The organism is Paraburkholderia nemoris, from assembly GCF_905221015.1.
Classification (GTDB): domain Bacteria; phylum Pseudomonadota; class Gammaproteobacteria; order Burkholderiales; family Burkholderiaceae; genus Paraburkholderia; species Paraburkholderia nemoris.
Genome location: NZ_CAJNBO010000003.1, coordinates 1 through 55,203, shown reverse-complemented (window position 1 = coordinate 55,203; position 55,203 = coordinate 1). Strand labels below are relative to the sequence as shown.

Here is a 55,203-nt window from a genome sequence, read left to right as displayed (position 1 = left end):
AGGACGCAGCGGGGTGTGGAATCGTGCGGCCCACAGATCAGCGTGTTGCCGCAATCGACGTGCAAGGCGCCCCATTCAGGTAAATCGAGTCCCATATGCCCCTCGCGCGACCATTGGCGTTTTTCATTGTCGAGCCACAGGATGGCGAATGCCATTGGATTGACACGGTCGAACGTGTCGAGGTGGATGGTGAGGCGCATGAGGTTCTCCGTACATGCCACGAACATGGGCAAACGATCTGGGTCGCTATTGGCTTAAAACCCACTGGATCAACGTGTGAGCATCTTCGGGCGTCAATGGGCCACCGCGATCCGCCGGCAGCGGCATGGCCATGTCACCCCAGTGGGCCTTGCCGCCGAGCCGCAGCTTGTGCTCAAGCATCACGCTGGCGTTTGGCACGCCGCGATAGCGTTCCGCGATCTGCTGAAACGAAGGCGCGAGAAATGGCGCATCACGGGTATGGCAGAACATGCAATGCTGTTGATCGACTAGCGCTGTCGGCTCTGACTGGGCAAGCGCTGCGCCGCTTGCTGCCAGCAACAGCGCAAGTGTGCTTGCGGCGAGATAGTGCAGGGGCGAGGCATTCACGATATGCACTCCAGGACAGGTTCTGAGATCAGTGTAGAGTCGCCGTCGCCGTTGCGATTGACTCATATCAAGCCGATGTTTCGCGTTGCGTTCGAGCGTCCGCCACGGTCAGTTACTTTCCTCGGGGTTCGCAACATCGAAATGACCTACCGTCTGAGCGAGCACGGCGACGCTGTCGCGCGGCAAGCGCATTTCAACGGCGAGTGCGCGGTGTTCTGGGGAAGTGCGTTCATTCAGGGTCTCCTCCTTTTCGTCTGGCGCTACACGCGCGCGAGGCCTTCTAGGTCGAGAATCCTGATCTGTTTGCCGTGCGTATCGACAAGGCCGTCCTTCTGAAATTTCGAAAACATGCGGCTGACGGTTTCGAGTTTCATCCCAAGATAGCTGCCGATCTCCTCCCGTGTCATGCGCAGATTGAACGTGGCCGGGGAGTAGCCGCGTGTTTTGAGCCTTCCTGACAGGTTCAGCAGGAATGCGGCGACCCGCTGCTCGGCGGACATCGTGCCGAGCAGCATCATCAGTGTCGCCTCGCGAACGATCTCCCCGCCCATCAGGCGATGGACGTGCTGTTGCACGACCTTCACCTCGCGGCACATGACTTCGAGCAAATGGAACGGGATGATGCAGACGTTGCTGTCCTCGATGGCGATCGCGTCGCAGCTGTGTTTGCCTGAACATACGCCGTCGAGACCGAGTGAGTCGCCGGCCAGATGAAAACCGGTGACCTGTTCGCGACCGTCGCGATGCATGACGACGGTCTTGAACGAACCAGCCCGGACCGCATAGATGCTCTGGAACGAATCGTTGGCGCGGTATAGCGATTCACCCTGTTTGATGGTGCGCGAAACGCACATCAGCGACTCCATGCGCTCCAGTTCGGCCGGCGTCAAGCCTTGCGGCATGCAGATCGAGCGCAGCGAGCAGGTCGAGCAGCGTGCGGCGGGGCGGGCCGGTACTGACGGCGCGAGCGGGGAATGGCCTGACGCCGGCAGTGGGACACGCTGCAGCGGCATGATTTCAGTGTATTCGGCGACGTCAGACATGATGTTCTCCTGTGTAGTTGAGGCCACGTGCGCTACGCTCGTGGGCAATCCGCTTGATCGTGTTGCATGCAAGATCGAATTCACTCGTCTTGTCGAAGAAGTACTGAGCGCCGGCCGCGAGGCACGCCTGCCTGAAGGCCGCGCTCGAATGATTCGTCAGTACGATCGTGATTACCGGCGACGTGCTGCGCGCGATGCTCTGCAGCAGTTCCATGCCGGTGCCGCCGGTCAGGCGAAAATCCGCGACCACGACATCGGTTCCGGTGGCGTCGATACCGGCGAGCGCGGCATCGGATTCTTCGGCTTCGCCGACAATCTCGACGCCGTCGATGGCGCCGAAGCGGGCCGCCATCCGTTGTCTGATCGGGATCGTGTCTTCCACGAGGAAAACGCGCAGTGTTTGTTGGGACGGGCTGGAGTTCATGGCTCGAAGTATCGGCCGCGCTGTCTCAATTTAAAATCGGCGGCGAACGAACTTCAGGTAGGCGAGCGCGAAGGCGTGTAGGGGATTTCCTACAGACGGCAAATGCGGAAGGAGATGTAGCCGCGTGAGCGGCGAATTGATGTGACGATTGGCTCTAACCCGACGGCCTGCGCGCCGTCCCGGATACAGATCTAGATTTCGTCGTCTTCTCCGAGCAGCTTGTGGCGCAGCGCGTAACGCACCAGCGCGGCTTCGTGCGGCATCTGCATTTTTTCGAGGATGCGCGTTTTATAGGTGCTCACCGTCTTGCTGCTGACACACAACTCCGCGGCGATTTCGGTCAGGGTCTGCCCCGCGGCGATGCGGCGGAACACATCGAATTCACGGTCGGATAGACGTTGATGGGGTAACGTGTCAGCAGGCTCGTTCAGGCTCTGCGCAAATCGCTCGGCCATCGCGAGGCTCACGTAAACACCTCCGGATGCGACTTTGGTGACGGCGGAGACCAACTCGGCGCTGGCACTTTCCTTGGTCAGATACCCTGATGCGCCCGCCTTGAAAGCGCGTACCGCGTACTGCTGCTCCGCGTGCATGGTGAGCACGAGGATCCGCAGTGCCGGTTTTTCCTCCTTGATCTGCTTGATCAGTTCGACGCCGTTTCTGCCCGGCATCGACAGATCGAGTACGAGCACGTCGGCAGCGTTCGAGCGGGTCAGCGCGATCGTGCTGATGCCGTCATTGGCCTCGCCGACCACCTCGAAGCCGCTCGCGTTCTGCAGGATATGCCGCAGGCCATCGCGTACGAGGGCATGGTCGTCGGCTATCAGCACTCGAATCATGTTTGCATCTCCTGCTGTTGCACCGCCGTGACCGGAAAGGTGACGGTCAGCGCAAAGCCGTTGCCATTGGAACTGTGGATGTCGACCGTGCCGCCCAGCATATGTGCACGTTCGCGGATACCGAGCAGGCCAAATGATTTCTCGGCGGAGGTGGGCGAGCGGTTCGCGCCGTGACCGTTATCCGCGATTTGCAACACGCAAGCACCTCCTTCGATGCGCACAGTCAGCGTGACGAGCGTCGCTTCCGCATGCCGGGCGACATTGGTCAACGCCTCCTGGACGATACGAAATAGCGTCGTCGCGCCATTTGGCGTAAAGCTGGTGTCGCCGACTTCGATCCGGCGCTCCACATCGATGCCATAGCGGTTTGTAAAGTCATTGGCGAGCCATTCGATCGCAGGAATCAGACCGAGATCGTCGAGCATGACCGGGCGCAGATCGGCAGCGATCCGGCGCACTGACGCGACCGTCGCATCGATCAACCGGCGCATCCCGCGCAGTTGCTGCATCAGGCGGGGTTCAGCAGTGGTTTCGAGCTCCTGTTCGACCGACGAAATGTCCATCTTGAGGGCAGTCAATTGCTGCCCAAGGTCGTCGTGCAGCTCGCGTGCGATGCGGGTTTTTTCTTCCTCGCGAACTTTCTGGAGATTTGCCGAGAGCTCGCGTAGTTCCTCGCGCGATTGCCGCTGCGCATTTTCCGCTTTTACCCGCTCAGTGATGTCGCGCAGCATAACTGTGTACAGCTTGCCATCGCCATCACGGATCTGCGAGATCGACGCTTCAATAGGAAACTCTTCACCGTTGCTCCGCAAGCCGAACAGTACGCGCTGCTTGCCCATCTGGCGGTCGGAAACGCCGGTCACGCCGAACTGTTCGACGTGCCGCGCGTGTCCCGCGCGAAAGCGCTCGGGAATGAAGCGCGAGAGCGAGGCGCCGACCGCTTCCATTGCGGTACATCCGAAAACCTGTTCGGCCATTGGATTGAAAATGACGATGTTCTGCCGTTCGTCGACGGTAATGATGGCTTCCATCGACGAGCGAATGATCCCCATCATGCGTGCCTCGTTCAGGGTCGACTGGCTGCGCGCCTTGCTCGTCGCTATCGATCCGCCGCCGCGTTCGCTGGCAATCAGGAAAGCCATGGCACTGAGCAGGCACGCTGCCGCAACGCCGGCGATCAGCACCGTGGTTTCTGCAAATTCGTCCTCGGCTCGCAGATAGCGGCCGCTCGCGGTGTACGACAGCGTGAGCGGTACACCGCCGACGCGCAAGGTATCGGTTTTACGGAAGACAGGGCTCGTCTCCACCAGGTCGTCGTCTGCTGCGGCGGACGAATAAAGCAGCGTGGCTGGGGTTCCGCCAAATACCTGCAGATCAATGCGCCGTTGCCGGGCGAGGGCGTTGTCGAACACACGGCTGGTATCGAGCGCCGCTACCAGCAGCCGCTTGATGCCCGCGCGGCGCGCTTGTGGTGTCGACGGCAATCCGGCGTCCGAGTACACCGGAAAATAGACGTAGAGACGAGGGTGAGGGTTCGAGCCGGCATCGCCGAACGGCGCTGCGTCCGCGTCGAGCGCGCTTGCCCCTGTATCGATTGCGTGCAGCAACGCCGCCCGGCTCGCCGGAGCGTTCGCCAGGTCGTAGCCGACAGGCATCGCATCGACGGCGGCCGGCGCCATCTGGGTCACCGGCGCGACCGGTTGTGGCGCGGCGGCTGGTCCGGCGGCGTTAGCGGCGCCGCCCGTCAGGCGGGCGATAGCGGCGGCGTCAACCTCAGCATAGCCAAGTGTGCGCACCACGGACGACGCTTCGTCCAGATCGAGTTGCGCGACATATCGGCGCCAGGCGTCGGCATCGTCCGCTGGCGCGACGGAGAGCAAGCCGCGCGCGCCGCGCAGCAGTGATTCGCTGGAGGTGAACTCGCGCTGCAGATCAGCGGTGATACGCATAGTATTCTGTTCAAAGCGGCTGTTGGCGGCGCGCAATGAGTGCTCGCCGACCCAGCGCCAAGCACCAAGCGCAGTCATAAGAACGACCGCGAATGTGACCGCCGCGGCAAGCATGGGACGTCGCTCAGGCGGGACAACCCGCATGGGTAAAGGCGATTTTTTAGCGAACGGCGTGTTACCGCGAGAGGGCATGTGCGCCTCATTGGATGGTAGGCAATCCGCCACGCTGACTGATGACGCGGGCGCGGCGCGGATCGGGAAACATCACGGTGATTTTCGTTAACTGCAGCCAGCCGGAACAACGTATGCGTCGCCCATTGTGCGCGGTTTGCACGGATCGTGCCAGTATGCAGCCACCTCGCGATGGGAGCCGTGCCGGGGGCCGAGGCTCCAAAAAAAGAAGCGCCCTGAAAACCGGGCGCTTTAATTTGCGCGAGGGCTTTTTTCGCGCAATTCCTGAATTGCCAGATCAGTGCGACATCAGCACCGGCACGGTCATCGACTGAAGCATGGTCCGTGTGACGCCGCCGAGCAGCCGTTCCTGCACGCGCGTATGCCCATATGCACCCATCACCACCAGATCGATATGATGATCGGCCAGCATGTTCAACAGCAGCGCACCCGTGGGGACCCCGGCCACCTTAGGCGCGGCCGCGAATCCCGCCTGGATGTCGTGCCGTTCAAGCCAGGCGGAGACGTCGATGCCGGCTGAGGCTTCACTGTCCGGGTGACGCTCCAGGGTCATCACGGTGACGAATTTCGCGCGCTTAATCAGGGGTAAGGCGTCGGCCATCGCCCGGGCGCTCTCTCGGCTGCCGTCCCACGCGATCAGCACGTTTTCGGCAAACGAACGGACGGCCCCGGCATAGGGCAGCACAATGGCAGGGCGGCCCGAGCTCATCAGCACGTCCTCGACAAAGTGGCGTGCGATATAGGATGACGGATCGTCGGGATCATCCTGACCGAGGATCAGGAGGTCGGCGTGGCGTGCGTGCAAGACCGCTGCTTCCACCGCCGGCCCGCCCGGCGCCCGCCATTCCACACCGCGCCCGGCCCGTTCGCCCGCCGCCAGAAAGCGCGCCTGCGCGTCTTTAAGATTGGCCTCGTGTTGCGCTTCGCGAATCGCGACCAGTGCGCGTTCGCCGTGGAGAAACATCGGCTGCGTCAGATCCTGACAAACCACATACAGGCCGATCAGATGCGCGTCGTGCCGGCCGGCCAGTTCAAGTGCGAACTCGATCCTCGCGGTGCTATGGGTGCTGTCGTCGAGATGCACCAGCAGGGTTTTGCAGGTCATGACGGCTCCCTGATCGGTTCGGCTACCTGTGCGTCGCTTGCCACAGGTTTGGCGCTGTGTGCCGAGATCATCAGCACCGCGCACTGCGCGATGCGCAGGAAACGTTCGGCGACACTGCCGAGCACCAGCCTTTGGAAACCCCGCCTTCCATGCGTGCCCATGACCACCAGGTCGGCCTTGAAATCGCTTGCCGCGTGCAGTATGCAATGGGCGATGTCGTCGCCCGCCAGGTCGGTTTCGGCGATGCGTGGCGTGCCCTGCACACCGGCCCGCTTCATGCTCGCCACTGCGTCCTCGATCACATGCGCGCCTTCCTCGAGCAGCGCCGTGCGGACGTAGGAAGGGTCGTAACCGGGTACGTCGTATGACATCAACGGGACGTCTACGACAAAAAGGGGTTGTAGTCTTGCGCCGGAATCGCGCGCGAGTTGCAAGGCTGCGTCCAGGGCGCGTGCGGACGTTTCACTGCCGTCGACGGCAACCAGAATCTGTTGATACATGGTGAATTCTCTCCTGAATGGAACTGACTCGACGTTCCGGTTCATCAATGCGACATCAGTACCGGCACGGTCATTGATCTAAGGATCGTGCGGGTCGCGCCGCCCATCACCAGTTCCTGCCAGCGGGCGTGTCCGTAAGCACCCGTCACGAGCAGATCCGCGCCGATCGCGGATACCTGTGACAACAGCGCGTCCCCGATCGAGGCATCGCGGCCGACCTCAATATCCTTGACCTCGACGTTCACGCCGTGCCGCGCGATGAGCGTGGCGATATCCGCGCCCGGAATGCGCACGCGCGGCTTGCCCCGCTCGCCGTTGACGGTGACGACCGTGGTGGTCTTCGCCGCGCGCATGAACGGCAGCGCATCGTGTACCGCGCGGGTGGCTTCGCGGCTACCGTCCCAGGCGACCATTACGTGCGCGCCGGATGACGTGACGTTGCTGGCGTACGGCACCAGCAACACCGGCCGGCCTGCGGACATGATCAGGTTTTCAGGGAAAAAATCGCCGACGTACGATTCCGGATCGTGCGGGTCGTCCTGGCTGGCAATGATCAGGTCAGCGCACCGGCCGCGCTGCGGCACGGCGAGGCTAGCCGGGGCGTCGACAGCGATCCACTCGCCGGCAACTCCCGCACGGCGCAGTTCCGCATGAAAGAGCCGTTCGAGCGCGCCGCGGCGTTCCGCGCGCAACTGTTCGTGCGTACCGTAGTATTCGGCGGTTCCGGCCATAACGTTGAGCGAGCGCGGATCGGGCGTGAACACGGCAAACACACCGGTCAGATGGGCGTCGAACTGCTTGGCGAGCCGCAGGGCGAATTCGAGCCTGGGGTGCGCGCGCTCACTTGTATCCAGGTGAACGACGATGGTCTTGTAAGTCATTGCAGTGCTCCAGAAGTGGGTGAGTGGCGCTTGAACGCGTGATCTGAGTCTAGGAGCCGGGTAGGTGCCGGCGTTGATCGAGATCAACGGCGCGGTAGCGCGTGATACTTCATCCGGACGGGAATGCGACGCCCGGCCAGATAGGCGGCGAGATAGCGGACGCTCGATTCGAGCGCCGCATTAACCGGTTCGATCACGGGTTACCCGATCGCCAAACGTTGTTTACGCGCACACGACGCGCGTACCTGCCGTGCCGTTTGCCATCGCCTCGATGCGATCGAGCGAGCCGATGACTGCCGGCCGGCCAGTGCGCGAGACGAACTCGCACGCGGCCTCGACCTTCGGCCCCATTGAGCCGGCCGGGAAAGACATCGACCGAAGTCCCGCAACCGACACCTCGCTCAGCACGCGTTCGCAGGGCGTGTGCCAGTCGGCATAAACCGCGTCAACGTCGGTCGCGATCAGCAGCAGATCGGCGTCCACGTCTGCCGCAAGCAGCGCGCTGCACAGATCCTTGTCGATCACGGCCTCCACGCCGCAGCGAGTCCGGCCGTCCGCTGCGACCGTGACCGGAATTCCGCCGCCCCCGGCTGCGATCACCACGGCATCGTGATCGAGCAACCAGTGAATGGGTTGAAGCGCCATGATGCGTCGCGGTTTCGGCGACGCGACGACGCGCCGGAAACTGTCGCCATCTCGAGCGACGCTCCAGCCGTTGCTGATGGCCAGACGTTCTGCCTGGGCCTCCGTGTAAACGGGACCGATTGGCTTGGTGGGGTGAGTGAAGGCAGGGTCGTCGGCGTCGACCTCGACGCGCGTCAGCAGTGTCGCCACTTGCCGCTGCGGCGGCAATGCGTTGGCCAGTTCCTGCTCGAGCAGATAGCCGATCATGCCTTCCGACTCGGCGTCGAGCACATCGAGCGGCGCCGCACCAGTCGGGCCAGCGGCGGCGGCCTGTAGTGCCAGCAGGCCGACCTGAGGGCCGTTGCCATGCGCGATGACCAGCTGGTTGCCGTCGGCTAGCCGCGCGATCTGCTGTGCGGCGCGGCGGATATTGGCGATCTGGTGTGACATCGTCATCGGCTCGCCGCGCCGAAGCAGCGCGTTGCCACCCAGTGCGATCAGGATGCGCATGATGGATCCTTAAGCGAGTGTCGCCACGAGTACCGCCTTGATCGTATGCATGCGGTTTTCAGCCTGCGAGAACACAATCGACGCATTCGATTCGAAGACTTCGTCGCTAACTTCGAGCTCGGACAGACCGAAGTGCTCGTGAATCTGCCGGCCGGTTTCGGTCTCGAGATTGTGATAAGCGGGTAGGCAATGCATGAAGCGGGTGCGCTGCTTGCCCGTTGCTTTCATCAACGCGGCATTGACCTGGTATGGCCGCAAAAGCTCGATGCGCGGCCCCCAAGCCTCCACCGGCTCGCCCATTGAAACCCACACGTCGGTATAGACGAAGTCGGCGCCGCTCACGGCCTCATGCGGATCCTCGACGATCGCCACGCGAGCACCCGTCCGCTCCGCAAGGCGCCGCATCTGTGTCACGAGATCATCGTGAGGCCACAGTTCGCGCGGCGCGGCAATGCGCACATCCATGCCCATCTGCACGCCGCCGATCAGCAGCGAATTGCCCATGTTGAAACGGGCGTCGCCGAGGTAGCAGAACGACAGTTCGTGCAGCGGCTTTTCGCCGAATTCCTGCATCGTCAGCAAGTCCGCGAGCACCTGGGTCGGATGAAATTCGTCGGTCAGTCCGTTCCATACGGGAACATGCGAATACAACGCGAGATCTTCCACCACGTTCTGGTGAAAGCCGCGATATTCAATCCCGTCGTAGAGCCGGCCGAGCACGCGCGCCGTGTCCTTGAGCGACTCCTTGCGGCCAAGCTGCGAGCTCGCCGAATCGATGTAGGTGACATGGCCGCCCTGGTCGTGCACGGCAACCTCGAAGGCACAGCGCGTGCGGGTCGAGGTCTTTTCGAAAATCAGCGCGATATTCTTGCCGTTGAGCCGCGCGACTTCGTTGCCAGCGTACTTTGCGCGCTTCAGCTCCGCGGCGAGATCGAGGAGAAATCGGATGTCGCGCGGAGTGAAGTCCTGCATGTTCAGCAGGCTGCGGTTGCGCAGGTTGAATGCCATGGTGTGCGGTTCCTTGAAATAGGCGAGGCGGGCGGGGTGTCAGGCGGGATCGCGTTCGATCGGGCAGGTCATGCAATGTCCGCCGCCGCGCCCGCGCCCCAATTCGCCGCTCGGAATCGTGATGACTTCGACGCCCGCCTTACGCAGCAGCGTGTTCGTGTAGACGTTGCGGTTGTAGGCCACCACGACGCCTGGCGCGAGTGCGATCACGTTATTGCCGTCGTCCCACTGTTCGCGCTCGGCCTCCCATGTATCGCCGCCGGTGGCGACGGTGCGAAGTTCCTTAAGACCTAGCGCCCGGGCGACCACCTCGAGAAACGGTGCGGTCTCGGGCCGGACATCGAGCGCGTGTGGCCGTTGCGACGGGCGCAGGCTGGTGCAGCGGATGCCGTCGACAACTTCCGGAAAGATCGTGACCAGATCCCGGTCGCAGAAGGTGAACACCGTATCGAGGTGCATGGCGCCGCGCGAACGCGGCAACTGTGCGGCGATCACATGTTTCACCGATTCATGCGCGAAAAGGGATCGCGCAAGTTGCGCGACGCCCTGCGGCGACGTGCGCTCACCCATGCCGATCAGTACGACGTCGCGCGATAAAGGCATGACGTCGCCGCCTTCCAGCGTAGCGCCGCCGTGATCGACGTCAGGGCCGCCCCACCAGATGCGTGTGCCGCCGCTGAACAGCGGATGAAAACGGTAGATTGCCGCGCTCAGCAGCGTTTCCTGGCGGCGCGCCGGCCAGTACATCGAGCCGAGTACGGCGCCGTCGTTGATCCAGCAACTGTTGTCGCGGGTAAACAGCGTATTGGGCAACGGCGGAAGGAGAAATCCGGCAGGTTCTGTGCATTGCGACAGCAGACCCGTGGACTCAAACGGCAGCTCGGCCCGCACGATCCCGCCGATCAGCCGGGTGGCGAGCTCGTCGGCTTTCATCTCGTCGAGCCAGGGCAGCAGTTGTGCGGACAGCTCCAGGTCGACGGTACCCGAGGACAGCTTGCGTTCGAGTACCCAGTCGCGTGCGTCCTGGCCTTGCAGAATGTCCGCGAGCAGGTCATGCATATCGAGCACTTCAATGCCGCGATCCTGCATCGCGCTAACGAACGCGTAGTGGTCAGTTTTGGCCTGGGAGACCCACAACACATCGTCGAACAGCAGTTCACGGCAATTGGCCGGGGTCAGGCGCGCCTGGGCGAGCCCGGGCCGGCAGACCATGACCTTGCGCAAGGTGCCGACCTCGGAAAAGACGCCGGGTGCCATAGAGGTTCTCCTTGTAATGGGGGGCTTAGAGGCCTAACGCACCGCTTGACAGCAGCCACGCGGCGATTACGGCGAGTCCGATCAGCGCGGCCAGAATGACGGCTTCGAAGGGCTTGAAAAGATGTGCGCCGCGTTCGTGTTTTGCCCAGCCATACAGCAGGACGCCAGGTGCGTAGAGCAGAGCGGAAAGCAGCAGATACTTCGGGCCGGCCGCATACAGCAGCCAGCAGCAGTAGACGCTTGCAGCCGCGCCGATCAGCATGTCGCGTCCACGGACGGTGTCGGTTACGGCGTAGCCGTCGCCGCGCATGGCAATGCGGGTTGCGTACACGGCCGAGAAAAGATAGGGAATCAGGATCATCGAGGTCGCGAGCGAGATCAACGCCTGGTAGGTCGCGTTCGACACCAGTGTGATGATCAGGAACAACTGCACGAGCCCGTTTGTCACCCACAGTGCATTGGCAGGTACGCCGTGGCTGTTCTCGCGCGCGAGGAAGGCCGGCATCACGCCGCCGCTCGCAGGTGTGAACAGCGTTTCCGCCGCCAGCAAGGTCCATGCGAGCAGTGCGCCGCCTACCGACACCAGCAGCCCGATGCTGATCAGCACTGCGCCCCAGGTGCCGACGGCCTTGTCGAGCACGCCGGCCATCGATGGGTTCTTCATTGCGGCCAGATCGCTCTGCGAGACGATGCCAAGCGAGAGCAGCGAAACGGCCATCAGCAGAAGCAACACCACGGCGAAACCGAGCATCGTCGCGCGTCCAATATCTTCGCGACGTTGCGCGCGGGCCGAAAACACATTGGCGCCCTCGATGCCGATGAACACCCAGACGGTGATCAACATCGTGCTTTTGACCTGCGTGAACACACTGCCGAGCTTCGGGCTGCCCCAGAAGTCTTGCGTGAAGATGTGGCTTCTGAATGCCGCGAGCGCGAGCAGAATGAACAGCACCAAAGGAATGACCTTGGCCACCGTAGTGATCGCATTGAGAACGGCCGCGCTGCGCACGCCGCGCAGAATCACCGCATGCATGATCCACAGCACGATCGACGCGCCCAGTACGGCGGCGCGTGTATTGCCGTCGCCGAATAACGGAAAGAAATAACCGAGTGTGCCGAACACGATGACGAGATAGCCGACATTGCCGATCCACGCGCTGACCCAGTAGCCCCATGCGGAGTTGAAGCCGACGAAGTCGCCGGCACTGGCGCGGGCGTACGCATAGATGCCGTTGTCGAGATCGGGCTTTCGCGTCGTCAGGGTCTGATAGACGAAGGCGAGCATCAACATGCCCACTCCGGTAATCAGCCAACCAATCAACACTGCGGCGGCACCGGCGCCCGATGCCATGTTCTGCGGCAGTGAAAAGACACCGCTGCCGATCATCGACCCGATCACAAGCGCCGTGAGCAGGCCGAGCCGCAAGGGTTTTGCCGCCGAGGCCTTCGTCTGGGTGGCCACGCCGGATACAGGCGGCCCCGACAATGAATCCGCTAGATTCTTCATGACATGCCCTCGTTAATGTTTAAGACGCGTTGATTAGGTCACTTCCGGATGGCTGGCCGATTGATCTGGATCAGTCAATACGGGGTCGGACAAGAACCGCACGCTTCGTCAGGCCGTCGCACGTTGGCTGAGGCTTTCGCAGAACGCTTCAGCGAAGCGTTTGAAGGCATGCAACGAGCCGGCGATGCTCTGGTATTTTTCGCGGCCGATTTGCCCGTCCAGGGTGATCAACATGCCGGCCTCACGGGCCAGCGCGAGGATCTCATCGAATTCGCTCGCTGCGTCACGCGTGTTTTGGGGATGTCCGGCCAGCGTCGCGGCGTTGGCGGAAGGGTTGGCGTTTGACATGGCCGGTCTCCTTACGGGTCACTTTCGGCAGATGCTGCGATAACGTCGCGGGGCAATCGATCCGTGCTTGTCTTGAAATTCAGTATTGGGCAGCGGCCGCTCGAAACAAATCAGGTAGCGCCGAGCTTTGCGTAGGATGTCCTTCGTTCGTGTCAGCTTTTTCCTACACGACAACTGGACGTGCCGACGGGCGAGTCCGTCGATTGACATGGATCATAAGAACGCTCTCATCCACGCCTATGCTCCCGACATGCACAGCGATTGCCGCACGTGAATGCGCGACAACTGTGGTGAGGAGATTGAAATGTCCCAGGCGAAAGTCCTTGTTGTCTATTTCTCGCGCACCGGCACCACACGGTTGCTCGCGCAGGCAATGGCGAAAATGCTGGCAGCGGATCTCGAAGAGATTTGCGATTTCAGCAATCGCAAAGGGGTGGGTGGATATTTGCGCTCGCTGGCTGACATCATCATGAGGCGTCCCGTTGAAATCGTTCCAGCCGGACGCGATGTCACGGCGTACGACCTGATCGTAATAGGCACGCCGGTCTGGGCCGGTTCGGTGTCCGCGCCGGTTCGCTCCTATCTCGTCGAGAACCGTGCGCGGCTTCCGCAGGTCGCGTTCTTTTGCAGCTTCGGCGGACGAGGCGCTGACAAAGCTATGAGGCGAATGCGTGAGCTTGTGGGCCGGCTGGCAGTTGCCGAATGCAAGGTGACAGCCGCTGAGGCGCACAAAGATGCAAATGCCGCATTGGCCGTCTTTGCGCACGTGCTCAAAGGACACATCGCCAGATCCAGAACGCTTGAATTGATGTGATGATTCAGAGGATTGAGCGGACATGAACAACAGACTGTTTCTGGTTAAACGTCATCTCGCACAAGTTTGATGAAGATCAGTTGATCGAGTGCGCGCGGCGCTATCCTGGACTATTCGAAATTGGCCGCATGGAGGCCCAACAATGTCGGCTGATCTGGCGACCTCGTTCTCGACAACCCCGTTGACCACAAGAGACGGCTATGTGGTCGCCGTACGTGGTGCAGTCGTCGACGTGACGTTTGCCGATGACATGCTGCCGCCAGTGGACGACGCGCTCCTCATCCTGTCGGACGACCTCGCGCCGGTGCTTGCTGAGGTACAAGCCCATTTGAGCGAAACCACGGTGCGAGCGCTGGCGCTGCAGTCCACCGCTGGATTGCGGCGCGGCGCCCGCGTGAGCGTGTGTGGCGGGCCGATCGAAGCACCGGTTGGCGAGGCTGTGCTAGGCAGGCTGCTCGATGTGACCGGCGCGACCCGTGACGACGGCGAAGCCTTACCCGCACAGATCGAGCGCCGCCCGATTCATCGCGCCGCGCCGCCGCTCGCTTCGCAGAAAGGCACCACCACGTTGTTTGCAACGGGCATCAAGGTGATCGACCTGCTCGCGCCGCTCGCCCAAGGCGGCAAGGCCGCGATGTTCGGCGGCGCAGGGGTCGGCAAAACGGTGCTGGTCATGGAATTGATCCATGCGATGGTGGAGCGTTATCAAGGAATCTCCGTATTCGCGGGCGTTGGCGAACGCTCACGTGAAGGGCACGAAATGCTGCTCGACATGCGCACGTCCGGCGTGCTGGCGCGCACCGTGCTGGTCTATGGACAGATGAACGAGCCGCCGGGCGCGCGCTGGCGCGTGCCCTTTACGGCGCTGACAATCGCCGAGTATTTCCGTGACGAACGCCACCAGAACGTTCTCCTGCTCATGGATAACGTTTTTCGCTTCGTGCAGGCTGGGGCCGAGGTATCGGGCCTGCTCGGGCGCATGCCGTCCAGAGTGGGCTACCAGCCCACGCTCGCGAGCGAAGTCGCAAGCCTGCAGGAGCGCATTGTGTCGGTAGGGGACGCATCGGTCACCGCAATCGAAGCGGTGTATGTGCCGGCCGACGATTTCACCGATCCCGCAGTGACCGCGATCGCCGCGCACATCGACAGCATGGTCGTGTTGTCGCGTGCAATGGCCGCCGAAGGCATGTATCCCGCGATCGATCCGATCGCATCGTCTTCGATCCTGCTCGATCCGCTTGTGGTCGGCGAGGAACACGCGAACGTCGCGACCGAGGTGCGCAGGATCATCGAACACTACCGTGAGCTGCAGGATGTCATCTCCCTACTCGGTATAGAGGAACTGGGCGCGGAGGACCGCGCCCTCGTGGGGCGAGCCCGGCGCTTGCAGCGCTTTCTGACCCAGCCGTTCGTCGTCACCGAAGCCTTTACGGGTGAAGCGGGCCGTTCGGTGGCACTCGCCGATACGATTGCCGGGTGCAAGGCGATTCTGGCGGGCGAGTGCGATACGTGGCAGGAAAGCTCGCTCTACATGATCGGCACCCTCGACGAAGGCCGCCTCAAGGAGCAATCCGCCATGCAAGACAGCGCGACCCACGTCGCGGAGATCGCGAAATGAGCGCCACCCGCCTGACGCTGACGTTGGCCACGCCGTCGCGCGTATGGTTCGACGCAGTCGAGATCGTGTCTCTACGCGCGGAGGATGAAAGCGGCTCGTTCGGCATCCGGACCGGTCATGCCGACTTCGTGACGCTGCTGGCGCCCTCGGTGGTCCGCTGGATGTGCGCGGATGATTCGATCCACTACTGCGCGGTGGATGGCGGCGTGCTATTGGTCTCGCACGGAACGGACGTTTCCATTGCTTGCCGCGAAGCGGTCCCCGGCGACTCCCTTGAAGGCCTTGAACAAGGTGTTCGCAGCCGCCACGCCAGCGAGGTCGATGCGGCGCGGCGCGCCCGCGTCGAGCAGTTGCAACTGCATGCTCGCGCCGTGCGTCAGATGCTCCGCTATCTGCGGCCACGCGCAGGCGCCGACGGCGTGGCCGCGGATAGCATTGGAGGAATCCTGCGATGAACGGGCGCCACACGGACGAGGGCAAGCAGCGGGGCGAGCAGATCGCCAGCGCCGCCAGACAGGCGGCCGAGCGCGATTTACGCGGTCGCGAGGAGCCGGAACCGTCGCTCGGCAGCCGGCTCGGCCAGATCGGCATTCTCGGTTGGGCCATTGTCCTGCCCACGCTGATGGGTCTCGCGCTCGGCCATTGGCTGGACCGGACATTCGGCACGCGCGTGTTCTTCTCGGCGCCGCTGCTGATGATCGGCGTAGCCGTCGGCTTCTGGTCGGCATGGAAGTGGATGCATCGTCAGCAACGGAACCATCATGAATAGTCCACTGCCGCCGATAGCGGCACAACTCGCGCTGGGACTCTCAGTGGGAATCCTGGCCGGTGCGTGGCATTTCCTGTCGCTGCGCTGGAACTGGCCGTTGTTCGCATCGGGCAAAGCGATGCCGGCCCTAGCCTTGCAGCTTGCCAGATTCGCGCTCACCGGGGCGCTATTTCTGATGCTCGCGCATGTCGGCGCCATAGGGCTGCTCGCGGGCATGATGGGGTTTCTGTTTGCGCGTGGCGTAACGGTGCGGCGCTATGGAGGCAGCCAATGACCACTTCGCCGCTCGCGACCGCGCCGCTGTGGCAAATCGGCCCGCTAGCCATTACGGCGCCGGTACTGGTCACGTGGGCACTCATGATTCTGCTGACTGTAGGGGCAGTCGTTCTGTGCCGAAAGTTGTCGCTCGCGCCGACCAGGCTGCAAACCGCGCTTGAACTGCTGGTCGTCACGATCGATCAGCAGATCCGCGACACCATGCAAACCGAGCCCGCCACTTACCGTGCGCTGATCGGTACGCTCTTCATCTTCGTGCTGATTGCCAACTGGTCGGCGCTCGTGCCGGGGGTGAGTCCGCCGACCGCACACCTCGAGACCGATGCCGCGCTTGCGCTGATCGTGCTGGGCGCCACGGTTTTCTACGGCATTCGAACGCGAGGCACGGCCGCCTACCTTGCGGCATTCGCCGAGCCGAGCTGGGTCATGATCCCGCTGAATGTCGTCGAGCAGATCACCCGGACGTTTTCACTCGTTGTGCGCCTGTTCGGCAATGTGATGAGTGGCGTGTTTGTGATCGGGATCATCCTATCGCTCGCAGGGTTGCTCGTACCCATTCCGCTGATGGCGCTGGACCTGCTCACCGGCGCGGTGCAAGCCTATATTTTTTCCGTGCTGGCGATGGTTTTCATCGGCGCGGCGATCAGCGATACCCACAATCAGGTCAACATAAAAAAGGGCGAAGTCTCATGAATAACCTCATCGAAGTTGTCAGCATTGCCGCTGCGGCGCTGGCTGTATCGTTCGGCGCGATCGGCCCGGCGCTTGCTGAAGGCCGTGCTGTCGCCGCCGCGATGGATGCGATCGCGCGGCAACCGGACTCGGCCGGAACCGTGTCACGCACGCTCTTCGTCGGGCTTGCAATGATCGAGACGATGGCGATCTATTGCCTCGTGATCGCGTTATTGCTGCTCTTCGCCAACCCGTTCGTCAAATAGGCGGCGGCCATGCGAATCGACTGGTCGACACTCCTGCTGCAGACCATCAATGCGCTGGTGCTCATATGGTTGCTGGCGCGCTTCCTGTTCCGTCCGGTCGCGGGCATCATCGCCGAGCGTCAGAAGGCGGCGCAAGCATTGATTGCGGATGCCGACGCGGCGAAGCACGCGGCCGTCCTCGAGCGAGACGCGGCGGTTCACGAGACCCAGCGGCTTGTCGCCGCTCGCGCCGACGCCATGAAAACGATCGCTGCGGAAGCCGAGAACGAGAAGGCCGCGTTGCTGGCCACGGCGCACGCTGACGCGGACAGGCTGCGCGCAACAGCTACCGCCGAAACCGAGGCGGCGCGTGCGGAGCAGGGCAAGCTTGTCGCCGCCCGGGCGACGCAACTCGCCATCGATATCGCGACAAAACTGCTTGACCGGCTGCCTGAGAGTGCGCGGGTGAGCGGTTTCATCGGCGGTCTCGTCGACGGGATCGCCCAGTTGCCCGCGCAGGTTCGGACGGAACTCGGCGCAAACGGTGTGGCGCTTTCACTCTCCGCGCCGCGCACGCTGAGCCAGCAGGAACAGGAGAGCTGCCGCGCCGCGCTGACGACCTGTCTGAACCGGCCGGTATCCCTTCAGATCGAAGTCGACCCTTCTCTGATCGCCGGATTGGAACTGACGGCCGTCCATGCAGTGGTGCGCAACAGTTTCAAGGCCGATCTCGTGCAGATTAGCGCGGCGCTGCTGAGTGGCGATAATGCGCCCAACTGACATGACTGACGATCCGTGGCTCGCGGACCAGCGCAACACACTCGCCCGAACGGTTGTGAAGCCGCACGCGCAGACGCTCGGACGCGTTGAACGGTTTGGCGATGGCATCGCATTTGTCTCGGGACTGCCGGATGCGGCTCTCAACGAACTGCTCCATTTCGAGAGCGGCGCGACCGGCTTTGCGCACACGCTGGATGCGGGCGTCATCAGCGTTGTGCTGCTTGACGACGGCACCGCCGTTGAAGCGGGCTCTTGCGTGACCTGCACCGGCACTGTGCTGCAAGTGCCGGTTGGAGAAGGGCTGCTCGGGCGTGTGATCGATCCGCTCGGGCGACCGCTCGATCGCGACGATCCGATCGTTGCCGAGACGCGCATGCCGGTCGAACGGCCGGCGCCGGCGATCATCGAGCGCGATCTGGTCAGTGAGCCCGTCGAAACGGGTGTACTTCTCGTCGATGCGCTGTTCGCGATCGGCCGCGGGCAGCGCGAGCTGATTATCGGCGATCGTGCGACGGGCAAGACCGCTTTAGCGATCGACACAATCGTCAACCAGAAGCATTCGGACATGATCTGCGTCTACGTGGCGATCGGCCAGCGCACAACCGCCGTGCAGCGGGTCATCGAATCAGTGCGTCAGTACGGAGCGCCCGAGCGCTGCATCTTCGTTGTTGCAGCCGCGGCGTCAGCGCCGGGATTGCAATGGATCGCGCCGTTCGCCGGCTTCACGATCGCCGAGTACTTTCGCGATCGGGGGCAGCACGCACTGGTTGTTGTCGACGACCTCAGCAAGCATGCCGCGACGCATCGTGAACTGGCGCTGCTGACGCGCGAGCCGCCGGGGCGCGAGGCCTATCCTGGCGACATCTTCTATGTCCACGCCCGCTTGCTGGAACGCGCGGCGAAGCTGTCGGCGGGGTTGGGTGGCGGATCGCTAACCGCGCTGCCGATCGCGGAAACCGATATGGGCAACCTGTCCGCGTATATCCCGACCAATCTCATTTCGATTACGGACGGTCAAATCGTGCTCGATGCGGCGCTGTTCGCGGCAAACCAGCGTCCGGCCGTCGACGTGGGCTTGAGCGTCAGCCGTGTCGGCGGCAAGGCGCAACATCCGGCTTTGCGGGGCGTGTCGGGACGACTGCGCCTCGATTACGCGCAGTTTCTGGAGCTGGAGATGTTCAGCCGCTTCGGTGGGCTGACGGATGCGCATGTCGCCGGCAAGATAGCCCGCGGGGAACGTATCCGTGCGTTGATCGCGCAGCCGCGCTTCAGCGCGCTAAGCACGCTCGAAGAGATCGCTCTATTGTCAGCATTGGCGGAGGGGGTGTTCGATTCAGTGCCGAGCGAAATTGTCGTGCAAGTGCGAACACAACTGGCCGGACATCTGGCGAGCCAGCGCCTGCAAAGCCAGATCGCGGCGGGATTTTCGCGGTCCTCGCGCACGCCGTTGAGCGCCAACGTTCAAGCGGTGCTGGTTGCTGCAGTTCGCGAACTGGTGCAGCAGTTCGCGCCGGCGGCCGCTAGCGGCACGGCAAGCAGCGGGAACACGCCATGAGCGGAAAACTCGCCGAAATCGAGTCGCGCAGCGCGACCGCCCGGCAACTGGACGCCGTTATTGGGGCGATGCGCGGCATTGCGGCAGCACGTTCGCGCGAAGCCCAACGGCGGTTGCCGGGGATCCGTTCGTCGGCTTCGACAGTGGGCGCTGCGATTGGCGCCGCGCTGGCCCACGCTTCGGGGGAACCTGCGCGCGTGCTGGAGCACGGTGCGCGGATCGTCATTGCGCTGTGCGCGGAGCAGGGTTTCGTCGGCTCGTTCAACGAGCAGATCATCGACCACGCGTTGTCCCGTCTGACGTCGGCGCAGTGTGAGCTGCTGCTCGTTGGTACCCGCGGCGAAATTGTGGCAAATGAACGCCGGCTGCCGTTCGCCTGGAGTTCTCCCGCGGCCTCCCATGCTGACGACGTACCGTCGCTCGCAAGCCAGATCACTGACGCGCTCTATGCGCGTCTTGCCGATCGAGGCGTGACCCACGTCTCGGTCATTCACGCAGTGCCGGGCATCGCGGCGCACTGCGAGATCGTCGAACACAGCCTGATTCCGTTCGATTTCTCGCGATTTTCCGTTGAGCGGCGCAGCCAACCGCCGTTACTCACATTGCCCGCCGGTCGTCTGCTTGCGGGACTGGTCGAAGCCTACGTGTATGTCGAGTTGTGCGAGGCATTGATGCTGTCGTTCGCTGCCGAAAACGAGGCACGCGTGCGCGCGATGCTGGCCGCGCGCGCCAATGTGAAGGAGACCCTTGCCGACCTTACGCAACGCTACCGGCAGGTTCGTCAGGACGAGATCACGGCCGATATCGTGGAGCTCGCGGCGGGTGCCGGGGCCGGCGTTTGAATAGTTCTGGAAGGGAAGCAAAGGCGATCGGACTGTCTAAGACGGCAGCAGCATCAGGACAGCGGCCACGCCCATCACCAGCGTAGCGATCGAGCCGAGAACGACGAGCGGCCGGCTGGCGGTGAACGCGCCCATGACCGATTTTCTGGACACGAGGATCAGAATCACGACCATCAACGGCACGGCCACGACGCCGTTGATGACCGCGCTCCAGAACAAAGCCTTCATCGGACTGATCGGCGAATACTGGATGGCGAGTGCCGCCAGCACGCTGACGGCGATGATGGCGTAGAAACCGCGTGCGTCCCGGACCTTACGCTCCAGACCTTCGCGCCATCCCATCGCCTCGGAGAGCGCATAAGCGCCGGAGCCGGCGAGCACCGGCACGCCGATCAGGCCGACACCGAGGATACCCAGCGCAAAAAGGATGTAGGCAAAATTGCCGGCAAGCGGCCGCAGCGCGCTCGCGGCTTGCGCTGCGGTGGTGATGTCGGTCACACCGGCTACATGCAGCGTGACGGCGGTTGCCAGAATGATGAAAAAAGCCGTGACGTCCGAATAGAACATGCCGGTCCAGGTGTCCCAGCGAATGCGGCGAAGCTCTGTGGGCGCCGCTCCCGCGTCATTCACTAGCGCGGCGCTGCCGCCATTCGCCTGCATCTCTTCGACTTCTTCGGACGCCTGCCAGAAAAAGAGGTAAGGGCTGATCGTCGTGCCGAACACGCCAACGATCACCGCCGCCGCGTTGGCATTCAGCGTAAGGTGCGGCCATAGCGTGCGCAGCGCGACTTCGCTCCACGGTACGTGAACCGTGAATAGTACGGCGGCATAGGCGAGCAGCGAGACGGTCAGCCACTTCAGAAAGAAGACGTACCGGTGGTAGGGGACAAATACCTGCAACAGCAGTGTTCCGAACACGAAGCAGGCCGTCATCAGATGGCGGTCGATGCCGCTCACGAGTTCCGCGACTTCACCCATGGCGGCGACGTCGGCAGCGATATTCAGGACATTGGCGACGAGCAGCAACAACACGACACCCTGAAGCACGACCGGCGGAAATGCGCTCTTGATGTTGGCGGCGAGTCCTTTGCCGGTTACCCGGCCAAGGTTCGCGCACATAGCCTGGACGGCTGCCATCAACGGGAAGGCGAGCGGCATCGTCCAGAGCATGTTCAGGCCGAACTGCGCGCCTGCCTGCGAATAGGTGGCGATGCCGCTCGGATCGTCATCGGCGACACCGGTGATGAGGCCCGGGCCGACGCGTGCGAGCGGATGCTCCTTCAGACGTCCAAGAAGCGCGCGATAGCTTTTGGTCTGCGGCGGCCGGTCGATGTCCACTACATTACCTCGCTGAAAGACGTTGACACGGTTTTCTTGGAGAGCGGCGCACCTTGGCCGCACGGTTCTAGCGGGAAGCAGGATAGCGAGCGCTAGCGGTCACGCAACGCTGAAAACGCCTTGTACACGATTCGCGGATCGTGCTGCCCTTTGTAGACGTCTGACGCTGCAAGATCGAGTCCTAGTAACGCGTACACCGCATTCTGCGCTGAACGAACCGAGTATTCGACGGTGAAGACAACATCGTCGGGCAGCTCGCAGAACTGCCCCGTAAACGCAAGATTTTGCCAGCCGTCAGGGCTCACATGCGGCCGGTCGCCCTGGCTGCGTGGCATGAACTGGCTCGTGATGAACGGCATCAGGCAGGGAATGCTATTGGCGTGTTCGAGAATATGCGCTGCTTCTGCTTCGATCCGCAAATGGCCAAGGATTTCGGTCAAAATTTCGCGGCCGGTGCATGCCGACATGGGCTTCCCGACGAAATCGCCGGGCTGGTCGACCCGCAAGCCGTAGCCCCACAGCACCTGCACGTCCGCAGGCTGACCGATGAAATGCGGCTGATGCGGCAACACGATGGACGCGAGCCAACTTGACTCGGGAAAGGTAATCAGGCCGCCTTCACCCGGCATATTGCCGGTCAGGTCGCGGATCAGCCGGAACAGCGCCGGGTCGCGCAACGTGACCGTGAACGACAGCCACTTCGACTCGTCGATATGATCCGCGAAAACGGAAGGGTGACCGAATTCGGGCCGGCCCGCGGCGATCGTCTTCCACAGGGCCCAGGCGCCTGTGCTGTCGACGGTAGTCAAAGCCGCGGGGTGGTCCATGCTGCCGAGGCTGGAGCCGGCGGTCATCGATCCGAGTGTGACGGCGACCTTGTCTGCCGTCGCGACCGGTATCTCGAGGCGCCGATGCGCGGTTTTACAGACAATGCCACGGACGCGGTTCTCCGCGCCGCTTTCGTCGAACAGCAGATCGGTCACCTGGATGTTCGGCCGGAACGCAACGCCATGTTCGTCCAGCCAGCGGCGCAGTGGCAGGATCATCGAATCGTACTGGTTGTAGACCGTGCGCATGATGCCGTGCAACTGGTTGAATCCGGAGGACATATGGGCGAAGCGCAGGAGATAGCGCCGGAACTCGACCGCGCTATGCCACGGCTGGAACGCGAACGTCGTACACCACATCAACCAGAAATTGGTTTCGAAGAAAGACACATCGAAGTGATCGGAAATGCGGCTGTTGCCGAGCATGACTTCTGGTTCGATCGACAGGCGCCCCAACGTCAGCAGGTCATGTTCATCCAACCCGTAAGCGGGGGTATCTTCGCGTTTGCCATTTCTGACGAGCCGCGACCTGGACGAGGTGCTGATCGTTTCGTTCCACTCGAATATCTCCTGCGTCACACTTTTGCTGCCGTCCAGAGCCGGTATGGACGAGAACAGATCATAGGTGCACAGATACTTGCTTTCGAGCATGCGGCCGCCGCGCACGACGTAGCCGCTTTCCGCCGAACCCGAGCCGTCGAGGCTGCCGCCAGGTTTGTCGAGCGCTTCCAGAATCGTGATGTCGCAACCGCGTACGTGCCCATCGCGGATAAGGAAGGCCGCCGCCGCTAATGAAGCGATGCCGCCACCGACGAGGTAGAACTTGCCGTCCTCTGCATCGTAGCTATCAACTTCAGCGGTGAGGGACCGTTCGGGAGTCGGGTCAGAGTTTTGCACGTCGATGTTCCTTTTAATGTTCGTCGCCATCCGAATGTCGCGGGCTGCCCGAATGCGCACATTGGACGTCGATCCAACATACCCGCGGCGCTGGCGTTCCGATTGAGTTGGATCAAGCAGCGGTCATCAGGGCGTGCCCGATTGCCTTACATCGCGCGATCTGGTTCGCGTGCTGCTGGCGTTTGCAGGCTTTGTGTCGGCACATCTCGCAACCTTATGATCCGTATCAAAGTCCGCCGAGGCCGAACTCATACGCTGGAGCAGCAAGTGGCGTTTTTCCGATTACCGAAGCGGCGATGTCATGAACGGGCGCCGGACGGGATTGGCGTCGCGATTGAGCGTTGTAACCTCGGAGGCGTTGGCGAGATGAACGATGGTTTTCGCGTAGCCGGCTTGGGTGGTGTCGATCCGCATGACGACGCACGGGCGGTGCGCACATGGCGGTGGTTGCAGTGGATCCTGTTTGGCGCCAGCCTGCTCGCCATTCCCGCCTTTTATCTCGAACTGGCCGTTGACTCGCCCATGCTTCATCAGATGGGCCGGGCGTTATACGTGTGCATGGTGGCCGGCTTCGCTGTTTCACTGGCCTGGATGGTGCATCTGAGCCACAAACCCAAGCGGTTTCTCATGCGAAACCGCTATGACGTTCTGATCGCGATCGGAGCCGCGACCAGCATCGCATGGGGCGTCACCCCCTGGTCGTCACTCGAGTGGGTTCTGCGTATTCTGTTTATGGGCCTGGTGGCGGCGCGAATAGTGGTGTCGCTGCGCGGATTCTTCACGCCCAACCGATTGTTTCTGCTGCTGGTAACGGCAGCGGTTCTGCTGGCTTCGGCGGGAGCCGGGTTTTACTGGCTCGAACCGGGCGTGCATACCTACGCCGAGGGCGTCTGGCTCGCATTCGAAAGCAGTGCAACAGTCGGGTACGGAGACATGGCGCCGACTACCCCGGCATCGCGCGTCTTTGCCGCTTTCGTCGTGTTGCTCGGCTATGGTCTGCTATCGCTGGTGTTCGCCAGCATTGCAGCCATTTTCGTCGAACAGGAAGAGCGTCTGCTGCGCCGTGAGATGCATCGTGATATCAAGACTTTGCAAGCGGAAATCGCCTCACTGCGCAGAGAAGTAGGCAGCCTGGGCGCGAAGGCGCATGACGATGAAGGCCCCGTTGAGCGAGATCCAACATGCTCGAGTTCGGCAAGCCGCACGCGTTCGGTCATATCGCGCGTGACCTTGGCAAAGCCGAGTAACGCGCCGGACGGGTCATAGACCGCGGTGATCGTGACGTCCGCCCAGAAACGCGATCCGTCCTGGCGTACGCGCCAGCCCTGATCTTCCGCTCTGCCGCGCGCCGTAGCAAGGGCCAGTTCACGCCCCGGCTTATCCGCGGCGACATCTTCTGGTGTATAGAAGAGCGAAAAATGGCGCCCGACGATTTCGTCGGCGGAATATCCTTTGATTTTCCGGGCCCCGCTGTTCCAGCTCGCCACGCGGCCCGCGGGATCGAGCATGAAAATCGCGTAATCCTGTACAGCATCGATCAGTAGCTGATAGCGATCCTCCAGCGGGACGTCGGAGTCGTTCGCCGCGCCAGCTCTGCGCTTCGCATCATTCCATTCGAAATCCACCGCCATCTCCAGACGAACGTTGTAAGCCACCGATGACCGGTGGGACAGCGTAACCCTTCTTGCTTACGCTGTTTGCCGGCTGCCGACCGAAGGCTCGGAACATGTGGCAGCCCGGTGTGCAGCTAGCAATGCGTTGACACAAGTCAATTGTCACGCGCCGTTCGCGCCGATCATTCAATCATGCCGCCAAGCATACGTGGCTATCGGGGCGACCCGATTACGAAGAGTTGTAAGCCCGAGGGCCGCGCACAACCGACGAATGAAACTGAAGTTCCGCAAAGAAGCCGTGGAATCAACAGCGTCGCCGGACATTGCCGGCAACGATGTACCGCCGATCTTCCTGTAGTCGCGAAAGAGGCCGGCCTCACCAGAGAAATCGCGGCATGTCTGGGAGAACAGAGATGGGTGTCGGTATGCAAATCGTGTATCTCGGCTTTGCCGGGACGTCGCAGATCGAGGGCGAGGCGGCTACCCAACTGGTGCGCCTCGAACGGTTCAGCAGGTCTATCGCGGGTTGTCACCTGGCGATCGAGGCTATTCGTGAACCGTCGGGAGTTGCCGGAGCCAGCGCGCCCACTGCCGAGATTCGCCATCCGGTTTTCGACGCACGGCTTGACCTGATCATGCGTAACGGAGAACTCGTCCCGATCGAGCATTGCCTGAATGTCGATCCGAACATAGCGGTCCGGACCGCATTCGATGTCGCTGAGCGGAAACTCGACCGACGCCCGGGTTAATCACGGCGTCAGGAAAGCTTGTGTCCGTTGCGGCGCTATGCCTGTCTTTCCTGTCGCCTCAATGAGGAGGGGAGTCATGTACGCAAATATTCTGGTGGCAGTGGACGGCAGTGAAGCGTCGAAGTATGCGGTGAACGAAGCCATCCGGATCGCCAGGCTGTCGGGCGGCAAGCTGACGGCGGTCCATGTGCTGGACCAGTCCGCGGCGTTCACGTTCGCGGGTGCCTGCGATCCGCATCTGCTGACCGACACGGCGCGGCAGGTCGGACGCGGGTTCCTCGACAAGGCTTGCGCAAAGATGCAGGAGTTCGCCGTGACGGGTGATGCCGAGATCATCGAGACGCAAGGTATCGGCGAGGACGTTGCCACTTGCCTCGCTCGCTGCGCCGCTCAGTTCCGTGCGGACCTCGTCGTGATGGGCACGCATGGGCGGCGCGGCATGCGCCGCATGGTGATCGGCAGTGTCGCGGAGCGGTTCGTGCGGCAGTCGACGTGTCCCGTGTTGCTGATCAGGGAGACCTGGACCGGTGCCTGAATGTCGTTCTGGCAGGCGTGGTGGCCGTTCACTTTCAACATGTGCCGCGGAGCGCCGCACGCTTGATACACATCAATCGGTCTCTGGGAGCGTCGCGTAGATTGAATGAACTTCAACGCAAGGAGAACACCATGTCGGCTAAGCGAGTCGCCTTTGTCACCGGCGGAATGGGCGGGCTCGGCGCCGCCATCAGTCGGCGCTTGCATGATGCCGGCATGGTCGTTGCCATGTCGCATTCCGAGCGCAACGATCACGTTGCCACCTGGCTCATGCGTGAACGCGACGCCGGACGCCGCTTTCAGGCATACGAGGCGGACGTGACCGACTTCGACTCATGCGCACATTGCGCCGAACGCGTGCTCAACGAGTTTGGCACGATCGATGTTCTTATCAACAATGCAGGCATCACGCGCGATTCGACCTTCGCCAAGATGAACAAGGAAGATTGGGATGCGGTGCTGCGCACCGATCTCGACTCACTGTTCAATATGACCAAGCCATTGCTAAAGGGAATGGTCGAGCAACGGTTCGGACGTGTCGTCAATATCGGTTCGGTGAACGGCGCTCGCGGCGCATTCGGTCAGACCAATTATGCGGCGGCCAAGGCAGGCATTCACGGCTTCACGATGTCGCTTGCGCTTGAGGTCGCGAAACATGGCGTGACGGTCAATACGGTGTCGCCCGGCTATCTGGCGACTGCGATGACCGCCGCGATTCCAACGGACGTCATGGACACAAAAATATTGCCGCAAATTCCAGTTGGCCGACTCGGTCAGCCCGATGAGATCGCCGCGCTCGTCGCGTTTCTCTGTTCGGACGACGCGGGTTTCGTCACGGGCGCAGATTTCGCGATCAATGGCGGCATGCATATGCGATGACTTTGGAAGGCTGCACGATGGTGCGCTTGGAAGACACGCATCGGCGGATACGGCGTTCACAGTGCCAAAGTCTGTCATTCAGCACGCTCGTTTCGATTAACGGAGGCAGTACATGAAAGCGCTTGTGTATCACGGTCCCGGCAAGAAATCACTCGACGAACGGCCCGTTCCGCAGATCGTTGCGCCTACCGATGCCATCATCAAGATGACACGCACGACGATTTGCGGCACCGATCTGCACATTCTGAAAGGCGATGTGCCGACCTGCGAGCCGGGGCGCGTACTCGGCCATGAGGGAGTCGGAGTCGTGCAGCAGGTCGGCTCGGCGGTCTCGTCGTTCAAGCCGGGCGATCGGGTGTTGATCTCGTGCATTTCGTCGTGCGGCAAATGCGATTATTGCCGGCGGGGCATGTATTCACACTGCACTACCGGCGGCTGGATTCTCGGTAACAGGATCGATGGCACGCAGGCCGAATATGTGCGTATTCCGCACGCCGACACCAGCCTGTACCCGATTCCCGCCGGTGCCGACGAAGAGGCACTGGTGATGCTGTCGGACATCCTTCCAACCGGTTTCGAGTGTGGTGTTCTGAATGGCAAAGTGCAGCCCGGCAGCACGGTGGCGATCGTCGGGGCGGGACCGATCGGTCTTGCGGCGTTGCTGACCGCCCAGTTCTATTCGCCCGCACAGATTGTGATGATCGATCGCGATCCGAACCGTCTTGAAGTCGCGCGCCGCTTCGGCGCGACTGCATGTATCGACATTGGCCACGCCGATCCGGTTTCCGAGGTAATGAAGCTGACGGAGCAGACGGGGGTCGATTGTGCGATCGAGGCGGTCGGCATACCCACAACGTTCGAGCTGTGCGAGGCGATAGTCGCACCCGGTGGCGTGATCGCGAATGTCGGCGTGCACGGTGTCAAGGCCGATCTGCACCTCGAAACGCTGTGGGATCGCAACATCGCAATTACGACGCGCCTCGTCGATACCGTCAGCACGCCGATGCTGCTAAAGACCGTTCGGGCCGGCCGCATCGATCCGGCGAAACTCATTACACACCGCTTCCAGCTCGAGGATGTCACCAGTGCGTACGACACGTTCAGCCGCGCGGCCGAGACGCATGCGCTGAAGGTCATCATTGAGGTCGCCTAGGCCGCGTCGCCTAGGCACCGCGTCGCGCAGGCGGCTGCACGCAGAGGTGCTCCGTATTTTTACAAGCCGTTGCAACCTATCAAGGAGCAGGCAATGAAGTCGGACACGGAATTGAAACGGCAGGTCGAAGACGAACTCGTCTGGGATCCGGCAGTTGATATAACGGATATCGGCGTTGAAGTGCGTGACCGTGTGGTGACGCTGTCCGGGCACCCAACCAGCTACGCTGAGAAACTCGCGGCGGAAAAGGCTGCACAACGGGTGGCCGGCGTGAAAGCGGTCGTGGTAGAGATGGACATCCGCTTGCAGCATGCGGACGTACGGACCGATGAGGACATCGCCAATGCCGTTCGTACCATTTTGCGCTGGACCGTCGGTCTGTATGAAGACGTTGTCAAGGTTCAGGTGGAGAAGGGCTGGGTGACTTTGAGCGGCGAGGTGGATTGTGCCTATCACAGCCATGTCGCCACGCGGACCGTTTCGTACATGCGCGGTGTGACGGGCGTGTCGAACATGATGCGTATCGGCGGTGACGCCGCCGCGCAGGATATCGGCAAGCAGATTAGCGAGGCGCTCCAGCGTCATGCCGAACGCGAGGCAAAACACATCGCTATCAAGGTACATGAAGGCACGGTAACGCTGACGGGTAAGGTCGATTCCCTCGCCGAGCGGTCGGCCGTGCGCGGGGCGGCATGGTCGGCGCCGGGCGTGCATGCGGTCGTCGACGATCTGACGGTTGGCTAACTTGCCGCGAGGGGCCAGGCGCGCCTCGTTAGGGCGGCTTGGGCTTCGCGCGGCCGAGCAAACAGGAGTGACTCATGGCACTTTCGGGTAACGTCTGCGACAGCGATTGGTCGGTGTCGGCGGTCGCGCATCGGGCAGAAGGCGGCTTCGACTGCGTGATCCAGCTTAGCCACAATACGCCTGAGGGCGTTTTCAAACACGAGTTCACACACAGCAGTATTTTCCCGTCCGAGTGTGACGCGGTGCTCGCCGGGTTGCGCGAAGGCATGGTCTGGGTGCAGCTCAAGATGTCGAAGACGCTATCGGTTTAGCCGCGAGAATGATCCAAGTCAAATGGCAGGACCGCTTCCGCGCATAACCTGAATACACACGAAGCCAGATCGCCTGTCGAATGTCACGGCGCCTCGCGCCTACGATATGGCAAGCGACTGCACTACCTGCCAGCGCAGTGTAGCGACGATCTGGCCTCGCCGGGAAATCAGGAATGAGACCGTTCAGGAGACTAGCCATGCGTGCATCCGATGTAATGACCAGCAACGTGATATCCGTCATGCCTGACATGACCGTGCGCGAAGTTGCCAGAATTTTTGTCGATAAACGAATCAGCGGCGCGCCCGTTATAGATGCGGAAGGGCACGTCGCAGGCATGATCAGCGAAGGCGATCTGCTGCGCCGGGTAGAACTCGGCACCGACGCACATCAGCGTTCGTCGTGGCTTGAGCTTTTTTCGTCGACTGATGACGCCAGGGACTACATCAAGACGCATGCGCCGAAAGTTAGAGACGTGATGACTGTCGAAGTCGTTTCTGTGAGCGAAGACACGCCTCTGGGCGAAGTGGCCGGCATTCTGGAAAAACGGCATATCAAGCGGGTTCCCGTGACCAGGGCGGGTCAGCTTGTCGGTATCGTGAGTCGTGCCAATCTGGTTCAGGCATTGGCCAGTATTCCCGAAGAGCCGATGGCGGACGAGGTCCTCTCGGATGCGGATATCCGTGCGACGCTGATGGGCGAGCTGGCCGGCCACAAATGGGCCTTCGCCGGACGCAACATTGTCGTGAACGACGGCGTTGTGCACCTGTGGGGCATCTTTCACTCGATGGAGGCAGTCGAGGCCGTTCGCGTTGCGGCAGAGAGCATTCCCGGCGTGAAGCGGGTGGAAGACCATACGGAGCCTTATCCGGTGATGCCGGGAATATAAAAGGTCTGGCACGAAGGGTCTCGATCCGGCAGCCTGGTGATCGAGGCGTGCGATTCTCAGGGCATAAGATCCTGTATTGCAGGATCACGTTGGCCGTGTCGAGACGTCGAGGGGGCTTCCTTCAACGTCTATGAGGACCAGGTCATGTATCAGAAGATTGTCGTGGCTCTGGATGGCAGCGACTCATCCAGATGGGCGCTGTACGAAGCGCTCGAATTTGCTCAGCTCACGCAAGCGCGGCTTCACGCGGTTTATGTCGTCCATCCGTGGTGCATGTCGCCGTACGCGGGCTATTTCGATCCGGACGAGCTTCGTAAAGTGCTACGTGAAGACGGCCGCATTGCCCTCGAGGAGGCGCGCCGCGCTATGGCTGAGCGTGGCGTGCCCGGTGACACCGAGATTGAGGAGACCAAGGATGCAGCGGACGATATCCCTCACTGCCTCGCGCGTTGCGTGCAACGCCAGGGTGCCGGCCTGATGGTGATGGGCACGCAAGGCCGGCATGGGATAGCGCGATCGTTGCTGGGCAGCGTTGCGGAAGCGTTCTTGCGGCGCGCAGAAGTTCCGGTGCTTCTGGTCAGGCGCCCACAGGATCTGGACGAGATACCTTCCGGCCTGTGAGCCGCCGTCACCGCACCGTCACTGCCCTTGGTGTTCGGTTGCCGACGCGCGCGCGATGGTGACATTCTCAGAATCTAGGCGGCGCGCAGCGGTTCCACTGGCGCTGGACTGTGTTCGGTCTTCGCAGAGGAAAACGCGCCGTCTAGCGTAGAGATCACTGGCAAAGTAGCCTGCAAGGCTTGAGCAATGGAGACCGAAAGTCGATCGGATTCAAGCCGCCGAGGCGACTTGGCGGATACGTGACGATCCGGGATGCAGACGATCTGCGGTTGCAGGTTGCGCCGTTGGATCGATAGGTCACATCTTCACGAGAGGCGCTATTGGTGCTCTTGAGCTAGAGGGTCATCCGCGCTAACTACCAACCGGTGCAATTAACACCGGGCGCGGTTGACCTTGGTCAATTCCGGCGGCGAACCTGCGCATAGACTGGTTTCCACGATATACGCAGGTGGGCGGCCCTTTAGTCGGTCATAGGGTCCGCTGACTAGCGATAAATGACCGGGACCATTTTGCGGCACCGCAGTCGGTTTTTGCTAGCTTTGCCAGCAATGTAGGAACACCTCCATTGCGCAGTCGCTCGGCCTTGCCGGGCAGGTGAGCGTAGGGCCGCATACGAACCGAGGTATGACATGATGCACATCACTTTTCCTCAGGAGCGCCCGCAGTATGGCGGGCCGGATCCCGTTCTGGTGTTCCCTGCCATGATCAATGGTGAACGGATCCGGTGCGCGATCACGGCTGAAGCGCTGGAAGATCATTTCAGCGCTGCATCGCTGCGCGAAGACGACCTGATCGGTGCGTTCGAGACCCATCGGGGTGCGATCGAACACGCCGCGCAGCGGATGCTGGGTGAACTCGGCGGCAAGCCGGTCCTGTTGCATAGCGGCTATTTCCGTTTCTGCGAGTGATCTGCGCGCCGTATCTTTTCCCACCGGGAGTTCCGTCATGCCTCGCGATAAACTGTTGGTTCCGCTGCTTGAGATCGCACAAGGGACGGCACTGAGCGAAGACGATCTGGCACGTATGGTAGGCGATGAAATCAGTCGTCTGTCGGCCGGTGCGCGTGTTCGCGACTATATTCAGGTGATTGCGATCAAGTGCGTAACCGACAAAGTGAGTCAGACCGCCTCCCACAACCGTGCCAACGCCAACCATCACGCAAGGGAGGGGTGAGATGCGCGCAATGGTATTCGATGACACCGGAGGGCCACTGCGCGACATGCTGCTTCCTGATCCTGTGCCGGCTGCGGGCCAGTTGCTGATCGATGTCCACGCATGCGGTATTTGCCGTACCGACCTGCATTTGATTGACCACGAACTGCCCCATCCAAAGCGGCCGGTGATCCCGGGGCATGAAATCGTCGGCACTGTTGCGGCAGTGGGGCCGGGAGTAAGCGGCTTCAGTGTGGGGGAACGGGTCGGCGTGCCATGGGTAGGCCATACCTGCGGCCACTGCCGTTACTGTCTCTCCGGTCGCGAGAATCTGTGCGATGAACCGGGATTTACCGGGTATACGATCGATGGCGGTTACGCCGAGCTCACGCTTGCAGACAGCCGTTACTGCTTTCATCTGCCTGACCGATATTCGGACGTGGAAGCGGCGCCGCTGCTGTGCGCGGGACTCATCGGCTATCGGACTCTGGCCATGGCAGGCGACGCGCAACGGATCGGCATCTACGGCTTTGGTGCAGCCGCGCATATCGTCGCCCAGGTCGCGCTTCATCAGGGGCGCACAGTTTATGCCTTCACGCGTGACGGCGACGTGGCGGCTCAACAGCTCGCGCTGCGGCTCGGCGCGACGTGGGCCGGCAGCAGCAACGAAGCGGCGCCGGACGAACTCGACGCCGCGCTGCTATTCGCTCCAGTCGGCGCGCTCGTGCCGATCGCCCTGAAGGCAGTGGCGAAAGGCGGCATTGTGGTGTGCGGCGGAATTCACATGAGCGACATCCCGTCTTTTCCCTATGACTTTCTATGGGGCGAGCGTCGCGTGGTGTCGGTGGCGAATCTCACGCGGGAAGACGGGCTTGTGTTTATGCGGCTGGCCGCCGAGATTCCGCTCGACATAGAAACGACGCGTTATCCGCTGGGTGAGGCCAACCAGGCGCTCGCCGATCTGCGCGAGGGGAAGCTGACGGGGGCTGCGGTGCTGGCAATCCGCTAACGGGATCGCCAGGCACGAATTTATGCAAGCGCTTGCCTGTCGATCACGCGGCGCTCTGGTAACCAACCGCGTCCCAGCCGCTCGTCTGCCAATGGGTCGTATCGCTGCGAACAGCGTGCTCTACCGGAGTCTCCGGGTGCAGGCGGATCAACAACGGTTTCCAGTACGTCGCGCGCTGAAACGCGCCAAGCGGCACGTCCGTATCGAAAGCAACCGTCAAAGCGGCTTCGTCGGCTTGACGCGTTATGAGCCGTACTCGATAGAAGCGGTACCGGATCTGTTTCATGGTTTGTTCCGCCCCCTGCGCGGCATCGCAACGGGCGATGACGCACCGCTGGCGGACATGAAGCTCGATGTGACGGAAAACGACACGGCGTACATGGTCAAAGCAGAACTGCCGGGCGTCGATAAAAAGGACATCGACGTGAAGATCGACGGCAACACTGTATCGATTAGCGCGAAGGTGGAGCGCGACAAGGAATTGAAGGAAGGCGAGCGGGTCCTGCGACGCGAGCGGTATTCGGGCGCAATCAGCCGGTCGTTCTCGCTGGCGAGCGATGTTGATGAAGCGACGGCGGCGGCGCAGTATCAGGACGGCGTGCTGTCGCTGACCTTGCCGAAGAAGGCGGCTTCGTCACAGAAGCGGCTGGAGATCAGCTAGCTCGATATCAGCTGGCTATACGGGGCCGGGTGCGCGTAGGGCGACGCACCCTGGCTTATTGAAGGCCATTCCGCGGACCTTGGGTTGCTTATTCCAAAGGCTGCCGGGCAGCCTCTCGATCTCAAGCGTGCTGCCCGCCCGGCAATCCGACGTTCTGCGCGATCGCGCCGGGGCATGGCGTCTATGCGCGCAAAATGAGCCACGTCCGCTTCTTTGCAGTTCGCGAGTTGATGTGCATCAGTCACTTCGTGGGCGGAAAATCAGCCAGGCGGCCACGCTAGTCAACAGCAGCGCGATAAGAGCGACAATCCAGAATCCATGGCTGTCGTATTTCAACGGCAAGCCACCTATGTTCATACCCAGCAAACCGGAGATCAGGTTGACCGGCAGCGCGATAACCGTAACGGCGGTGAGAATCAGCACGCTGCGGTTCGTGTGCTCAGCGACCCGGTCGGCGATTTCCTCTTCGAGCAACTTAATGCGCTCCTGAAGTCCGGCCATATCAAGCACCGTCAGGGAAAATGCTTCGGCGGACTGTCTGAGCGATTGGGCGCCTTCCGCTTTGCGCGTGCTCGGGAAGATGATTGCGCACGGGCACGGGCAAATCGGCATTGAAAAAGTAGGGCATCGGTGTTCGGGGTGGGAAGGCAGGCTGGCTATGATCGGGATTGACTATGGCCAGACTAGGCTCGCGCAGAGGTTAGTGATTGACATGGGTCAAGAGCCAGGACCTTCTGCGGACTATCGTGCGTGAAACGATTCCTGAAACCAGATCTGGTGAAAGTGTATGAAGCATTACGATGTGTTCAATGGCGACGCCGATGGAATTTGCGCTCTGCACCAACTGCGCCTCGCGAAGCCATTGCAATCCTTGCTGATAACGGGTGTCAAGCGCGACGTGGCGCTGCTCAGTCGCGTTCCTGTCAGGCGGGACAGTTCGGTGACGGTACTGGACATTTCTCTGGATACCAATCGGGCCGCGTTGCTTGCTTTGCTTGAGCGCGGAGTCAAGATTGAATACTTCGATCATCACTTTGCCGGCGCGATTCCCGAACATTCTGACCTGCGCACGTACATCGAGACGGCGCCCGACATCTGCACAAGCATGCTCGTGGACCGTTATCTGGAAGGACAACACCGTCTCTGGGCTATCGTTGGCGCCTACGGCGACAATCTCGCGCATGCGGCGCAAACGCTTGCCGGGAGCCGCGGGCTCCAACCTGGCCAGATCGAGCAATTGCGTGAACTGGGAGAGTCGCTTAACTACAACGCCTATGGAGACAGTGAGGCGGACCTCCGCATTCATCCGGCGAGACTTTACGAAACGCTACGCGCTTATGCCGACCCATTCCAGTTCGCGGCGAACGAGCCGATTGCGCAAGCGCTGTGCGCTGCACGGTGGCACGACATGGAACTGGCGCTGGGATTGCTTCCCAGTGCAGTCTTCCCGGGTGGGTCAATTTACGTGTTGCCCAAGGAGGGATGGGCTCGAAGGGTGCGGGGCACTTTCGGCAATTTTCTGGCGAGAATGTCACCTGATCGTGCCCATGCCGTCCTCACCGTGGATGTTGATGGCGACTATACGGTGAGCGTGCGTGCGCCGCTCGCCAATCCCTGCGGCGCGGATGAGTTATGCAGACGGTTCGCAAGCGGCAGCGGCCGGGTCGGCGCGGCCGGCATCGGCCGGCTTCCGCATGATCGCCTGAGCGACTTCATGCGCGCATTCGATAAAGCGTTTGGCGTCAGCGTTGCCGTGACCGGCGACACGCCGCCTTGAGCGCGCGTCGAGCTCCATTCCGCATACCGAACGTGCAATTTTGCCGGCCTATCCGGATTGGTATAAAGTCAATCCTTGACCGCCACACGATGGATTCGCATTGCCGTATCCGTTCCTCATGGGTGTGCCGCCTGTATGAAATACAAAGACTATTACGAGACCTTGGGTCTCGAGCGCAGCGCGTCTCAGGAGGACGTCAAACGTTCGTATCGGAAGCTCGCACGCAAGTACCACCCGGACCTCAGCAAGCACACCGACGCCGAAGATCGCTTCAAGGAACTCGGCGAAGCCTATGAGGTGCTGAAGGATCCGGAGAAGCGCGCAGCCTACGACCGCATGGGCAGCGAATGGCGCAACGGCCAGGACTTCCAGCCGCCGCCGAACTGGGACGAGGGCTTCGAATTCCGCGGCGCGGGCAGCGAGACCGGCGAGCAAGCCGATCTCCACGATCTCTTCGAGAAGATGTTCGGCGGCGCGCGTGGCGCGCATCCGCGACAGCAGCCTTTCAATTCGCGCGGCGAAGACCATCACGCGAAGGTACTGATCGATCTCGAAGACGCCTATCGCGGCGCCCAGCGCTCGATTTCGCTGCAAATGCCGGTGATCGATGAGCAAGGCCATGTTTCGCTAGAAGCACGTACGCTTAATGTATCCATTCCCAAGGGGATTCGCGCGGGCCAGCATCTGCGGCTGAGCGGGCAGGGAGCCGCAGGCGCCACTCCCGGAACTGCCGGGGACCTCTACCTGGAAATCGCTTTTCGGGAACACCCGCGCTTTCGCGTGGACGGGCGCGACGTCTCGCTCGAGTTGCCGGTGGCACCGTGGGAAGCCGGCCTCGGCGCGCAGGTTACCGTGCCGACGCCTGACGGTTCGGTCGAGATGACGGTGCCGGCGGATTCTGCCGGCGGCAGGCGCTTGCGGCTCAAAGGCAAGGGCATTCCAGGCGACCCGCCAGGTGATCTGTATGTGATTCTGAACATCGTGCTGCCGCCGGCGAATAGCGACACGGCGAAGGCTGCCTACGATGCGATGCGGCGGGCGTTCAACTTCAATCCTCGCGCGAACTTCTATCGGTGATCATCGTGAAAGAGACGAGTACGACGACCTATTTGCAAGGGGAGCTTGTCGATGAGAACGTCGAGTTCACTCTGGTTGAATTGAGCCGGGTGAGCGGAGCGTCGGCGGAGGAATTGACGCTCTGGGTGTCTGAAGGCGTGTTTGAGCCAAGGGGCGAGCAGCCGCACGAGTGGCGCTTCAGCGGCGCAGCGCTGCGCCGCGTGCGGACAGCGCAGCGGCTGGCGCACGACTTTCAGATCAACCCTCCCGGAGTCGCGCTAGTCCTCGATCTGCTCGACGAGATCGACGCACTGCGCTCGCCTGTGAAGCGCCCCCGTGGAAGCTAGGCGGGCGTGCGCCTGATGCACTGCTGCACCGCCCCGTCAGGCGATCTACTGTGATTCCGTTAGCGCTGGATTGCATGCAGCCTCCGCGGAGAAGGGCGAGGGCTCCTCTGCGGCAGAAGGCAGCGGGAGATTGGCCTGCAAGACCGCAGTAGTGGATAGCCGCTCACGCTCGAGAGACGTCTTCGCCTTGTGGCGCGAATGACAAAAAGACCTGAAGCTCTGCGGGGCGAGTGGCCACACGTCCGGCTACCGCGGTCATTCCATCGACGGCGGATCCATCGGTCCAGCAAACAGTGCTCGGTCGAAGAACGGGTCGTCCAGCTCCAATATTTCATCGTCACCCAGAAGGACCACGACTAACTGCCGTGAACCGTTCCCGGGCACGTCTGCGATCTCTCCGATTGTTTGCTTCGGCGACCGGTCGTCTGTAAATCGCACCCAGTAGTATCCCGGTGCTACGGGTCGTGTGTCTGTCCATTCCATAGCTGGTACCTCCAGAAATTCCGTGTAGTTGAGCGCTACCGCACCGTCGATTTTATCGCCGCGGCGTCGGCCGCAGTTGCACGGCACTGTCAGTCGGAAATCGTTGCGGTCGACGGGCGCTGACCTCATGGACACCATGTCCGCACCGCCGTTGATCTCCATCAAGGCAGTGGCGTTCGCGCGCTTTGATGTCGAAAGGCGGATGACTGGCATTAAGGTATCGGCACAGCTTCCTGCTCATCCCGCTGGTATGAAGCAGCAAATCGGTTCGTCGATGCCTTTCATATTCTGCTGCGGAGTTTGATATGCAGTCTCCGGGAGTGTTTTCACGCTGAAGTGCCGAACCATCAGCCAGATCGTGGCTCACGATGGCTCTCGGAAAAGCTCACCATTAGGAGGAGGTACGTTGATTTCGAATACGCAACCAACCTGCGAATGAGTCTTCTGTTCGTCGTATCGTGGATGTCCGCTGTCGCAGTGACTGCGCTTCCCTGTGCCGCTCCTGCTTGGGCTGCACGAACGTTCAAGATCTGCAACTGGCTTTTTTATTTGCTGGCGGGAGTTGCCGTTGGAACGTTGGCAGTTCTAGCTTACGTTGAATTTTTCAATTCGTTTCACTGGTATACCGATGCACCAGACGAGACGGATTCGACCTGGCTGCACGGTCTATTGACCGTTGGGCGGTTCCTCATACCGGCGGGCGCGGTCGCCGGTATGCTGTTCTGGTGGGTCGCGGGCCAGCATTACCGCTCGACTGATACGCGGTAGTTGTCGAGCGGCAAGTCATCGCGAACGCTCATAGGCCTGTCCCCAATGCCTATCGAGAGCCCGCAGCCGACGTTCACATTCCCGTCGCGACGGTCTGTTCATGGGTCGCGCACTGCCTCATGCAAACCGCATCGGCGACTCGATCTCCCTCGGTCTCGATTGACAACACGCTTCCTGCCGGTCGTGAACGCGCGCATCACGACAGCCGCAGTCGCCTCACGTCTTGCTGCGGAGGCGCGCCGAACAGACGGCTGTACTCGCGACTGAACTGCGAGGCGCTCTCGTAGCCGACCTGGATCGCGGCACTACCCGCGTCGATGCCAAGGTTGAGCATCAACTGCCGCGCTTCCTGCAGGCGCAACTGCTTCTGGTATTGCAGAGGACTTGTTCCGGTGATGTTGCGGAAATGCTGACGGAACGTCGAAGGACTCATGTGCGCGTGCGCGGCCAGGTCATCCACCTGGAGTCCCTTCGAGAAATTCTGCTTGAGCCATGTCACGGCCCTGGCGATTTGTTGGCTCGGCGATCCGTTGGCCGCAAGGTGCTGTAACTGCGGACTGTGCGGGCCAGCGAGAAGCCGCACGATGATTTCCTGCTGAAAGAGCGGCGCCAATTGCGGAGCCAGTGCCGGTTGGTCCAGCAATTCGATCAGCCGGATCAGGACGCCGATCAAGGCATCGTCAAGGGTTTCGATCGTGATGGGCGTGAAGGCAGGCGTTCGAGGCGGAGCTGGCAACTGCATTTCCGCAGCTGTCTTCACGATGTCACCGCTGTCTAGTGTCAGCATCAGGCCCAGCATCGGTTCTTCAATACTCGCGCGCGTGACGTGCGAGATCACAGGCAGGTCGATGCTTGCCAGCATCGATTGGCCGGGCCCGTAGTTCACCACTTCTTTTCCTACCAACGCCTGCTTCTGGCCCTGGGCAACGACGCCCAGTCCGAGGCTAAAGATGCAGTGCAACGGCTCGGTTGGCCCCTTCCGGCGGTGAAGGGAAAGGGCTGGTATGGCTGTGGCGTAGTCGCCGTCAGACTGGGCAAAGCGGGCGATGGCTCGCGCGAGGCCGTGCGTGCATGTGGTAGTCGTACTCATTGGCTCGGAAACCCGGTATTTCATGCGCAATCTCTAATGCCAGGACGGCGAAAACACTTTACACCGGCTGAAGACCATTCGCGTGGCTTTGAGCGCGCCTCGTCAATTTAGGCAAGAAGTTCGTCGCTTTCGGCAACCGCCCCGGTGCCAATCGCGCGACACTAAAGCCAGTTGATTCATATCCGATGCTCGAATTTTGGGGCATCAAAAACACAAAGGACCCGCTGATGAATAGCAAGAAAGTGTGGCTGATTACCGGCGCCGGCCGCGGCATGGGCGTGGATATCGCCAAGGCAGCCTTGGCGGCTGGCCACGATGTTGTGGCGACCGGCCGCGATCCTGAAAAGGTCAGGAACGCCATCGGCGATCACGATAGTCTTCTGGTCGTTCAGTTGGACGTGACCAGCCCCGCGGATGCCGAGGCCGCCGTCGAAACTACCGTGCAGAGGTTTGGTCGCGTTGACGTGCTGGTCAACAACGCGGGGAACTTCTATGCGGGCTTCTTCGAGGAGCTTAGCCCCACCCAGGTGCGTAGCCAGCTCGAAACGCTTCTGTTCGGCCCGATGAATGTTGCCCGGGCAGTATTGCCGGTGATGCGCAAGCAGCGCTCTGGCCTGTTAGTCACAATCTCATCGACGGCAGGCATTACTGCTGGTGTTTTTTGCAGTGCCTATGCCGCTGCAAAGTTTGGCGTCGAAGGATGGATGGAGTCGCTTGCCCAGGAAATTGCTCCCTTTGGCATTCGCACCATGCTGGTAGAACCAGGTTTTTTTCGAACAGATCTTCTCAGCGCAGACTCAACGACCTACGCCGAACTCTCCATTGATGACTATGCGTCCCGCACTCAGGAGACCGTGACTGCGTGGAAAGGCATGAACGGCAAGCAGGGTGGCGATCCGGCCAAACTTGCCGCCGCGCTAGTGGAATTGACGGCACAGGAAGAGCCGCCCGCTCGCTTCGCCGCCGGCGTGGATGCAGTTGAAGCTTTTGAATCCAAGGCGAACACCTTGCTCGCTCAGTCGAATGCCCACCGCGAACTGTCTTCATCCCTTTCATACGCCCCAGAATAAAGACGGGCGCCGCCGGACAAGGGTTCGACACCCTGGCCTTTGATGCATCCGGCCAGGGGGCCGGCCGCGATTATCTTCCGCTCAGGCTGGAACCGCACCGATTTGCTGCAAGAGGGCCATTAGGTCAGGTTGCCCGCGCTCTTCGACAATTTTTCCGTTGGAAAAGCGGTAGAAGTTCACCGCCTGAACCTGGATCTTCTTTCCGCTTGCGGGCACGCCAAAGAAGGTGGCTTGGTGAGTACCGCGCATGATGAAACGTGCGGCAACCGTGTCGTTTTCCGCGACCATTTCTTCGAGCGTCCATTGAATGTCGGGGAAACCAGAGCGCATCATGCCGAGGATTTTCATGTACCCCTGCGGTCCAATGAAAGGATCCGGGCTGACGGGGGCGTGGAAGATTGCATTGGCATCAACAAGCTCTTCGGCAAGCACTTCGTTAGCTGTATTGATGAATTCAACAAAGCGGGACATAAACAGTTTGTTCGATTCGGCGGACATGATTTGAACCTTGTGAGTGAGCGTGGTCGCCCGCAACGGCGTCGTCTGCTTGCGCCGCCAAACGAGAGGCGGAGCAGGTTGCGGTAGGTCGCGTACGTGCCGGGTTCAGCCCGCTTACGACAACTGCAACAAGTCTAGACTGCAAATCCATTGAGATAAATGCGTGATATCTTTGGACATTCACAACAGGATGTTTCGAATGGATCGCCTCACGGGTATGAGCGTTTTCACGAAAGCAGTCGAGTTGGGTTCGTTCTCGGCGGCTGGGGATGCGCTTCAGATGTCGCCACAACTGGTCGGAAAACACGTCCAGGTACTTGAACAGAGTCTCGGCGTGCGTCTGCTGAACAGAACGACGCGTCGGCAAAGCCCGACAGATATCGGCCGGGCCTATTACGAACGCGCCAAGATCATCCTCGCGGAGGTCGAAGCGGCCGAAAGCCTGGTGGCCGAGACCCGTTCAGTGCCGACTGGCCGACTGAAGGTAAATGCTCCAGTTAGCTTCGGCATACACACCTTGGCGCCAAAGTTGCCGGAGTACCTTAAGGCGTTTCCGCAGGTCGCAGTTGACGTGACTCTGTCGAATCGAGCGGTCGATCTGATTGACGAGGGTTATGACGCCGTGTTCAGGATCGGCGAACTGGGTGATAGCGGCCTGATTGCTCAGCCACTGGCTCCATACCGGTTAGTGCTCTGCGCCGCGCCGTCGTATCTTGCGGCAAACCCGCGCATAACAGTTCCCGCTGATCTCGAGCACCATGAGTGTCTTGGCTTTGCGCATACGGAACTACGATCGGAGTGGACGTTTGATGGCCCTGACGGCCGCGTCGCTGTGCAGGTCTCGGGGCGGTTCATGGGAGACCATGGTGAGGTGCTGCTGGCGGCCGCCGTGGCGGGCGTCGGGGTCATGCTTCAACCCGTGGAACTGGTGAAGGGCGAACTCGATCGGGGCAGTCTGGTTGTGGTGCTTCCGGACTACCAGGCGCCTTCGCGGCCATTACATGTTCTATATGCGCGTGATCGCCGCGTGACGCCCAAGTTGAGGAGCTTTCTGGATTTTTCGCGGGAGCACTTCGGAGCTTAGCGAAGTGCAAGAGCGTGAGAATGAGTCGGCTAAGCAGAAACCTGGTCTCGGCAAAAGTCTGCAGCATAACAATTCAAGATTTGCCTCAGCGCCTGGTGGATCATCGTTGTATCCCTTTCGGATGCAACAGGATCGTCCTATCAGCGAAGCGGTGGAACATACCAAAATCGTAGTCACTATCTGCGGATGGCGAAATCGCGCTTCAGGTGCGCATTTCCGACAGTCTTGACTGCAGTAACGTACCAAGAAGCGGCAACCAACGGCTATGAAATGCTAAGGATCGACGAAGTCACGGATAGCGAAGGTTTCCCCGAGCGATGCGATGTCGCGGTAATTGGCGGTGGCATTATTGGTGTCAGCACCGCGTATGAACTGGCGCGACGCGGCGTCCAGGTGGCGCTGCTCGAAAAGGGCGTCATCGGCTGCGAGCAGTCGGGGCGCAATTGGGGCTGGGTACGTCAGCAGAACCGCGACCTCCATGAGTTGCCGCTCGCGATGCAGAGCCTCAAGCGCTGGAGCGAACTAAGCGAAGAACTGGGCGAGGACATTGGGTTTCGTAAGGCGGGCATCCTGTACGGCACGGAGCATCAATCGGACATCGCGCAGTGGGAATCGTGGCTTGCCCGCGCCCGGGAAGTCGGCTTTAACAGCGAGATCCTCAGTGCGCGCGAACTGGCAGCGCGCATTCCGTCCGGACGCGCGAAGTGGGCTGGAGGGCTGTGGTCTGTCACAGACGGCCGCGCCGAGCCGTCGAAAGCCGCGCCTGCGATTGCTCGCGGCGCGCAAGGTCTCGGCGCGATGGTGTATCAGAACTGCGCGGTACGAAGTCTCGACACGAGTGCTGGGCGTGTCTCTGGCATCTGGACGGAGCGCGGCCGGCTCGCAGCCGACACCGTCGTTCTCGCGGGAGGCGCCTGGAGCGCGTTGTTCTGCCAGCATCACGGCATCGATCTGCCCGCCATCAACGTGATGGGAACGGCGTTGCGAACCGCTGAGGCGCCGGGGGTCATCGAAGGCTGTTTCTCCGGGCCTAACTTCGCGCTGAGGAGGCGGTTGGACGGCGGCTACACCATCGCTGTTCCCGGCTACGGACGCGTGGAACTCGCGCCGCAAAACCTGCGGCATTCGGTGAAGTTCCGCACCATGTTCCGCAGCAAACTGAAGAAAAAACTGAAGATTCGCGTCGGTGCCAGCTTCTTCCACGGACCGGAGGCAAGCGCAACCTGGCGCGACGATGACGTCTCGCCGTTCGAAGAAACGCGGGTGCTGGATCCCCGGCCTGATACCGAATGGCTCGAACGTGCCCTGCAAAACGTGGCCAGCGTGTTTCCCGAACTGTCGGGGTTGCGGATCGCTCACGCATGGGCGGGCGCGATCGACACGACGCCGGACCTCGTTCCCGTCATCTCGAAGGTTAATGCGAAACCCGGTCTCGTGATCGCGTCCGGCTTCAGCGGACACGGCTTTGGACTAGGGCCAGGCGCAGGCGTTCTCGTGAGCCGGCTGGTAATGGACGAGGCGCCGCAGTTCGACATTAAACCCTACAGACTGGCGCGCTTTGCCGACGGAACAAAACTGAGCAGCCCCGAAATGATGTGAGTCGAGGCCGCGGGCGGGCTATCGCGGCGGTGTGAGATTCAGGCAGTCCATGCTGTTTGCATGAGGCAGTAAGGGGCCATCAAGCGACCATCGCGGCCTTCAACTGAACGGCCGCAGCTTCATTCGTGATAGGCAACTGGCACGTGATCCGTGTGGCGTGGCGACAGGCGAGTTACTGTAGATTTTTCGAGAGCTGTCCGCGCAAGGTATCTGCCATCTTCTGCAAGATATCCGGCAAGAGAACCTGCGCCTCGAGCGGGCCCATAACCGAATACCCCGATCCCAACTCCCCATCGATCACTATCACGGCTACGCAGCGCGCCTTCGTTATCTCACGAAGCCGATTGCATGCGGAATCGAATAGTCCGGCCGACTCCCCACCCGGCATGACCGTTGGCTCGAAGTTTGATGTCATTGTGCCCTCGCAAAACGCTCGAACAATCCATTGACCGAAGCGTAATCCACGGAAGAGTCTAATTTCGTTACCTTCCATGATCACGGCGTCGGGAGTACCGTCGCTCGTCACTATGCGCAGGCATGAATTTTGCACCCGAAGTCCCGCCCCAGTTCCCTTGCAGACTCCTCATGCCGAGACCGTCGTTTTCCACCCAGCTTTACGCGCTGTGGATCCTTATCGCCGTACTGTGCTGCCTGCTGACCGCAACCGTGTGGGTGATGCTGTCGTCGGCGCTCGGGGAGCGCATCGCCGATGCGAAGCAGCAGGCCGTCACGGCCTGCGCGGCGGTCGCGTCGCGCTACGACATGTCGGTGCAGCGGCCGGGCGAAACGAATGTCGATCTCATGCACGCCGTGCTCGATCTCGTCCTGGTCCGCACGGAAGGTATTGAAGGCGGGTTCTGGACTTCCGCACCCGCGCCTGGTGCACCGAGCGGCTTTCTCGCCTACGCGTTTCCCACCTACGAAGGTAGCGGTCTCAAACGCGATATACCCGAGGCTGAGACACCGCTCATTCTTCGCACGCTGCGAAACGTGGTCAGCACCGGCCAGATGCGCGCCGACGTCGTCTCTGGCGGCGCCGATGCGGTAGTCGCCGTCGCCTGTCCAGTTCCGCGTCATGCCGGCCTGCTCGTCTGGATGCTCACGCGCGCGCGGGCGCCGCTTGGGCCGTATGGGGAGAAGGCCGCGACTTTCCTCGCGGGCGTGCTCGCGATCATCGTGGCCCTGGCGCTGCTGCTCGCGATGGCGCTCCGACGCTGGAAGCGCAACCTCACGCGGCTCGAACAGGCGCTTGCGCCAGACGGTCGACTCGAGCAGGGCAGGCGGATCGATCGACTTGGCGAGCGCGATCTGGACCATATCGTCGACGCGCTGAATCGTTATGTCGAACGCGCAGAGCACCTGCAACGCGAGGCGAACGAGTTGAGCGCGAAACTCGCGCAGGCGGAACGTTTCGGCGCGCTTGGGAAGATGGCCGCACAGATCGCCCACGAAATCCGCAATCCGGTGGGCGCCATGCGGCTCAAGGCGGAAAACGCGCTGGCCGGCGACGCCGCCCGGCGCGAATCCGCGCTGAAGATCATCATCGAGCAGGTGGGGCGCATCGAGTCCCAGTTGTCGAGCCTGCTCGCGCTTACCCAGCCCGTCACCGTCCGCGCGCAGGAAGTCGATCTGCGCGCGTGGCTTGCCGGACTGGTTCGTACGCACGAATCGCGGGCGGAAAGCCGGCACGTAAGCTTGCAGGCCGAAGCTGAGTCCTGCACGACGCAGCCGGTCTTCGATTCGGCGCAACTGGCGCGCGCGCTCGATAACCTGATCGTCAACGCGCTGCGTCACGCACCGTCGGGCGGACACGTCACGGTCAGGGCGCGTGCCATGTCGGAGGATGACGGCGAGCGGCTCCGTCTCGAAGTGATCGACGATGGCCCGGGCGTGAGTGCCGCCGAGCGCGAACGCATCTTCGAGCCGTTCGTCACAGGCCGGCCCGACGGGTCGGGTCTGGGCCTCGCTGTCGTGCGCGAGATCGCATCGGCGCATGGCGGCCGCGCGTGGCTCGAGGACAATCCGGAATTGACCTGTTTTGTAATCGATATGCCATGGCGACCATCCTGATCATCGACGACGACGACGCCTTCCGTGACGGCCTCGCAGAAACCATCCAGGACCTTGGATACACGCCGCTCGAGGCGCGTTCGGGCGAAGAAGCGATCGAACGTCTGCGCGAGGAGGCGTCGCCCGACTGCATCTTTCTCGACTTCCGGCTGCCGGGCGCGGACGGCCTTTCCGTGCTCGAAACGCTGCGTGGGACGGCTGGCCTGCAGGACGTGCCGGTCGTGATGCTGACCGCGTACGCGACGAGCGACAACACGATCGGCGCGATGCGGCTCGGCGCCTTCGAGCATCTGACCAAACCGGTTGGCCGCGACGAGATCGCCGCGCTCCTCGCGCGCATTCTCGCAACCCGCGTCAATACGCCCGCTCCGCAGGCGATCCACAGATTCGCGGACGAAACGCCCTCGCGCGAACCGCAGTTGCTCGGCATCAGCGAAGCCATGCGCGACGTACAGAAGCGCCTCGGCCGCGCGGCCGGCACCAACTCGACGGTGTTGATTACCGGTGAGACGGGCACCGGCAAGGAAGTGGCGGCGAGCGTGCTGCATCGTGCGTCGGCGCGTGCGGGCGGACCGTTCGTCGCCGTGAACTGTGCGGCGATCCCGGAAGACCTGCTCGAGAGCGAACTCTTCGGCCACGCCAGGGGTGCCTTCACCGGTGCACATGCGGACCGGCGCGGTCGCTTCGAAGAAGCGCATGGCGGCACACTCTTTCTCGACGAGATCGGCGACATGCCGCTCGCGATGCAGGCGAAGCTGCTGCGCGTGCTGCAAGAGCGGCAGATCACGCCGCTCGGAACCAACCGGCCGCTTGCTGTCGATGTACGCGTGGTGGCCGCGACGCATCGCGACCTGCCGGCGATGGTCGCAGCGGGCACGTTCCGGCAGGATCTATCGTATCGGCTCAGCGTGATTCCGTTGCACATGCCGCCTTTACGCGAGCGCGTAGCCGACATTCTGCCGCTGGCGGAGCATTTCCTCGCAGCCGTCGCGGGTCCCTCCAAAGCGGCGCGCAAACATCTCTCCGCGGACGCCCAGCGCCTGCTCGTCGGCTTCAGCTGGCCCGGCAATGTGCGGGAACTCGCCAACGCCATCGAACGCGCGAGCGCGCTTGCGCCTGCCGCGCTGCTGACCCGCGAAGATTTCGCTTTCCTGTTCGATCCGGCCGCGAACGACGCTTATGCGATTCCCGCAGGCCTCATCGACCTTCCGCTGAACGACGCTCTCGCACAACTCGAACGCGCCCTCATCGTCCGGGCGCTTGCGCTCGCTGATGGCAATCGCGCCGAAGCGGCACGCAGGCTCGGCATCAGCCGCCAGTCGCTCTACACGCGTCTGGCGAATCTCGGCCTGTCCGACTCCTGACCGTTCGAAGGGGACCAAGGTGTCCATTAACCGGACGGTACCTGTCCGGTTAATGGACACTGCGGCCCTGATTCGTTGCGTTGCTACCCGGCCGCACGGGATTTCTGGCCGATGGCATAGGCCTTGCAAAAAGCTCCTCGTCTTACGAAGGAGTGGACCATGCAAGCGATTCCGAATTACCCGCTTAGCAGCATCGCTACGCGCGTCTTGAGCGCGATGAGCCTCGCGGCGCTCATGGCGGCGAGCACTGGATGTGCCGCCCAGACTCAACCTGAGCCACCAACCGCACCTTCGCCGCCACCGATCGCGACCGGCGCGACACGACCCGTGCCTCCATCCGGCGTCGCTGCCATGGCGCCCCCGCCGCCGGTCGGCGGCCCGGCGCTGCTCACCGATGCCGGAGATATCACGACCGCGCAGGGCACCGTCGCGCGTTTTCTCACCAATCCGGATGGCGACGTCGACGGCTTGCTGACGAGCGACGGCGTGCTCGTGCATGTCCCGCCGCACATGGGCCCGCAGCTTACGTCGATGGTTCGTCCGGGCGACAACGTGCAGGTGAGTGGGAGGCGCAATGCTGGCGGCGCGCTCGCGGCGCAGCGCATCACCGACACGCGCAGCGGCCAGCAACTGGAAGATCAGCCGCCACTACCGGGTACCCAGCCACTGCCGCTTGAGCTACGCGGCGCCGCGCTGTCGCGTCTCAGCGTGGAGGGCCAGGTGGCGCACGTTACGACCGCGCCACGCGGAGAGCCGGACGGCGTGATCCTGGCCGACGGCACCGTGATCCGGCTGACGCCGCCGATCGCCCAGCAGTTTCCGACGCTCGTGCGAACCGGCGCGAAGGTCTCGGCGCAAGGCTACGGTACGCGCACCCAGTACGGCACGGCACTGCAGGCGACGGCATTCGGATCGCCCGGCAATCTGACCCGGCTCTACGATCGCGCGCCACCGACCCCTTGAGCGCGCCCGATAACCGCACCTGATAACCGCACCTGACATTCACCCGTTCAACCGTCATCGAAAAAAAGGACCATGACCATGCATTGGATCGATCCCGACAGTCTTCCCGAAACGCGCGGCACGGTAACGCGTTTTCTTTTGAATCCGCACGGCGAACTGGATGGCTTCGTGCTGGGCGCGCGTCAGTTGCAGCAAGTCCATTTCCCGCCCCACCTGTCGCGCCAGGTCGCGCGGCTCGTGGCGGTGGGCGACGCGGTGCGCGTACGTGGCGTCAAGCCGCGCGGCGCAGACATGATCGCAGCCGTCTCGCTCACGTCGAAGACAGGCAAGGTCATTCTCGACGAAGGCCCGCATCGCGACGGCGAGAAACATCATCACCCTGACGCTGAGCGCAGCCCCATGGAGGCGAGCGGCGAAGTGCTGCTGTCACTGTTCGGTCCGAAGGGCGAGTTGCGCGGTGCGCTGCTGGACGATGGCACGTCGTTGCGCATGCCACCGCATGCCGCCGCCGAGCTGGCGTCGTACCTGGCGCCTGGGGCGCATGTCCATGCCTGGGGACACGGCATCAGGAACCGGCACGGGCGAACCGTTGAAGTGGACGAGATCGCCGAACTCATCGACGCAGAAACCGCCGCCTGAAGCAGGCCCGGCCGTACAGGGAGAAAGCGACATGTTGAGCTGGGTGCACTTCGGGGATCTGCACGCTTCGTCCGACGACGGCTATCGGAGCATCGATCGCCTGCAAACGGTTTTCGATCGATGAATCCTCAATACGCGCTCGAAGGGCTTAACTTCTTCATGGCCGATGTCCAGGCAGGCATCGGGCCGTTTCTTGGCGTCTTTCTGCAGGCGCAGGGCTGGCACCCCGACGCGATCGGCACGGTGATGACGCTCGGTGGCATAGCGGGCATGCTCGCGACTTCGCCGTCCGGCGCGCTCGTCGATGCAACCCGTCACAAGCGCGGCTTGATTGTCGCGGCAGGTGTGATGACGACGCTCGCCTCGCTCGTGCTATGGGTCGCACATACGTACTGGATGGTCGCGGCGTCGCAGATCCTCACGGCGATGACAGGCGCCGCGCTCGGGCCGGCCGTGGCGGGCGTGACGCTCGGCATTGTCCACGAGCGCGGCTTCGACCGGCAGTTTGGCCGCAACCAGGTGGCCAATCACGCGGGCAACGTGGTTGGCGCGGCGCTGTCGGGCTGGCTTGGCTGGCGCTATGGTTTCGGCGCGGTGTTCGCCCTCGCGGGCGTCTTCGGCGCGTTGTCGGTTGTCTCGACGTTGCTGATCCGACCTGATTCCATCGATCACGACCGCGCACGGGGTCTGGCCGCCGCCCCTTCCACGCAGGAGCACGAACAGGCGAGCGGCTTTCGTGTGCTGCTGACGTGCCGCCCGCTGTTGCTGTTGTCCGCCGCACTCGCGATGTTTCACCTCGGTAATGCCGCGATGCTGCCGCTCTACGGCCTCGCAGTTGTCGCCGCGCATAAGGGCGACCCGAGCGCGTTCACCGCGCAGACGATCGTGGTCGCACAACTGGTGATGGTCTTTGCGGCGTGCTTCGCGAACCGGTTGATCCAGCGCGTCGGGTACTGGGGTGTGATCCTCATCACCTTTCTTGCGCTGCCGCTGCGCGGGCTGGTCGCGGCGCTCTTCATCTCGGCTTGGGGGGTATGGCCTGTGCAGGCGCTCGATGGCATTGGCGCGGGGCTGCAAAGCGTGGCCGTTCCAGCGCTCATCGTGCGGCTCCTGCAGGGCACCGGGCGTGTCAACGTCGGACAGGGCGTGGTGATGACCGTGCAGGGTGTAGGTGCGGCGCTGAGTCCTGCACTCGGCGGTGTCCTCGCGCAGCACTTCGGCTATGCGGCGGCCTTTCTCGTGCTGGGCGCCGTGTCGATGGGCTCGCTTGCGCTGTGGCTGCTGTTCGGCACCTCTCTGAAAAAGGCCTGTGGCATTCACAACGATCTCGCCAACCAGAATCCGCTCGTTACATGAATCCGACTTTCCTCTCCTGGGGTATCGCGTTTGCCGCTACCGCTGGCGTTATCTTGCGTCCCTTCCGATGGCCGGAAGCGATTTGGGCAGTGACAGGCGCGGTGCTGCTCGTCGCGCTCGGGCTGCTTCCTGTCAGCCTCGCGCTGCAGGCAGTTGCAAAAGGCACCGACGTCTATCTGTTCCTCATCGGCATGATGCTGCTGTCGGAACTGGGTCGCCGTGAAGGACTGTTCGACTGGATCGCAGTGCTTGCCGTGAACCACGCGAAGGGCTCGCCGCGCAGGCTCTTTCTGCTGATGTACCTGGTCGGCGTCGTGGTGACGACGTTTCTGTCGAACGATGCCGCTGCCGTCGTGCTGACACCCGCCGTGTTCGCCGTCGCGAAAAAGGCGAATACGAAGCCGTTGCCTTTGTTGTTCGTGTGCGCGTTCATCGCCAATGCGGCGAGTTTCGTCCTGCCAATCTCGAATCCCGCCAATCTCGTGCTTTACGCGAATCACGCGCCGGCACTGGACTTGTGGTTGGCGCGCTTCGCCGTGCCGTCGGTGCTGTCGATCGTCGTGACGTTCTTCATGCTGCGCTGGACGCAACGTCGGGATCTGCAAGGGGAGTGCGCCTCCGGTCTGCCGGTGGACACGCTCAGCGCGAACGGCAAGGTGGCGCTGGCGGGCATCGGCGTGACGGCGATCGCGTTGCTTGTCGTCTCCGCCCTCGATTTGCAGCTCGGCCTGCCGACCGCCGTGCTCGGCATCCTCACGACACTGGTGGTGCTCGTCAAGGAACGCAAGTCGCCGGTGGAACTGATTAGCGGCATCTCATGGAGCGTGCTGCCGCTCGTGGCGGGACTCTTCGTGCTGGTGGAGACGCTCGCGCACACGGGCGTCATCGCTCAACTGTCGCGGCTGCTCGCGCAGGCGACGCAGCAGAGTCAACTGGCTGCGGCCGCGACATCGGGGCTCATCGTCGCGCTGGGCAGCAACGCGATCAACAACCTTCCGGCAGGGCTGATCGCCAGCGCGACCGCATTGCAGGCGCATAGCCCCGAGCGGGTCATCGACGCCATGCTGATCGGCGTGGACCTCGGCCCGAACCTGTCGATCACCGGCTCGCTCGCGACTATTCTGTGGCTGCTTTCGATCCGCCGCGAAGGCGAAGAGGTGAGCTTCATGCAGTTTTGCAGGATCGGCATGTTCGTGATGCTGCCTGCGCTCGTGCTGGCGATGGCCGCACGGCTTTTGACCGGACATTGAGAGAACCTGAAGGAGGAGCGTGATGAACAGCGCGTGGATCTATCCATTGCCCGACATGGCCAGCCTGTTCAGCACCAACAATCCCCTGACCAATGGCATTGATCTAGCCATATATAAATTCAATTGCGCGCAAACCTTTGCGTTCAGTCGCGCAGTGTTTGTGCCCCTCCAGCAATGCGACAGGGCGCCGTAATGCCAGATGCATGCACGTGAAGCTTTTGCATTCGGAGCCCGCACGTCTTCTGGTCTACTCCACGCGTCGAATTTCTTTTTTTGTGCACCACCGATTGGCAACTGGAGTTGAAATATGAATCTCAGCAATCTGTCAGTTAAGGCAAGACTCACGGGGACCTTTGGCGTGCTAGCCGCCACTGTCCTTATCGTGTCAGGCATTTCGCTGAAGTCACTGAACGATGCCAACGACCGATTCGCAAATTTCGTGTCGGGCGTCAATGCCCGCGCCACTATGGCTGAGCAGATTCGAACCGCAGTTGACCGACGTGCGATTGCCGCACGCAACATGGCGCTCGTGACCACGCAAGGCGATTTCGAAATGGAAAAGGCCGCTGAAGCGCAAGCCCAGATGGATGTCCAGTCGAACATCGCGAAACTTACCCAGATGGTTTCGTCCGCGACCGACGCGACGGAAAAGACCCGCAGCCTTGTGGGCGAAATCAGCCGGATTGAGGCCGTTTATGCACCTGTCGCCGAAGCAATCGTCGCTCTCGCCGTTGGAGGCAAGCGCGACGAGGCGGTGAAGAAAATTGACGACGATTGTCGGCCGCTGCTCGCCGCCCTGGTCAAGGCAACGGACGACTACGCACAATACACGCGCGGCCGTGAAGAGGAACTCGTTCGACAGTCCGAGGAAAATTATGCAACGCAGCGGAATTTGCTGATGCTGATCTGTCTCGCCGCTGTTGCGTTGGCAGTCGTGGCGGGCATGGTCATCACGCGAGGATTGCTGCGTGCACTCGGTGCCGAGCCGGTGGCCCTCGGTGAGGTCACACGGCGCGTAGCCGCTGGCGATCTGAGTCCCGTCGCAGGCGCGAAGAATGCGCCGGGAGGGAGCGTGCTCGCGTCGATGGGTGAAATGCAGGCAAGTCTCGTCAGCCTGATCGGTCAGGTGCGTACCGCCGCAGACAGTATCGCGACCGGCTCAAGCCAGATTGCTTCGGGCAACGTCGATCTTTCGTCCCGCACCGAACAGCAGGCCGCGTCGCTGCAGGAAACCGCGTCAAGCATGGAAGAGCTGACTTCGACAGTGAAGCAGAACGCGGAGAACGCTCAGCAGGCAAGCTCGCTCTCCGCCAACGCGTCCGAAGTGGCGCTAAAGGGCAACGAGGTAGTGAGTCAGGTCGTCGGTACGATGGGCGAGATCAGCACGAGTTCGACCAAGATCGCGGAGATCACGGGAATTATTGAAGGAATCGCGTTCCAGACCAATATCCTGGCGCTGAACGCGGCGGTGGAAGCGGCGCGGGCAGGGGAGCAGGGCCGCGGGTTCGCGGTGGTTGCAAGCGAGGTGCGCAGCCTTGCGCAGCGGTCGTCGAGCGCGGCGAAGGAAATCAAGGATCTGATCAACGCGTCCGTCCAGAAAATCCACGATGGATCGTTGCTCGCGAATCAGGCGGGAAAGACGATGTCGGAGGTCACGCAGGCCGTCGCGCGGGTGACCGACATCATGGGCGAAATCGCCGCCGCGTCGACGGAGCAAAGCAGGGGCATTGAACAGGTCAACCAGTCGATCACGCAGATGGACGAGGTCACGCAGCAGAACGCTGCGCTGGTGGAGGAAGCGGCGGCCGCATCCAAGTCGCTCGAAGACCAGGGGCGGCAACTTAATCAGGCTATTTCGTTCTTTCGTCTGGATGCCAGTTCCGCTTCGCTGGTACTAGATGGACGGGCATCCTCCGCCAATCGTCAAATGACACGTTTTCTTTCGGCGTAAGGTCAAAGTTTCTGGCCATGCTCTGCGAGCTGGAGTTCGTGACGTGCCTTGGCCGGAGGACCGCGCGAGGCGCCAAACTACCCCGCCTTTCTTCGGCCAAACGAGGCCGGCTATGCCGTTTCGTGGCTCAACTGAGTTGCGCCCGTTAGCGGTCAGAGAGCGGAGTGGATAGCGTCTCGCGGCTCACAGCAGCGGTAAACTTGCCCATCGAATGGACCCGAGGGTCCATTTTTTTTGGATGCTGCCGTTAACCGGGTCATCGGCTATCCGCGAAACCTTGGCAATCCTTCGCCGCTGAATCCGTTTACCCCAACCCGACTCTACCGCTGCGACTGCGCGATAACGTTGTTAGGACCGGGTGCACCCATTAAAGCGTTACCGTGTCTCTTTCCATGACCACCGGAAAACTGGCTGTTCTCGCTGGCCGCCATCCTTTGATCGTCGGCGTGCTCGGAAGTCTGATGTCATTGGGCGTGTTGGCGATCAGTCTGATCACGCTTCTGGCCTCCCGTGAGGCCGCCGTCGAACATGCCCATGAAACGTCCAGAAACGTCACGGCCGTATTGGTCAGCAATATCGCGAGGACGATTGAAACGTCAAATAATTCCCTTCTCGCCTTGATTTCGGCGCTGGACAAGCCTGTGGTCCAAAGCATGAATCCTGACCTGCGTCACGAATTGCTGTTTGACCGCACCGCGGCTATGTACGTCACCGGGATGGGAGTCACGGACGATCAGGGTCGTCTTGTCGACGGCTGCTGTTCCAGCTCCCATACATGGGATTTCAGCGATCGGGACTATTTCATAGTTCATCGCCAGTCGGCGAATGTCGGGCTCTATGTGTCATCAGTGTACCGGGCGCGGTCGCGGCCAGGCGCGCAGTCAATCGCGATCTCGAGAAGGATGACCCGGCCCGACGGGTCATTCGGCGGGGTAGCGATTGTCGCTATTGACGTCGAGTATTTCAGGCAACTCCTTGCAAAACTGGACGTGGGGCCAAAGGGTATCACTGCGATCGTACGGACGGACGGCACGCTGGTGGCCAGAAATCCCCCAAGCAGCCGGGCTGGGCAGGTCAATGTGGGTACATCTCCAGTGTTTCCGCGTATGGTGAATCATGATTCCGGGTTCTATGCTGCCCGATCGATCTCGGACGGCGTACTTCGTCTGTATACATTCCAGCGCATTCCCGGCACGCCACTCATCGCCGTCGTCGCGCCGGCGGAAAGCGACGTACTGGCCTCCTGGAAGCAGTTGTCATGGATAGTCGGGATTTCCGCATTGTCCGTTAGCTTCGCGTTCTGTGCAGCGGTCTGGTTGCTTGCGTTTGCACTGCGGGACCAGGTAAAGACTCAGGTGCTGCTTACAGAGCTGACGCAAACCGACGCGTTGACAGGGCTCAAGAACCGCCGTGCCCTCGACGAAGTGCTCGAAAACGAGTGGGCCAGACTTCAGCGCCATGATGGTTACCTGTCGGTGTTGTTCGTCGATGCGGATAACTTCAAGAAATACAATGACAGCCACGGCCATGCTCAGGGCGACATAGCACTACAGCATCTCGCGGAGTGTATCAATCGTCACGCGCGTCGTCGTGGCGATGTCGCGGCACGATATGGTGGGGAAGAATTTGTTGTGGTGTTACCCGACACGGATGAAGCGGGCGCGGTTCAGATTGCTGAAGCAATACGTCGTGAAGTCGAGCACGGGCGACAGACTTTGGCTTCTGCGAGAATTTCGCCCTTCACAGTGAGTATTGGATGCGCGACCGGTCGACGCTCACGTCCCTTGTCACTGGATGAATTGACTAATTCAGCTGATATGGCGCTGTACGCGGCCAAAAGAAGTGGAAGGAACGCTGTCGTCTCGGCAGGTGATATTGTCGCACCGACTCAGCCGCAGACTTGAATGCACTCCTTGGCTGGGGCCGTCTCGTTCTGACATCACAGCGGCCAGTCGAGGAAGAAGGCCGGCGGGCCGATTAGGGTCGCTATGCAAATCTCTGCATAGCGACCCCTATGCGCAGGTCGCAACTATGCACACATGCCACGAGATCCACGGTACCGGCCCAGATCCGGTGAGGATTCGGACCGATACCATCTGCGCATAGTTATAGCGTCC

The 55,203-nt window shown here is 61.7% G+C and carries 60 protein-coding genes and 1 pseudogene (1 of these 61 only partly in view); 39 read left to right on the top strand and 22 right to left on the bottom strand.

Translation table 11 applies throughout. The features are described from left to right. From KHO33_RS05025 to KHO33_RS04960, 14 genes are all read right to left on the bottom strand, one after another. A protein-coding gene (locus KHO33_RS05025) for a DUF3564 domain-containing protein (protein WP_200564569.1) crosses the window boundary here: on the bottom strand, positions 1-200 show its 5' portion. The gene continues 175 nt to the left of window position 1, outside the view; the window shows 200 of its 375 coding nt (coding positions 1-200); its start codon is at positions 198-200; its stop codon lies beyond the left edge, outside the window. Between the two features lie 46 nt (positions 201-246). Continuing rightward, a complete protein-coding gene (locus KHO33_RS05020; RefSeq protein WP_407946165.1) occupies positions 247-540 on the bottom strand; it encodes a c-type cytochrome in 294 nt (97 codons plus the stop codon). Positions 541-848: 308 nt separating this feature from the next. Further along, positions 849-1,631 carry a helix-turn-helix domain-containing protein gene (locus tag KHO33_RS05015; protein WP_128576503.1) on the bottom strand — a complete coding sequence of 261 codons (783 nt, stop codon included), beginning with the start codon at positions 1,629-1,631 and terminating at the stop codon, positions 849-851. Beyond that, the gene (locus KHO33_RS05010; protein ID WP_054037477.1) at positions 1,624-2,055 is read right to left on the bottom strand and encodes a response regulator; all 432 of its coding nucleotides are present in this window, start codon (positions 2,053-2,055) and stop codon (positions 1,624-1,626) included. The genes KHO33_RS05015 and KHO33_RS05010 overlap by 8 nt, the downstream gene beginning before the upstream one ends. Before the next feature lie 191 nt (positions 2,056-2,246). Then, positions 2,247-2,894, bottom strand: coding sequence for a response regulator (locus KHO33_RS05005; RefSeq protein ID WP_054037475.1), 648 nt, complete (start codon positions 2,892-2,894; stop codon positions 2,247-2,249). Further along, a complete protein-coding gene (locus tag KHO33_RS05000) occupies positions 2,891-4,843 on the bottom strand; it encodes a sensor histidine kinase (RefSeq protein ID WP_234480514.1) in 1,953 nt (650 codons plus the stop codon). The genes KHO33_RS05005 and KHO33_RS05000 overlap by 4 nt, the downstream gene beginning before the upstream one ends. A gap of 469 nt (positions 4,844-5,312) precedes the next feature. Continuing rightward, the gene (locus KHO33_RS04995; RefSeq protein WP_054037473.1) at positions 5,313-6,140 is read right to left on the bottom strand and encodes a universal stress protein; all 828 of its coding nucleotides are present in this window, start codon (positions 6,138-6,140) and stop codon (positions 5,313-5,315) included. Beyond that, entirely contained in the window at positions 6,137-6,640 is a 504-nt protein-coding gene (locus KHO33_RS04990; RefSeq protein WP_054037471.1) for a universal stress protein, read from the bottom strand. Before KHO33_RS04990 ends, KHO33_RS04995 begins: the two co-directional genes overlap by 4 nt. Before the next feature lie 44 nt (positions 6,641-6,684). Continuing rightward, a complete protein-coding gene (locus tag KHO33_RS04985) occupies positions 6,685-7,521 on the bottom strand; it encodes a universal stress protein (RefSeq protein ID WP_054037469.1) in 837 nt (278 codons plus the stop codon). A 222-nt stretch (positions 7,522-7,743) separates the two neighbouring features. Beyond that, entirely contained in the window at positions 7,744-8,655 is a 912-nt protein-coding gene (arcC, locus tag KHO33_RS04980; protein WP_200564571.1) for a carbamate kinase, read from the bottom strand. 9 nt (positions 8,656-8,664) lie between these two features. Continuing rightward, positions 8,665-9,663: an ornithine carbamoyltransferase gene (gene argF, locus KHO33_RS04975; protein WP_054037467.1), complete on the bottom strand. Its 999-nt coding sequence runs from the start codon at positions 9,661-9,663 to the stop codon at positions 8,665-8,667. 39 nt (positions 9,664-9,702) lie between these two features. Next, positions 9,703-10,920, bottom strand: a complete 1,218-nt coding sequence (locus KHO33_RS04970; RefSeq protein ID WP_200564572.1) for an arginine deiminase — start codon at positions 10,918-10,920, stop codon at positions 9,703-9,705. A 25-nt stretch (positions 10,921-10,945) separates the two neighbouring features. Next, on the bottom strand, positions 10,946-12,427 hold the full coding sequence (arcD, locus tag KHO33_RS04965) for an arginine-ornithine antiporter (RefSeq protein WP_054037464.1): 1,482 nt from the start codon (positions 12,425-12,427) through the stop codon (positions 10,946-10,948). A gap of 108 nt (positions 12,428-12,535) precedes the next feature. Further along, entirely contained in the window at positions 12,536-12,775 is a 240-nt protein-coding gene (locus KHO33_RS04960) for a hypothetical protein (RefSeq protein ID WP_054037462.1), read from the bottom strand. Positions 12,776-13,049: 274 nt separating this feature from the next. Between KHO33_RS04960 and KHO33_RS42890 the strand changes: the two genes are divergently transcribed. The 10 genes from KHO33_RS42890 to KHO33_RS04910 all read left to right on the top strand — a co-directional run bounded on the left by KHO33_RS42890 (position 13,050) and on the right by KHO33_RS04910 (position 20,346). Continuing rightward, positions 13,050-13,589, top strand: a complete 540-nt coding sequence (locus KHO33_RS42890; protein WP_407946162.1) for a flavodoxin family protein — start codon at positions 13,050-13,052, stop codon at positions 13,587-13,589. 142 nt (positions 13,590-13,731) lie between these two features. Continuing rightward, positions 13,732-15,207: a F0F1 ATP synthase subunit beta gene (gene atpD, locus KHO33_RS04950; RefSeq protein ID WP_054037460.1), complete on the top strand. Its 1,476-nt coding sequence runs from the start codon at positions 13,732-13,734 to the stop codon at positions 15,205-15,207. Continuing rightward, a complete protein-coding gene (locus KHO33_RS04945; protein WP_200564573.1) occupies positions 15,204-15,662 on the top strand; it encodes a F0F1 ATP synthase subunit epsilon in 459 nt (152 codons plus the stop codon). The genes atpD and KHO33_RS04945 overlap by 4 nt, the downstream gene beginning before the upstream one ends. Beyond that, positions 15,659-15,976, top strand: coding sequence for an AtpZ/AtpI family protein (locus tag KHO33_RS04940; RefSeq protein WP_054037458.1), 318 nt, complete (start codon positions 15,659-15,661; stop codon positions 15,974-15,976). Before KHO33_RS04945 ends, KHO33_RS04940 begins: the two co-directional genes overlap by 4 nt. Then, on the top strand, positions 15,969-16,250 hold the full coding sequence (locus KHO33_RS04935; protein WP_054037456.1) for an ATP synthase subunit I: 282 nt from the start codon (positions 15,969-15,971) through the stop codon (positions 16,248-16,250). The genes KHO33_RS04940 and KHO33_RS04935 overlap by 8 nt, the downstream gene beginning before the upstream one ends. Next, a complete protein-coding gene (locus tag KHO33_RS04930; RefSeq protein ID WP_200564574.1) occupies positions 16,247-16,945 on the top strand; it encodes a F0F1 ATP synthase subunit A in 699 nt (232 codons plus the stop codon). Before KHO33_RS04935 ends, KHO33_RS04930 begins: the two co-directional genes overlap by 4 nt. Next, positions 16,942-17,190, top strand: a complete 249-nt coding sequence (locus KHO33_RS04925; protein ID WP_054037454.1) for a F0F1 ATP synthase subunit C — start codon at positions 16,942-16,944, stop codon at positions 17,188-17,190. Before KHO33_RS04930 ends, KHO33_RS04925 begins: the two co-directional genes overlap by 4 nt. 9 nt (positions 17,191-17,199) lie before the next feature. Beyond that, positions 17,200-17,949 (top strand): F0F1 ATP synthase subunit delta, encoded by a 750-nt coding sequence (locus KHO33_RS04920; protein WP_054037451.1) that lies wholly within the window; start codon positions 17,200-17,202, stop codon positions 17,947-17,949. A 1-nt stretch (position 17,950) separates the two neighbouring features. Beyond that, positions 17,951-19,504 carry a F0F1 ATP synthase subunit alpha gene (locus KHO33_RS04915; RefSeq protein WP_200564575.1) on the top strand — a complete coding sequence of 518 codons (1,554 nt, stop codon included), beginning with the start codon at positions 17,951-17,953 and terminating at the stop codon, positions 19,502-19,504. Next, complete coding sequence (locus KHO33_RS04910) at positions 19,501-20,346, top strand: F0F1 ATP synthase subunit gamma (RefSeq protein WP_200564576.1); 846 nt, start codon at positions 19,501-19,503, stop codon at positions 20,344-20,346. Before KHO33_RS04915 ends, KHO33_RS04910 begins: the two co-directional genes overlap by 4 nt. Positions 20,347-20,382: 36 nt before the next feature. Here the strand turns inward: KHO33_RS04910 and KHO33_RS04905 are convergent, their stop codons facing one another. Continuing rightward, entirely contained in the window at positions 20,383-21,684 is a 1,302-nt protein-coding gene (locus tag KHO33_RS04905; RefSeq protein WP_407946161.1) for an NRAMP family divalent metal transporter, read from the bottom strand. A gap of 92 nt (positions 21,685-21,776) precedes the next feature. Further along, on the bottom strand, positions 21,777-23,408 hold the full coding sequence (locus tag KHO33_RS04900) for an oleate hydratase (RefSeq protein WP_054037609.1): 1,632 nt from the start codon (positions 23,406-23,408) through the stop codon (positions 21,777-21,779). 216 nt (positions 23,409-23,624) lie between these two features. On the opposite strand from KHO33_RS04900, the gene KHO33_RS04895 reads away from it, so the two are divergent. Further along, positions 23,625-24,674: a potassium channel family protein gene (locus tag KHO33_RS04895; protein ID WP_328822797.1), complete on the top strand. Its 1,050-nt coding sequence runs from the start codon at positions 23,625-23,627 to the stop codon at positions 24,672-24,674. On the opposite strand, the pseudogene KHO33_RS04890 reads toward KHO33_RS04895, so the two are convergent. Then, a pseudogene (locus KHO33_RS04890) lies at positions 24,575-25,039 on the bottom strand (PAS domain-containing protein); the annotation flags it as partial. The gene KHO33_RS04895 and the pseudogene KHO33_RS04890 overlap by 100 nt on opposite strands. Before the next feature lie 395 nt (positions 25,040-25,434). On the opposite strand from KHO33_RS04890, the gene KHO33_RS04885 reads away from it, so the two are divergent. The 11 genes from KHO33_RS04885 to KHO33_RS04835 all read left to right on the top strand — a co-directional run bounded on the left by KHO33_RS04885 (position 25,435) and on the right by KHO33_RS04835 (position 33,060). Next, positions 25,435-25,770: a hypothetical protein gene (locus KHO33_RS04885; RefSeq protein ID WP_054037449.1), complete on the top strand. Its 336-nt coding sequence runs from the start codon at positions 25,435-25,437 to the stop codon at positions 25,768-25,770. Positions 25,771-25,846: 76 nt separating this feature from the next. After that, the gene (locus tag KHO33_RS04880) at positions 25,847-26,305 is read left to right on the top strand and encodes a universal stress protein (protein WP_054037447.1); all 459 of its coding nucleotides are present in this window, start codon (positions 25,847-25,849) and stop codon (positions 26,303-26,305) included. A gap of 131 nt (positions 26,306-26,436) precedes the next feature. Then, positions 26,437-27,183 (top strand): beta-ketoacyl-ACP reductase, encoded by a 747-nt coding sequence (locus tag KHO33_RS04875; RefSeq protein WP_054037607.1) that lies wholly within the window; start codon positions 26,437-26,439, stop codon positions 27,181-27,183. 112 nt (positions 27,184-27,295) lie between these two features. Then, positions 27,296-28,336: a zinc-dependent alcohol dehydrogenase family protein gene (locus KHO33_RS04870; protein ID WP_200564577.1), complete on the top strand. Its 1,041-nt coding sequence runs from the start codon at positions 27,296-27,298 to the stop codon at positions 28,334-28,336. Between the two features lie 93 nt (positions 28,337-28,429). Next, positions 28,430-29,080, top strand: a complete 651-nt coding sequence (locus KHO33_RS04865; RefSeq protein WP_200564578.1) for a BON domain-containing protein — start codon at positions 28,430-28,432, stop codon at positions 29,078-29,080. Between the two features lie 74 nt (positions 29,081-29,154). Beyond that, a complete protein-coding gene (locus KHO33_RS04860; protein ID WP_054037443.1) occupies positions 29,155-29,391 on the top strand; it encodes a hypothetical protein in 237 nt (78 codons plus the stop codon). 197 nt (positions 29,392-29,588) lie between these two features. Beyond that, positions 29,589-30,278 carry a CBS domain-containing protein gene (locus tag KHO33_RS04855; protein WP_054037441.1) on the top strand — a complete coding sequence of 230 codons (690 nt, stop codon included), beginning with the start codon at positions 29,589-29,591 and terminating at the stop codon, positions 30,276-30,278. 144 nt (positions 30,279-30,422) lie between these two features. After that, complete coding sequence (locus tag KHO33_RS04850; RefSeq protein WP_054037440.1) at positions 30,423-30,899, top strand: universal stress protein; 477 nt, start codon at positions 30,423-30,425, stop codon at positions 30,897-30,899. 632 nt (positions 30,900-31,531) lie between these two features. After that, a complete protein-coding gene (locus KHO33_RS04845) occupies positions 31,532-31,807 on the top strand; it encodes a DUF1488 family protein (RefSeq protein ID WP_200564592.1) in 276 nt (91 codons plus the stop codon). A gap of 37 nt (positions 31,808-31,844) precedes the next feature. Then, complete coding sequence (locus tag KHO33_RS04840; RefSeq protein WP_054037437.1) at positions 31,845-32,072, top strand: DUF3562 domain-containing protein; 228 nt, start codon at positions 31,845-31,847, stop codon at positions 32,070-32,072. A gap of 1 nt (position 32,073) precedes the next feature. Further along, positions 32,074-33,060 (top strand): zinc-dependent alcohol dehydrogenase family protein, encoded by a 987-nt coding sequence (locus KHO33_RS04835; RefSeq protein WP_054037435.1) that lies wholly within the window; start codon positions 32,074-32,076, stop codon positions 33,058-33,060. Between the two features lie 43 nt (positions 33,061-33,103). On the opposite strand, the gene KHO33_RS42005 is transcribed toward KHO33_RS04835, so the two are convergent. After that, a complete protein-coding gene (locus KHO33_RS42005; RefSeq protein ID WP_234475184.1) occupies positions 33,104-33,346 on the bottom strand; it encodes a hypothetical protein in 243 nt (80 codons plus the stop codon). Between KHO33_RS42005 and KHO33_RS04830 the strand changes: the two genes are divergently transcribed. Next, positions 33,296-33,721 carry an Hsp20/alpha crystallin family protein gene (locus KHO33_RS04830; RefSeq protein WP_054037605.1) on the top strand — a complete coding sequence of 142 codons (426 nt, stop codon included), beginning with the start codon at positions 33,296-33,298 and terminating at the stop codon, positions 33,719-33,721. The two genes, KHO33_RS42005 and KHO33_RS04830, sit on opposite strands and share 51 nt — an antisense overlap. A gap of 237 nt (positions 33,722-33,958) precedes the next feature. On the opposite strand, the gene KHO33_RS04825 is transcribed toward KHO33_RS04830, so the two are convergent. Then, positions 33,959-34,333, bottom strand: a complete 375-nt coding sequence (locus tag KHO33_RS04825) for a CorA family divalent cation transporter (protein WP_054037433.1) — start codon at positions 34,331-34,333, stop codon at positions 33,959-33,961. Positions 34,334-34,508: 175 nt separating this feature from the next. Here KHO33_RS04825 and KHO33_RS04820 point away from each other — a divergent pair, with 175 nt between their 5' ends. From KHO33_RS04820 to KHO33_RS04810, 3 genes are all read left to right on the top strand, one after another. Next, on the top strand, positions 34,509-35,498 hold the full coding sequence (locus KHO33_RS04820) for a hypothetical protein (RefSeq protein ID WP_054037431.1): 990 nt from the start codon (positions 34,509-34,511) through the stop codon (positions 35,496-35,498). 135 nt (positions 35,499-35,633) lie between these two features. Continuing rightward, the gene (locus KHO33_RS04815) at positions 35,634-36,575 is read left to right on the top strand and encodes a DnaJ C-terminal domain-containing protein (RefSeq protein WP_200564579.1); all 942 of its coding nucleotides are present in this window, start codon (positions 35,634-35,636) and stop codon (positions 36,573-36,575) included. Continuing rightward, positions 36,572-36,901 carry a chaperone modulator CbpM gene (locus KHO33_RS04810; protein WP_128576499.1) on the top strand — a complete coding sequence of 110 codons (330 nt, stop codon included), beginning with the start codon at positions 36,572-36,574 and terminating at the stop codon, positions 36,899-36,901. Before KHO33_RS04815 ends, KHO33_RS04810 begins: the two co-directional genes overlap by 4 nt. Before the next feature lie 255 nt (positions 36,902-37,156). Here the strand turns inward: KHO33_RS04810 and KHO33_RS04805 are convergent, their stop codons facing one another. Continuing rightward, positions 37,157-37,597 (bottom strand): hypothetical protein, encoded by a 441-nt coding sequence (locus tag KHO33_RS04805; protein ID WP_128576498.1) that lies wholly within the window; start codon positions 37,595-37,597, stop codon positions 37,157-37,159. A 222-nt stretch (positions 37,598-37,819) separates the two neighbouring features. Here KHO33_RS04805 and KHO33_RS04800 point away from each other — a divergent pair, with 222 nt between their 5' ends. Continuing rightward, on the top strand, positions 37,820-38,152 hold the full coding sequence (locus KHO33_RS04800) for a hypothetical protein (protein WP_054037427.1): 333 nt from the start codon (positions 37,820-37,822) through the stop codon (positions 38,150-38,152). Positions 38,153-38,348: 196 nt separating this feature from the next. Here the strand turns inward: KHO33_RS04800 and KHO33_RS04795 are convergent, their stop codons facing one another. Continuing rightward, positions 38,349-39,266, bottom strand: a complete 918-nt coding sequence (locus KHO33_RS04795; protein WP_054037425.1) for an AraC family transcriptional regulator — start codon at positions 39,264-39,266, stop codon at positions 38,349-38,351. A gap of 203 nt (positions 39,267-39,469) precedes the next feature. On the opposite strand from KHO33_RS04795, the gene KHO33_RS04790 reads away from it, so the two are divergent. Then, a complete protein-coding gene (locus KHO33_RS04790; protein WP_200564580.1) occupies positions 39,470-40,312 on the top strand; it encodes an SDR family oxidoreductase in 843 nt (280 codons plus the stop codon). Positions 40,313-40,393: 81 nt separating this feature from the next. Here the strand turns inward: KHO33_RS04790 and KHO33_RS04785 are convergent, their stop codons facing one another. Further along, complete coding sequence (locus KHO33_RS04785; RefSeq protein ID WP_054037602.1) at positions 40,394-40,810, bottom strand: ester cyclase; 417 nt, start codon at positions 40,808-40,810, stop codon at positions 40,394-40,396. A 199-nt stretch (positions 40,811-41,009) separates the two neighbouring features. Here KHO33_RS04785 and KHO33_RS04780 point away from each other — a divergent pair, with 199 nt between their 5' ends. From KHO33_RS04780 to KHO33_RS04730, 11 genes are all read left to right on the top strand, one after another. After that, a complete protein-coding gene (locus KHO33_RS04780) occupies positions 41,010-41,894 on the top strand; it encodes a LysR family transcriptional regulator (protein WP_054037600.1) in 885 nt (294 codons plus the stop codon). 270 nt (positions 41,895-42,164) lie between these two features. Beyond that, positions 42,165-43,493, top strand: coding sequence for an NAD(P)/FAD-dependent oxidoreductase (locus tag KHO33_RS04775; protein ID WP_200564581.1), 1,329 nt, complete (start codon positions 42,165-42,167; stop codon positions 43,491-43,493). Between the two features lie 585 nt (positions 43,494-44,078). Further along, positions 44,079-45,563, top strand: a complete 1,485-nt coding sequence (locus KHO33_RS04770; RefSeq protein WP_200564582.1) for a sensor histidine kinase — start codon at positions 44,079-44,081, stop codon at positions 45,561-45,563. Next, on the top strand, positions 45,548-46,927 hold the full coding sequence (locus tag KHO33_RS04765) for a sigma-54-dependent transcriptional regulator (RefSeq protein WP_200564583.1): 1,380 nt from the start codon (positions 45,548-45,550) through the stop codon (positions 46,925-46,927). The genes KHO33_RS04770 and KHO33_RS04765 overlap by 16 nt, the downstream gene beginning before the upstream one ends. Before the next feature lie 159 nt (positions 46,928-47,086). Further along, positions 47,087-47,890 carry a hypothetical protein gene (locus KHO33_RS04760; protein WP_200564584.1) on the top strand — a complete coding sequence of 268 codons (804 nt, stop codon included), beginning with the start codon at positions 47,087-47,089 and terminating at the stop codon, positions 47,888-47,890. Between the two features lie 78 nt (positions 47,891-47,968). Further along, the gene (locus KHO33_RS04755; RefSeq protein ID WP_200564585.1) at positions 47,969-48,529 is read left to right on the top strand and encodes a hypothetical protein; all 561 of its coding nucleotides are present in this window, start codon (positions 47,969-47,971) and stop codon (positions 48,527-48,529) included. A gap of 120 nt (positions 48,530-48,649) precedes the next feature. After that, positions 48,650-49,885 (top strand): MFS transporter, encoded by a 1,236-nt coding sequence (locus KHO33_RS04750; protein WP_200564586.1) that lies wholly within the window; start codon positions 48,650-48,652, stop codon positions 49,883-49,885. Beyond that, entirely contained in the window at positions 49,882-51,135 is a 1,254-nt protein-coding gene (locus KHO33_RS04745; RefSeq protein ID WP_054042047.1) for an arsenic transporter, read from the top strand. The genes KHO33_RS04750 and KHO33_RS04745 overlap by 4 nt, the downstream gene beginning before the upstream one ends. Before the next feature lie 22 nt (positions 51,136-51,157). Continuing rightward, positions 51,158-51,328 (top strand): hypothetical protein, encoded by a 171-nt coding sequence (locus KHO33_RS04740; protein WP_172737880.1) that lies wholly within the window; start codon positions 51,158-51,160, stop codon positions 51,326-51,328. Positions 51,329-51,442: 114 nt separating this feature from the next. Then, entirely contained in the window at positions 51,443-53,086 is a 1,644-nt protein-coding gene (locus KHO33_RS04735) for a methyl-accepting chemotaxis protein (protein ID WP_054042049.1), read from the top strand. A 392-nt stretch (positions 53,087-53,478) separates the two neighbouring features. After that, positions 53,479-54,990: a sensor domain-containing diguanylate cyclase gene (locus KHO33_RS04730; protein WP_200564587.1), complete on the top strand. Its 1,512-nt coding sequence runs from the start codon at positions 53,479-53,481 to the stop codon at positions 54,988-54,990. The last annotated feature ends 213 nt before the right edge of the window (positions 54,991-55,203 follow it).

Bases quoted from the DNA above. Each gene is read 5' to 3' on its own strand.
- KHO33_RS05015 (WP_128576503.1), bottom strand. From the start codon at position 1,631: ATGTCTGACGTCGCCGAATACACTGAAATCATGCCGCTGCAGCGTGTC.
- KHO33_RS05010 (WP_054037477.1), bottom strand. From the start codon at position 2,055: ATGAACTCCAGCCCGTCCCAACAAACACTGCGCGTTTTCCTCGTGGAA.
- KHO33_RS05005 (WP_054037475.1), bottom strand. From the start codon at position 2,894: ATGATTCGAGTGCTGATAGCCGACGACCATGCCCTCGTACGCGATGGC.
- KHO33_RS05000 (WP_234480514.1), bottom strand. From the start codon at position 4,843: ATGCGTATCACCGCTGATCTGCAGCGCGAGTTCACCTCCAGCGAATCA.
- KHO33_RS04995 (WP_054037473.1), bottom strand. From the start codon at position 6,140: ATGACCTGCAAAACCCTGCTGGTGCATCTCGACGACAGCACCCATAGC.
- KHO33_RS04990 (WP_054037471.1), bottom strand. From the start codon at position 6,640: ATGTATCAACAGATTCTGGTTGCCGTCGACGGCAGTGAAACGTCCGCA.
- KHO33_RS04985 (WP_054037469.1), bottom strand. From the start codon at position 7,521: ATGACTTACAAGACCATCGTCGTTCACCTGGATACAAGTGAGCGCGCG.
- arcC (WP_200564571.1), bottom strand. From the start codon at position 8,655: ATGCGCATCCTGATCGCACTGGGTGGCAACGCGCTGCTTCGGCGCGGC.
- argF (WP_054037467.1), bottom strand. From the start codon at position 9,663: ATGGCATTCAACCTGCGCAACCGCAGCCTGCTGAACATGCAGGACTTC.
- KHO33_RS04970 (WP_200564572.1), bottom strand. From the start codon at position 10,920: ATGGCACCCGGCGTCTTTTCCGAGGTCGGCACCTTGCGCAAGGTCATG.
- arcD (WP_054037464.1), bottom strand. From the start codon at position 12,427: ATGAAGAATCTAGCGGATTCATTGTCGGGGCCGCCTGTATCCGGCGTG.
- KHO33_RS04960 (WP_054037462.1), bottom strand. From the start codon at position 12,775: ATGTCAAACGCCAACCCTTCCGCCAACGCCGCGACGCTGGCCGGACAT.
- KHO33_RS42890 (WP_407946162.1), top strand. From the start codon at position 13,050: ATGCGCGACAACTGTGGTGAGGAGATTGAAATGTCCCAGGCGAAAGTC.
- atpD (WP_054037460.1), top strand. From the start codon at position 13,732: ATGTCGGCTGATCTGGCGACCTCGTTCTCGACAACCCCGTTGACCACA.
- KHO33_RS04945 (WP_200564573.1), top strand. From the start codon at position 15,204: ATGAGCGCCACCCGCCTGACGCTGACGTTGGCCACGCCGTCGCGCGTA.
- KHO33_RS04940 (WP_054037458.1), top strand. From the start codon at position 15,659: ATGAACGGGCGCCACACGGACGAGGGCAAGCAGCGGGGCGAGCAGATC.
- KHO33_RS04935 (WP_054037456.1), top strand. From the start codon at position 15,969: ATGAATAGTCCACTGCCGCCGATAGCGGCACAACTCGCGCTGGGACTC.
- KHO33_RS04930 (WP_200564574.1), top strand. From the start codon at position 16,247: ATGACCACTTCGCCGCTCGCGACCGCGCCGCTGTGGCAAATCGGCCCG.
- KHO33_RS04925 (WP_054037454.1), top strand. From the start codon at position 16,942: ATGAATAACCTCATCGAAGTTGTCAGCATTGCCGCTGCGGCGCTGGCT.
- KHO33_RS04920 (WP_054037451.1), top strand. From the start codon at position 17,200: ATGCGAATCGACTGGTCGACACTCCTGCTGCAGACCATCAATGCGCTG.
- KHO33_RS04915 (WP_200564575.1), top strand. From the start codon at position 17,951: ATGACTGACGATCCGTGGCTCGCGGACCAGCGCAACACACTCGCCCGA.
- KHO33_RS04910 (WP_200564576.1), top strand. From the start codon at position 19,501: ATGAGCGGAAAACTCGCCGAAATCGAGTCGCGCAGCGCGACCGCCCGG.
- KHO33_RS04895 (WP_328822797.1), top strand. From the start codon at position 23,625: ATGATCCGTATCAAAGTCCGCCGAGGCCGAACTCATACGCTGGAGCAG.
- KHO33_RS04885 (WP_054037449.1), top strand. From the start codon at position 25,435: ATGGGTGTCGGTATGCAAATCGTGTATCTCGGCTTTGCCGGGACGTCG.
- KHO33_RS04880 (WP_054037447.1), top strand. From the start codon at position 25,847: ATGTACGCAAATATTCTGGTGGCAGTGGACGGCAGTGAAGCGTCGAAG.
- KHO33_RS04875 (WP_054037607.1), top strand. From the start codon at position 26,437: ATGTCGGCTAAGCGAGTCGCCTTTGTCACCGGCGGAATGGGCGGGCTC.
- KHO33_RS04870 (WP_200564577.1), top strand. From the start codon at position 27,296: ATGAAAGCGCTTGTGTATCACGGTCCCGGCAAGAAATCACTCGACGAA.
- KHO33_RS04865 (WP_200564578.1), top strand. From the start codon at position 28,430: ATGAAGTCGGACACGGAATTGAAACGGCAGGTCGAAGACGAACTCGTC.
- KHO33_RS04860 (WP_054037443.1), top strand. From the start codon at position 29,155: ATGGCACTTTCGGGTAACGTCTGCGACAGCGATTGGTCGGTGTCGGCG.
- KHO33_RS04855 (WP_054037441.1), top strand. From the start codon at position 29,589: ATGCGTGCATCCGATGTAATGACCAGCAACGTGATATCCGTCATGCCT.
- KHO33_RS04850 (WP_054037440.1), top strand. From the start codon at position 30,423: ATGTATCAGAAGATTGTCGTGGCTCTGGATGGCAGCGACTCATCCAGA.
- KHO33_RS04845 (WP_200564592.1), top strand. From the start codon at position 31,532: ATGCACATCACTTTTCCTCAGGAGCGCCCGCAGTATGGCGGGCCGGAT.
- KHO33_RS04840 (WP_054037437.1), top strand. From the start codon at position 31,845: ATGCCTCGCGATAAACTGTTGGTTCCGCTGCTTGAGATCGCACAAGGG.
- KHO33_RS04835 (WP_054037435.1), top strand. From the start codon at position 32,074: ATGCGCGCAATGGTATTCGATGACACCGGAGGGCCACTGCGCGACATG.
- KHO33_RS42005 (WP_234475184.1), bottom strand. From the start codon at position 33,346: ATGAAACAGATCCGGTACCGCTTCTATCGAGTACGGCTCATAACGCGT.
- KHO33_RS04825 (WP_054037433.1), bottom strand. From the start codon at position 34,333: ATGCCGATTTGCCCGTGCCCGTGCGCAATCATCTTCCCGAGCACGCGC.
- KHO33_RS04820 (WP_054037431.1), top strand. From the start codon at position 34,509: ATGAAGCATTACGATGTGTTCAATGGCGACGCCGATGGAATTTGCGCT.
- KHO33_RS04815 (WP_200564579.1), top strand. From the start codon at position 35,634: ATGAAATACAAAGACTATTACGAGACCTTGGGTCTCGAGCGCAGCGCG.
- KHO33_RS04805 (WP_128576498.1), bottom strand. From the start codon at position 37,597: ATGCCAGTCATCCGCCTTTCGACATCAAAGCGCGCGAACGCCACTGCC.
- KHO33_RS04800 (WP_054037427.1), top strand. From the start codon at position 37,820: ATGAGTCTTCTGTTCGTCGTATCGTGGATGTCCGCTGTCGCAGTGACT.
- KHO33_RS04795 (WP_054037425.1), bottom strand. From the start codon at position 39,266: ATGAAATACCGGGTTTCCGAGCCAATGAGTACGACTACCACATGCACG.
- KHO33_RS04790 (WP_200564580.1), top strand. From the start codon at position 39,470: ATGAATAGCAAGAAAGTGTGGCTGATTACCGGCGCCGGCCGCGGCATG.
- KHO33_RS04785 (WP_054037602.1), bottom strand. From the start codon at position 40,810: ATGTCCGCCGAATCGAACAAACTGTTTATGTCCCGCTTTGTTGAATTC.
- KHO33_RS04780 (WP_054037600.1), top strand. From the start codon at position 41,010: ATGGATCGCCTCACGGGTATGAGCGTTTTCACGAAAGCAGTCGAGTTG.
- KHO33_RS04775 (WP_200564581.1), top strand. From the start codon at position 42,165: ATGCTAAGGATCGACGAAGTCACGGATAGCGAAGGTTTCCCCGAGCGA.
- KHO33_RS04770 (WP_200564582.1), top strand. From the start codon at position 44,079: ATGCCGAGACCGTCGTTTTCCACCCAGCTTTACGCGCTGTGGATCCTT.
- KHO33_RS04765 (WP_200564583.1), top strand. From the start codon at position 45,548: ATGGCGACCATCCTGATCATCGACGACGACGACGCCTTCCGTGACGGC.
- KHO33_RS04760 (WP_200564584.1), top strand. From the start codon at position 47,087: ATGCAAGCGATTCCGAATTACCCGCTTAGCAGCATCGCTACGCGCGTC.
- KHO33_RS04755 (WP_200564585.1), top strand. From the start codon at position 47,969: ATGCATTGGATCGATCCCGACAGTCTTCCCGAAACGCGCGGCACGGTA.
- KHO33_RS04750 (WP_200564586.1), top strand. From the start codon at position 48,650: ATGAATCCTCAATACGCGCTCGAAGGGCTTAACTTCTTCATGGCCGAT.
- KHO33_RS04745 (WP_054042047.1), top strand. From the start codon at position 49,882: ATGAATCCGACTTTCCTCTCCTGGGGTATCGCGTTTGCCGCTACCGCT.
- KHO33_RS04740 (WP_172737880.1), top strand. From the start codon at position 51,158: ATGAACAGCGCGTGGATCTATCCATTGCCCGACATGGCCAGCCTGTTC.
- KHO33_RS04735 (WP_054042049.1), top strand. From the start codon at position 51,443: ATGAATCTCAGCAATCTGTCAGTTAAGGCAAGACTCACGGGGACCTTT.
- KHO33_RS04730 (WP_200564587.1), top strand. From the start codon at position 53,479: ATGACCACCGGAAAACTGGCTGTTCTCGCTGGCCGCCATCCTTTGATC.